Here is a 57,671-nt window from a genome sequence, read left to right as displayed (position 1 = left end):
AGCACAAAATGTTTTGCCCTCCCCACTCACTGAAGAGGTAAACATAACCGTACGCCCTCCCGCTTTGTGGTTTTTTTTATATAGAAATTGCAGGCTGGAACGAATGGCTCGAAAGGACTCGGCAACGGCCGATTTTGGTTTTTCCAATACCACCAGGTTATTTGGATACCTATATTTACCTACCAACCCGATGATGGGGATATTGGATAAACGCTCGATTTCATCAGAGCCATGAATCGTGCTATCCAAAAGGAATATAATAAATATAAAAAGTAAAGGGGCAAAAAAACCGACCATCAGGGCCATCATGTAATTCAGGTTCTTGTTAGGCCCTATAAGCCCGCCTCCAATATCTTTGGCTTCATCAATCGTGGAAATATCCGATACATTGGCAGCTTTCACAATAGCGGCCTCACTACGTTTAGACAAGTAAATATTATAAGCCTCTTGGCTCAAATCCAATTTACGTTGTATTCTTAAAAACTGTTGTTGGTCTTCTGGTAGACCACTTAATTTAGATTCTAAATTCGCTATTTGTCTATTAATGGTATTTAACTGCGTGCCTATCGTCTTTTTGGTAGCATCAATGGTTTCCAATAGTACATTTTTCTCCGCATCAATACGGCTATCCAGTTCTTTAAACAAACTGGAACCTTCGCGTGTGGTCGCCTCTAAATTTTGACGCTCGATGGCAAGACCAGTAATTTTGGCTACACTGCTTAATATGTTTCCCTCTGTAATCCCTACGGAGGATGGTGCTGCAATATGGCTGTAGTCAGTTTTGGTTCTAAGGTAGTTTTCCAGTAAATCTAAATAATTAAGTTGCCCTTGTTTACCTTCTTTTTCCAAATCATACCCTTTCAATTTTTCCGATGTTTGCTTTAATTCATCATTCAAATCAAACACCTTATTTTGTTTTCTAAAGGCGTTCATTTCCTCGTTTACATCTTTTAAATTGACATTAACGGCATTTAAACTACTATCTATAAACTTGATGGTATTGGTGGCATATAAATTTTTACGTTCCAATTCCGTTTTGCTTAAAATAGCGGAAGTCGTATTTAAATAATCGACAATTTTTGCTTTGTTGTTCCCTACCAATAACAATCTTAATACAGACGATGCTTGCGATAAAGGAGAGGCTTTTACAGCATTTTTATAATTATTAACCACACTGTCAAACCATAAAAATTGAATATAATATTCTGACCCCAGAACAAGCACGGTATCTGGTCTTTTATGAAGTGTAAAATTCAAAAAAGGGAGCACAACGGGTTGTCCTATGGTAAAGGTTTGTTTAAAGGCACCTTTAGTAACGGGACTCATTTGAGTTTTCTTATCACCATACCGTTGCGTGTTTACAAGGTCGCTCCCAAATTCAGCAAACAATTCATATTGGGTGTCATTGATAAAACGAACACCGATGGGTGTATTTAAAATTTGACCTTTTGTTTTATCTAGCTCTAAGTAAAAAGGGGCGTTTTTATAAACATCCACCATTCTATATTTACCTTGTACCAGATAATTAACGTAAAATTGCAGGGAATCTACCACCTTTTCATTATGGGTACGTGTATTTAGGGTGGTAATAACCTTTCCTACTTCTCCAGAAACACCTCCCCAGTTAAAGGAGATACTGGTGTTGGCCGTAAAAAAGGGATTTTGATCATTTTCAACAATAATTAACGAATCTAATCTATATATATTCTCCTTTCTAACGTTAATGGCATAGGCTATTAAAAGCGCAACCACAATGCTTAAAACCACCAACTTCCACAAATTCAAGACCTTAAACAAAAAACCTTTAAAATCAAAGACCATCCTACTGGATTCAATATGTTCAATATCATCAAATTCGTTGTAAGACATGGCTTAAATTCGGTTTAATAATAAAATGGAGGTTGTAACTAAAGATAATATAGTAGCAATGGCACCTATGTTTTGTATAACCGTCGTACCCGTGCCCCACGCTTTTTGCTTTAAGGGTTTTACATAAATCAAATCATTGGGCTGTATATAATAATAGGGCGAATTCATAACAGCAACATCGGTTAAATCGATATGATAAATTTTTTGCCCGTGCGGGTATTGCCGTATGATCATCACATCCTTTTTATTACCTGTATCAGGAATATCACCAGAATTTGCAATCGCCTCAAAAATATTAACCCGTTCTTTATAGATGATTCTTGTACCATTATTGCCAATCTCACCCATGGTTGTAAAATTCAGGCCTGTCAGTTTTACTGTCACAAAAATATTGGCCTGTTCCTTAAACTGCTCTTCTAAAAGTTTATCCTTAATAAGCCCTTCAATATCTTCCGTGGTAAAGCCCAGAACATTCATATACCCCAATTCTGGAATGCGTATGTTACCATGTAGGTCAACAGTAAACCCATCAAAATAAGCGCGTTCTCCGGCTGTAGCGTTTAAGTTTCCTTCACCAATAGGATTGAAAATTTGTACATTATCCTGATCTGTGACTTTAATACGAATATTTAAAATATCATTGATTTGTATCCGATAGGGTTTCGGATTTTCTACAATGGTTTGAGTAGAATCTGTAGCGTTGCTTTTATTTTGAAAATAGAGCGTATCCTTATGGGGAATACAAGACACCAATAGGGCATTTATAAGTATAATGACGACTAAAAAATGATTCTTCATATGGAGAGGCCGGTTGGGCAAAAGACAAATCTACATAAATTTTTTATTTTAATCGAAAAGAATTCCTCGACGCTCCAGGGCAAACTCACACTTTTATTTGAGAATTAATTTGACACGAATACACGAATAAAACTTAGCGTTATGTGAAAATATTATTATCACGACTAAAAAATCTATAGATTTTTTTAGAAATTAGTGATAATCCTTTTTGTTTTACCTAAAAAATAGAAAAATTTGTGTATTCGTGGCTCTCCTTTCTATTAAAGTATGGGTTTGTCCTGCTCGACGCTCAGCGTCGGGGTTTCCGTTGAAATTGTCATTGACTTCGTCGAATCTTCGATTTCCGATGAATCCCGATAGCTATCGGTACTGCCTCGATGATAGTTCATTTCAAAATTCTTTATTGGCTTAGCATATAAATTTTGGTAATTTACACGTTCTTTGCAAAAAAAATACGCCTTGAATTATTTAACTGTCGAAAACATATCAAAATCCTACGGAGAGCTAACGCTTTTCGAAAACCTCTCTTTTAGTGTCCATAAAGACCAAAAAATAGCCTTTGTTGCTAAAAACGGTACCGGTAAAACATCTATTTTAAACATTCTTTCGGGCGATGATGAAGCCGATACGGGCAACGTTATTTACAGGAAAGACATTAAAGTAGCATTCTTATCGCAAGACCCAAAACTGGATAAGGATTTAACGGTTGAAGAAACCATTTTTGCGAGCGACAATCCTATTTTAAAAGTCATTTTAGATTACGAACATGCGCTTTTAGACCCTGAAGATGCCGATGCCTACCAAAAGGCGTTCGAGCAAATGGAACAGCACCAAGCATGGGATTTTGAAACACAATACAAACAAATCTTATTCAAACTCAATCTTGAAGATTTAAACCAAAAGGTAAGCACGCTTTCTGGAGGTCAAAAAAAGCGACTGTCATTAGCCAATGCCTTAATAAACAAACCCGATTTGTTGATTTTGGACGAGCCTACCAATCATTTGGATTTAGAAATGATTGAATGGTTGGAAACTTTTTTTGCTAAAGAAAATATCACGCTTTTTATGGTGACGCACGACCGTTATTTTTTGGAACGTGTGTGCAATGAAATTATTGAATTAGATGAAGGCCAACTATACAGCTACAAAGGCAACTATTCGTATTACCTAGAAAAACGCGAGGCTCGAATTGAACAAACCGAAGTAGAAACCGGTAAAGCTAAACAATTGTTCAAAAAAGAATTGGAATGGATGCGTCGCCAGCCCAAAGCACGAACCACAAAATCAAAATCCAGAATAGACGATTTTCACGATATTAAACACCGTGCCAGCCAACGCCGAAATGATCATGAAGTGCAATTGGAACTGAACATGGAACGCTTAGGTGGAAAGGTTGTTGAATTCCACAAAGTCCATAAATCATTTGAAGATAAAGTGATTTTAGATGGTTTTGAATACCTATTTAAAAATGGCGAACGTACGGGCATCATTGGTAAAAACGGCACTGGAAAAACGACTTTTTTAAATCTTTTAACCCAAACGGAACAACCAGATTCTGGAAAAATCATTAAAGGTGATACCGTTAAATTTGGTTATTACACCCAAAATGGCATGACCATAAAGCCAGAACAAAAAGTGATCGATGTGATTAAAGAATTTGGGGACTACATTCCGTTAAAAAAAGGAAGACAAATAAGTGCCCAACAACTTTTAGAACGCTTTTTATTCGACCGAAAAAAACAATACGATTTTGTTGAAAAGTTGAGCGGTGGCGAACGCAAGCGTTTATATTTATGTACGGTGTTAATCCAAAATCCGAATTTTTTAATCCTCGATGAGCCTACCAACGATTTGGATATTGTAACCTTAAATGTGTTGGAAAACTTCTTATTGGATTTTCCAGGCTGCGTGATTGTGGTGTCGCATGACCGTTATTTTATGGATAAAGTCGTAGACCATCTTTTTGTTTTTAAAGGTGACGGAGAAATTGAAGATTTCCCAGGCAATTATACCGATTACCGTGTTTATGAAGATAGTCAATCTGTTGTTTCTAACACGTCGGAAGAAAAGAAAGACAAAAAAGCCTGGAAAAAAACCGAGGATACGAAACTGACCTACAACGAAGAAAAAGAACTTAAAAATATTGAAAGTAAGTTGAATTCACTTTCTTTCGATAAAAAAGAACTAGAAGCAAAATTTAACAACCCAGATTTATCACCTGATGAGATAAACAAACTATCCCAATCATTGCAGAAAGTTATTGATGATATGGAATCTAAAGAAGAACGCTGGTTGGAGTTGTTGTCGAAATTGGAATAAAGGGACAAAGTCGCAGAGTTACAAAGCTGCAAAGTGGCTTCGCAACAGTTGCAAAGATACAAAGTAGCAAAGTGACAAAGTAGTTAAGCTTAACCTTTGAAACTTTGAGCCTTTGAGTCTTTGAATCTCAGAAACTTTGCTACTTTGAAACTTTTAGTCTTTGAATCTCAGAAACTTTGAAGCTTTGCAACTTTGAAACTTTGCTACTTTGAAGCTCTGAAACTTTGTAACTCTCAAGATAAAGCATGTATTACCAAGCCATTCAATACATAAAATTCCTAATTAAATCCACCAACCAACATGGGGTCCACTCCCCTTTTGTATTTAATTTAATTACTAAATGTTTTTATGATGCATCTGAATATGAGTCTTATAAATTGATTTATAATTACAAAAACGCGCTACGTAAAAATAGGACTAAAATTAATGTAACCGATTTAGGTGTCGGTTCCCAAATAACAAAACAACAAGACCGCATTATTTCTGAAATGGCTAAAAATGCAGGTACTACTTATAAAAGAGCTAAACTTTTATTTAGACTTACTAGCTATTTTAAATTTAATAACATCTTGGAATTGGGCACATCACTTGGCATTGCGACGCAGGCCATGAGTTTAGCCAACCCAAAAGCCACCATCACAACTGTTGAAGGTTGTCCGAATATTTCAAAATTCACAAAATCAACTTTTAAAAAATATAATCTAGAAAATATCCAGGTAATTACTGGAAATTTTAATGATGTCATAAAAAACCTAATCCCGATAGCTATCGGGACAAAAACCTTAGACCTCATTTTCTTCGATGGCAACCACCAAAAAGAAGCGACTTTACAGTATTTCGAATCCCTTTTAGAAACCACCCATAACGATTCCGTATTTATTTTTGATGATATTTATTGGTCTAAATCCATGACCGAAGCTTGGGAAATCATCAAGCAACACCCAAAAGTGACCCTAACCATCGATACGTTTTTTTGGGGATTTGTATTTTTTAGGAAAGAACAGGTGAATAAAGAGGATTTTATTGTTCGGTGTTAGGTGTTTGTTGTTTAGGTGTTGAGTTGTTTAGGTGTTTAAGATGACATTAGTTTACCTCGTAACAATTGCAGTTACTTCCTCCGCTATCACGAGCGTTCCGCTCGTGACGACATGAGTAAAAAGGAAAAAGAAGTAAGCTATAAGAATAAATTTAAGTTTTAGAAATATGAATATAAAAAGTAAAGGTAATGTTAGCTTGTTTAACAGCACAAGCAAGATGCTTGCGCTAGCTCAATAATGTCCTGAAAAATTTTAGATTAAATTAGTTTACTGGTTACAATTGCAGTTACTTCCCTCCGCTATCGCGAGCGTTCCGCTCGTGACGGCATGAGTAAGAAAAGGAAAAAGAATAAGCTATAAGAATAAATTTAAGTTTTAGAAGTATGAATATAAAATGTAAAGGTAAAGTTAGTTTGTTTAACAGCACAAGCAAGATGCTTGCGCTAGCTCAATAATGTCCTGAAAAATTTTAGATTAAATTAGTTTACTGGTTACAATTGCAGTTACTTCCCTTATCTGTTTTCCCATGTAAAAAAGGCATTTTTAATCCCATATAAAAATTTGCGCCTTTACTTTTTTCACTTATTAAATTAGTAAACAAAGAACTTGAACCTAGATAAAGTGGCCCTAATCTTAAACCAGCACCCATCTGGAAACCGGCATATTGAACAAGGCTTAAAGGCACATAAGCACTAAACCATTTACTCTCAAAACGTGGGGTAAGGGATACGATGTTTGTAATTTTACTAGCATGTAATTTGCTTTTTGCTATAAGTGATAAATCTGTATTAAAATTTAAATAAAACTTATTCGTAAAACGCCAATCCGCATTGAGATGTAATGCTGTTGGCAATGTGGCTTTATAGCCTATTGAAGAATTTGTTAAGGTATATAGATTATTTAATACATCATATAAATTATCTTCATTTTCAATGGCTTCTTCGCTTACATTGGTATTTGTAACATCAAAAACATCTTCAATGCCATCTTTATAATTGATGTAACCAATATCGGTTATAGAAAAACCTAGTTTTAATTTGTACTTATTTTGTTCTTTATAGGTGAGGCGTTGTGGCCATTCTTTTCTAGGTTTATAAGCTCCATGATTGGGACGCCACTCGTAAATGATTCCTATATCTACACCTAAACCAACAGCATTTTTCGGGAATTCATATTCATAATCATCTCTCTCAAAATCATCATAACGTCCATAAATGACGTCGCCAGTAGACGAAACACTCCCTGTGGTTCCTCCTCCAGAATGTATAGCTCCATCTTCATCATAAACTACCGTAATATTTCTGCCCGCTACATAAGCACTACCACCTCCTTTTAGATATTTTAAGGAAATCCCACCTTTTAAAAAGGTCTCTCTTTCATTAACCAATACGCTGGCATAGGAAAGTCCGATTTCTGCCCAAGTTTGTCCAAAAGCATTAAAATCATCTTCATTAACAATAAAATCATTTGATAAGTTTTCATCAATAGCATATAAATCCCTACCATTAATTCCATTAGCATTAACAAAAGAGCGAGCTCTTGTAAAAAGAGCGATCGCATTATTGTCGTTTATATTAAACATAAATGAAGGCCCCATAACATCTATATTAACCGCACCATTATTATTTATTTTTGGGGTAAATCGAGATTCTACATCAAAATTATAATCATCATCTTTAATAGCTTTTATTATATTTAAATTATAATAATCATTGCCTCCAAAAACACTAATGCCAACAAGATTTATATCAGCTTTAAAACGAGAATCCACAATATTGGCTGGATTTACAATCACACTATTCACTCCCGCATAATTTTCACTAAGAAACCCTATAAAAGATTGGGCGTTTACATGACATAAGGCCCCAAATAATACCATTAACAAAATGATTTTTCTCATATTTTTCCAACAATACCTTTCCCAAAAACAATGAATTAGTTCCGTAATATTAAAAAGCTAATTGAAGCTAAATATATAATAAAAAATATCGTTTAGTAAAATTTATATAAGAACTCATCTTGACTTTTTTTGAATTGGGCACATATTTATTTCATAACAAACTCAACAGCAAACAACTCAACAACAAACAACTCAACGGCAAACAACTCAACAGCAAACAACTCAACAACAAACAACTCAACAACAAACATCAGAGAATTAGTGGCAAAAACTTTTAACTTTTAACTTTTAACTTTTAACTTTTAACTTTTAACTTTGTTACATGAAGATTTACACCAAAACAGGCGATACAGGAACCACCGCATTATTTGGCGGCACACGTGTACCGAAGCACCACATTCGTATTGAAAGCTACGGGACTGTTGATGAATTGAATTCGTATTTAGGATTGATTCGCGACCAAGACATCGACTCCCATTACAAAAATATACTTGTACTTATTCAAGAGAAATTGTTTACCGTGGGGGCCATTTTAGCAACCGATCCCGAAAAAGCGATGTTGAAAAATGGTAAAGAACGATTGAATATTCCAAAAATCTCAACTGAAGACATTGAGCGTTTGGAACAGGAGATAGATAACATGAATGACGTGTTACCGCCTATGACGCATTTTGTATTGCCAGGCGGGCATCAAACGGTGTCATTCTGTCATATTGCGCGTTGTGTGTGCCGTAGAGCTGAACGTTTAACCGCTGCACTTAATGAATTAGAGCCTGTAGAACCTAATACTCTGGTATACTTGAACCGCCTATCTGACTATCTGTTTGTGTTGGCACGAAAGTTGACCTACGACTTGCAAGCAGATGAAATCAAATGGATTCCTGAGAAAAAGTAGTTTTTCGAAGACATCTTTTTATGACTGAGAAATCCTAAATCAATTGCGTTAGGGATTGCAATGGAAATCCTTTTTTATGTCAGTTCGAGTATTTTGTGAAGCATGAGCAATCCCGATTGCTATCGGGAGTATCGAGAACAAATAAAAAAGATTGCAATGCAAAGCCCGACCGCCTGCCCTGAGCGGAGTCGAAGGGTGTGGTAACGCCCACACGAGCGATAGCGAACTGACGGAGTAAATTAAAGGTTAAATATCAGCTGCTTACCTAGTAAAAAAACACGTTCTTAAAAATAATAATTAAATAATTCATTTTTTTCTTGTGTGTTTGAACTAAAAAATTATTTTTGCACAAAATTAAAACGCATATAAAATGTATTGGACTTTAGAATTGGCATCGTATTTAAGTGATGCGCCTTGGCCAGCAACAAAAGACGAGTTAATAGATTACGCTATTAGAACGGGAGCCCCTTTGGAAGTTGTTGAAAATTTACAGTCTATTGAAGACGAAGGTGACGCTTACGATTCAATTGATGAGATTTGGTCTGACTATCCAACTGATGAAGATTACCTCTGGAATGAGGATGAATATTAATAAAGCATAAAGAATTTTAAAAAGTCTCGATTAGAGACTTTTTTTATGCTCTAAATTTACAAAACAACCTAACAAACTGTATCTTTGAATGCTTATTTAAGCTTCAAAATAAAAATAAGAAATAAAAACCTCTGGAACTTTCCAGATTAACAATAAATAGCACATGAGTTTTTTAAATGCCGTTCTTAAAGCATTTGTCGGAGACAAATCGAAACAAGACGTAAAAGCCATCACTCCTTTAGTCGATAAAATAAAAACATTTGAAAAGGCAATGGAAGCCTTATCTCACGACGAACTAAGGGCAAAAACCGCAGAATTTAAGGCCAAAATTGCCGACGCCAATAAAGATAATAACGAGCAAATAGCAAAATTGCTTGTTGAAGCCGAAAATACCGAGGATATTGATAAACGTGAAGATATTTATCAAGACATTGATAAACTTAAAGATGATGCTTACACCATAACCGAAGATGTTTTAAATGCCATTTTACCCGAAGCGTTTGCTGTGGTTAAAGAAACGGCTAAACGTTTTAAAAACAATACGACTCTTACAGTTACTGCCAATACCTTTGACCGTGAAATTTCAGGTGCTAAGGACTATGTGACCTTAGATAATGATAAAGCTATTTGGTCTAACTCTTGGGATGCTGCAGGAAAACCCATTACATGGGATATGGTGCATTACGATGTACAACTTATTGGTGGTATTGCACTTCACCAAGGTAAAATTGCCGAAATGCAAACTGGTGAGGGTAAAACATTGGTAGCCACATTGCCCATGTATTTAAATGCGCTTTCGGGTAAAGGGGTGCATCTGGTAACGGTAAATGATTATTTGGCAAAACGTGATAGTGCTTGGATGGCACCCATTTTTCAATTTCATGGATTAACAGTGGATTGTATTGATTACCACCAACCAAATTCTGAAGCCCGTATAAAAGCTTATAATGCCGATATTACTTATGGAACCAACAACGAATTCGGTTTTGATTACTTACGTGATAATATGGCGCATGCACCAAATGATTTGGTTCAACGCCCACACCACTATGCTATTGTAGATGAGGTGGATTCGGTTTTAGTGGATGATGCGCGTACACCTTTGATTATTTCTGGACCCATTCCACAAGGCGAACGCCATGAATTTAATGAGCTGAAACCTAAGGTAGATGATATTGTTGCCGTACAACGCAAATATTTAACAGGCGTTTTAGCTGAAGCCAAAAAATTAATTGCTGCTGGCGATACTAAAGAAGGTGGTTTTCAATTGCTACGTGTGTATCGTGGTATGCCTAAAAATAAAGCACTCATTAAGTTTTTAAGTGAAGAGGGCATTAAACAGTTACTTCAAAAAACGGAGAATTCGTATATGCAGGACAACAACCGTGAAATGCCAAAGGTTGATGCTGAACTTTACTATGTTATTGAAGAAAAAAACAATCAAATAGAATTGACAGATAAAGGAGTTGAATACATCTCTGGAGCTGACAATCCAACCTTTTTCATCATGCCTGAAATAGGTATTGAAATCGCTAAAATTGAAAACCAAAACCTTTCCAAAGAAGAAGAAGCGAAACTTAAAGAAGAATTATTTAAAGATTTTGGTATAAAATCGGAGCGTATCCATACACTTAATCAGCTTTTAAAAGCCTATGCCTTGTTTGAAAAAGACATTCAATATGTGGTGATTGACAACAAAGTCATGATTGTTGATGAGCAAACGGGACGTATTATGGATGGTCGCCGTTATAGTGATGGGTTACACCAAGCTATTGAGGCCAAGGAAAATGTAAAAATTGAAGATGCTACCCAAACCTTTGCAACCGTAACGCTTCAAAATTATTTTAGAATGTATCGCAAACTGTCTGGTATGACGGGTACTGCGGTGACGGAGGCTGGAGAGTTTTGGGAAATCTATAAATTGGATGTTGTTGAAATCCCAACGAACCGACCTGTTTCCAGAGACGATAGAGACGATTTGGTATATAAAACCAAACGCGAAAAATACAATGCGGTTATTGACGAAGTAACGCAGTTATCGCAAGCAGGCCGTCCCATATTAATTGGTACTACATCTGTAGAGATCAGTGAATTACTTGGTAAAATGCTTACCATTAGAAAAATTCCACATAATGTATTAAATGCCAAGCTCCATAAAAAAGAGGCTGATATTGTTGCCGAAGCTGGTCAATCAGGTCAGGTAACGATTGCCACCAACATGGCTGGTCGTGGTACGGATATTAAATTAAGTGACGCGGTTAAAAAAGCAGGTGGTTTAGCCATTATTGGTACCGAACGCCATGATTCCCGTCGTGTTGACAGACAGTTACGTGGTCGTGCCGGTCGTCAAGGTGACCCAGGAAGTTCACAATTTTATGTATCGTTGGAAGATAATTTGATGCGTTTATTTGGTAGCGAGCGTATCGCTAAAATGATGGATAGAATGGGCTTGAAGGAAGGTGAAGTGATTCAACATTCCATGATTTCAAAATCCATTGAGCGCGCCCAGAAAAAAGTAGAAGAAAACAACTTTGGGGTTCGTAAGCGTTTGTTAGAGTATGATGATGTTATGAATGCCCAACGTGAAGTTGTTTATAAACGTCGTCGCCATGCCTTGCACGGTGAACGCCTTCGTGTTGACTTAGCTAACATGATTTTTGATATTACCGAAAACATTTCAGAAACCAATAAAGCTGCTAACGATTTTAAGAATTTTGAGTTTGAACTGATTCGTTATTTCTCCATGGGTTCTCCCATCACAGAAGCCGAATTCGGAAAATTATCAGCACAGGAAATCACATCCAAAGTGTATAAGGACGCCTTTAACCATTACAGAGATAAAATGACCAGAAATGCAGACATGGCATTTCCTGTGATTAAAAATGTATATGAAACACAGCGCGATAAATTTAAACGCATTGTGGTTCCTTTTACCGATGGTGTTAAAAGCTTAAGCGTTGTTACCGATCTTGAAAAAGCGTATCAAACAGGTGGTAAACAATTAATCACCGATTTTGAAAAAAACATCACACTTGCCATTATTGACGATGCTTGGAAAACGCATTTACGTAAAATGGATGAGTTAAAACAATCTGTGCAATTAGCGGTCCATGAGCAAAAAGACCCTTTATTGATTTATAAATTTGAAGCGTTCGAACTGTTTAAAAGTATGATTGATGAAGTCAATAAAGACGTAATTTCATTCTTGTTTAAAGGTGAATTACCAAGTGAAACTCAAAACACCATACAAGAAGCCAAGGTACGCCGACAAGAGAAATTAAACGTTCAAAAAGACGAGATACCCAATTTAGATGAACGTTCTGTCCAAAGCAGAGCCGCTGGTAATACGCAACGTCAACCTCATGTGGTTGAGACCATTGTTCGTGAACGACCAAAAATTGGACGTAATGATCAAGTAACTATTAAGCAGGTTATTACTGGTGAAAATAAAACCCTAAAATACAAACAAGCAGAACCTTTATTGGCCAAAGGCGACTGGGTTTTGGTTGAAGATTAATACTATTTCTGCGAATCCCGTCCCGATAGCTATCGGGAGCTATCGGGAAGAAATCTCATAATTTAAAAATCCTGATAGCTTCCTATCAGGGTTTTTTTATGAACTCATCTTGACTTTGAAATAACTTAACTGGAATACGCTACCCGCGATTGTCTAATCTCCCCTATATTATCTTTAGCCCAAATAACAAGATTGTGTAAAAGTGGAATAAGGCTTTTTCCACGTTCAGTTAATTGATACTCTACTTTAGGTGGTATTTGGGGATAAATGGTGCGCTTAACCAAACCATCTGCTTCCAATCCTTTTAAAGTTACCGAAAGCATCTTTTGGGAAATCGTATCAATATATTTATCAATTTCATTAAATCGAAGCACTTCATTGTCATTCAAAATTAACAAAACAAGCATCGACCACTTATCTCCTATTCTATCCAACACATTTCTAACAGGACAATCATCTACATCTGAATATTTATTTATATTTTCTACACTCATAACTTATTGATTTTCAACATTAATAACTTGAAAGTTAGTATCCAACTTCTACAACAGTTCTTGTTTTGCCAATAATAACTTTATATCTTTGACTAACTAAAAGTAAGTAACTTTACTTTAATACGCAAATAAAATATAATAGAAACATTTATAAATTATAATACAATGAATAAAATATTAATTACAGGCGCAACAGGCAATTTAGGAAGTGAAGTTGCTAAACGGTTAAAAGATAAAATAGGCACTAATTCCATAGCTGTTTTGGTTAGAAACGGACATTCTGAAAAAGCCAAACAATACCATACCGATGGTTTTGAAGTACGTGTTGGAGATTATGATGATTTTGAAACTTTAACAAATGCCTTTGCAGGAATTGAAACGCTGTATTTTATATCCGGGAGTGACATTAACAATCGGTTTCAACAACATAAAAATGTTGTACAGGCAGCTAAACAAGCAGGCGTAAAACATATTCTTTACACCAGTACCGTTAGAAAGAATGAGTCAGAAAAAGCACCACTACATTTAGTCGTTAATGCACACAAACAAACGGAAATATGGATTCAGGAATCTGGTTTAGCCTATACTATATTAAGACATAATTTATATAGTGAAGTTGTTACTATGTTCATAGGTGATAAAACCCTACTACAGAAATCAAAAGTCGTATATCTACCTACCGGTAATGGCAAAATAGCTTTTGTGGCAAGAGAAGATTTTGCTGAAGCGGAAGCCATTATTCTGAGCGAACCTGAAAAACATAAGAACAAAATATATGAATTTAATGCTAGCGCTACAGTCTCTTTTAGTGATATTGCAACATGGTTATCTGAAACTTTAGGAGAAGACATTCAATACATTTCGCCATCAGTAACTGAATTTGAAGCAACATTAAAATCTATGGGATTGCCCGATGCTATTATTAATGTGAAAACCATGTTTAGTTTAGGCATAGCTAATGATGAATTTGATAAAATCGAAAATGATTTAGAAACAATATTAGGCAGAAAAACAAAAACCATGATAGCTTATATTAAAGATGTTTACCAATAAATACATTCTAGTTATTGGTATAAAACACCTAATTAGTAAAGCTTAAATATTAATAATAAAGTTTTTCGAAACAGAGGTTTATTAATCATATATCTTATGAATTTAAGAAACTTAAACAAAATAACCTCACCCTTAGGCAATACCAAAAAAACGCCGGTATTGTTTTTAGGTCATGGTAACCCATGAATGCTATTGATGAAAACGATTTTATTGCTTCCTTTAGACAATTGGGTAAAAAATAGCAACGTTTACATGCCCATCAACGCAACCATTTACATATTACGCATCTAATTAAAAATGGAAAGTTTATGAAAGGCATTTTGATTGTTCTCTTTTTTATTTTGGTGGTTGGTTGTGAAACAAATGAATCGAACAAACCTGACTGTTCTGCAGTTCTTTGTGCCGCACTGACAATATCAGTTAATATTATAGATGAAGAAACCAACGATAACTATATTATTGAAAATAAGATTACTAAAAATGATATAGAAGTAACCAACTCTAAAAACGAATCAAATTATTTTGAATTGGTTTCCAATCCCACATCGCCTTACAATGGAACCATACTATTATATGCCAGTCATGAAAATACTCTAGTTTTAAATATCAAAAATCTAGATGAGATGACCATTCCTTACGAGGTTTCATCACCTAAAACCAATGAATGTTGTGACCTTGGTGATATTGAAAATTTGATGGTTGATAATTATCCGTTTGAGTTCGACTCCGAATTAAAAAAATTAACAATATACTTATAGAGTTCTAAAACGCCCGCTTTAAATTATAAAATAGTTTTAAAATGACAAAAACCGACACTAGTGTCGGTTTTTCTATTTCTTAAAGTTTAAAAACTACTTAATCTTTAATAGTTATTTCAGTTTTATTATCTCCGCTTTTGTTCGAATATTCAACCCCATCTCCATCAACACTAATCGAAGTTCCATCTTTTTCTTCAGCTTTTGGTTGTTCTACTGGTTTTTCAATAATTACAGTTTCTGTTTTTGCTTTCTCTTCTCTGCAGCTGGTAAAAGCAGAAAATATTAAAGTTGCAAAAACGGCTAAACTCAAAAACTTGCTAAATATTAATGTTCCTTTTTTCATTTTTCTATGTTTTAATTTATAGATAAGCACGCAAAGTACAACAATCGATAATCAAATGAATTACAAATATTTTAAATTAATTTACAAAATTACCATATATTTCTTCCTGCTTTTTTTCTTTTTATAACCGCTTTCAAGGCCTGCTCAATTTTTGCTTCGATCCATTTCCAAGAAATCTGAGATTGAATTTCCATAAGCTCATTGGCACGCTTTTGCTTAAAGTTTTCGATGGTTTTGTTTTTTAACAAAGTTTTAACGATGCCTACTGAACATGAAGTTTATCAAGTATTTACGGCATATAAAAGACCTATTATTCTAGTTTAATCGAACTAAAAAAACACAACCATATTGACCTAAGTTTGTTGATTTGAATTTTTTACTATCTTGGTTTTTCGAGCCGAAAACACTCGTGTTTTTTCGTACAATTAAACTAAAACCAATAAGTTAAGTCTAATAAAAAATTTAAGTAATTAAAACACCAAGTTCTTTTAACAACAACAAACTAAACTAAACTAAACATTTTCACTAAAATCATTAATGATTATTTTTTATGCACACCAAAAAAAATCCAACTAAATTAACCACAACTTTTGCTGCTTTATTATGTCTTACTTTATTAGTAAGTTGCGGAAAAGATAATTCAACCATCAAACATACAACTTGGACACATTATGGCGGAAGTCCAGATCAATCCAAATATTTTGATGGCTCTGAAATCACTAAGGAAAATGTTAACCAATTAGAAGTCGCCTGGAGCTATCCTGCCGAAGGAGGTTTTAATAACTTTAGCCCTATAGTGGCAGATACTACCATGTATGTAGTAGGAAAAAACAATTCCTTGATTGCTTTAAATGTTTTAACAGGTGAGGAAATCTGGATACATGCCAATTTAAGAGGGCTAACAAGAAAAGGGATCAATTACTGGGAAAGTAACGATAAAAAAGATAAAAGATTAATATTTACGCTTAATAATTCATTACAAGCTATAGACGCTGTTTCTGGAAAATCCATTCTAACTTTTGGCGAAGGGGGCTATACCGATTTAAGAGAAGGTCTAGATCGTGAACCAAGCTCCATTAGAAGGGTACAAGCGATGATGCCCGGTGTTATTTGTGGCGATATACTTATTTTAGGTTCTGCACCTGGAGAAGGTTACTATTCAGCGCCAGGCTATGTAAGAGCTTATAGTGTTATTACAGGAAAATTGGAATGGACCTTTCATACCATACCACACCCAGGAGAGTTTGGTTACGACACGTGGCCAAAAGATGCTTATAAATATGCTGGCGGTGTAAATGTTTGGAGCGAAATGTCTGCAGATATTGAAAGAAACATTGTTTACCTATCACTAGGATCCCCAACGTATGATTATTATGGAGCCGACCGTATAGGAAGCAACCTATTTGGAAATTCATTGGTTGCACTAGATGTTACAACCGGAAAGCGTCTTTGGCATTACCAAACAGTGCATCATGACCTTTGGGATTACGACCTCTCTCCTGCTCCTCAATTATTAACCATTAACAAGGATGGTAAAAAAATTGATGCCGTTGCTTCAGCCACTAAACATGGTTATGTATTTGTTTTTGATCGTGTAACGGGTGAACCCGTATTTCCTATCGAAGAAAAACCTTTTCCTGCTAGTGACATGCCAGATGAAAAAGCCTGGCCTACCCAGCCCATACCAACAATTCCTAGTTTTATGAGGCATGAAGTGACAAAAGAGAACATTAACCCATATTTTTCGGACAGTTTAAAGCAAGTATGGCATGCTAGAATAGATGCTGCTAAAACAGGTTTGTTTGTACCGCCATCAGACAAATATGAAACCATTATATTACCTGGCCCATTAGGAGGTGCCAATTATGGCAATACAGGAAGTAACCCTGAAAAAGGATTAATGTTTGTAATGTCCCAAGAACATCCTTCAATTTATAAGTTGAGCAAAGTAGAGCCACCAAAAATAAATCTTTCTGAGGATGAGGCTAAAAAAGCTAAAACGCTATACGACAACTCTTGTAAAACTTGTCACGGACCAAATATGGAAGGTGGTGTTGGACCAACCCTTAAAAATGTAACACAACATATATTTTATGATGAATTTAAAGCCATCGTATTAAATGGTCGTGGGCAAATGCCAGGCTTTGTGCATGTAGATGAAGCATCATTAGCAAGTTTATATCGTTTTATGGGAGGAAATCCAAGAAGCATGAATTTTAGAAGAGGAGGAGATACCGATGAAGAAGTAATGCCCGAAGGCCCCGTTGTAGCATCGGGAGGCGTCAAAATGAGAGAAGATGAAAAACGTGCCGCACCAATGTTAGATTATCCAGAAGATGTTGAACATCCCGAAAGTAGATACACAACAGATTATGGTCTTGAGTGGACTAGTTTAATGTCTCCACCTTGGTCTTATATTGTGGCTTACGACTTAAATGACGGTACCATAAAATGGAAAACACCCATAGGTGAAGACTACGAATTCGTTAATGGAGATAAAACTAAAGGGGCAATTGTAGGCGTTCAACGTAAAAGTATGGTGGTAACCTCTACAGGTATTGTATTTGTTACTGCAAAAGGTGGTAAACTATATGCATTAGATCAAGACACTGGCTACGTTTTATGGGAAACCACTTTAAGTAATGAATCTGTTGCAGTACCAGCGATGTATGCTATAAATGGCAAACAATATTTAGTTATCAATGCTACTGGTACATTTTCGCGAGATAGTTTTGACCATTCAAAAGAACCTGGCGCCTTACCTAAAGGGTATGTCGTCTATGCACTTCCAGACAAAAAGTAGTTTGTTTTACTTCTTGTCATAAGATGTTATATCTATATCTGTAAATTTTATAAATTTACAGATATAGATAATTTATTTAATTTAAAAGCCAACTAAACCATAATAGATATGAAACAATTAATCACCTTATTACTAGCTTTTGTAACATTCCATGCTACGTCTCAAACTGTAAAAGAACGTATTATACATAATGATGCCTCAAAATACAGAGCGCTTTCAGCCGTACATGCTGGTGCTGGAACAATGGGATTTACACAATTAATAGGAAGAAACGATTTATCAACAAACTTTCTTTACTTACACTCTGGAGTCATTGATCCGAAATCGGGTATCGGTCACCATTTCCACCATAACATTGAGGAAATGTATGTTATCTTAAATGGCGAAGCAGAATTCACCATTAATGGACGCACTTCAAAAATACAAGCACCTGCCATTGTCCCTTGTAAAATGGGTGACGCTCATGGCATTTATAATGCGTCGAACGAATCACTTCGTTGGTTGAATTTTGCCGTTAGTTCAGTTAAAGCAAGTAGCGATAATTTTGACTTAGCAGACACGCGTGAAGGCGCGGTATTAGATCCTGTTCCCGTTTTTGTTTCAGGTCGGTTAGAAAAAGAAAAAACAAGGGCAAACAATCGTTTATACACTGGTGATGGTGTGCTTTCTCGTCGTTTATTTGATCCAAATGTTTTTAGTACGGATTGGAACCATGTTGACCATGTGATCATTCCTGCTGGTAAATCTACCGAAGAAAGACAACTTTTGGGTATTGAGGAAGTGTACTTTGTTGTTAACGGTTCTGGAACTATTTCAATTGATGGGCATTCTGGAGATATACAAGGTGATGATGCTTTCTTTGCTAAATTGGGTGAAAAAGCTACCATATCCAATACTGGCAACGAAGACCTAGAACTATTGGTTATTGGTGTTGCTGCTTCCAAATCTATTGGATTGGGCATTAAAAAGCCTTTAACCCAACCAAAAGCCATGGCTTTGCAAATGGATTTTGTGGTGGCAAAAGAAAATGCAGAAGCGTTTGAAAGTATGTATTATTCCATCTATGTACCAGCTATGACTGTTCAGCAAGGTTATATAAGTTCAAAACTATTGAGACTTTATGATGAAAATCTTTCTAAACAAATACAAGCAGAACCAACAACTTACAACTATCAAGTACAAATTAGTTTTGATACTGAAGCAAATAGAATGAAATGGGTAGGTAGCGATCAACATAAAATTGCATGGCCTGCGGCAACATCTTTAGCTAAAGAGTATAAATGGAGAGGTTATGATGTAATGGGCGATGACGATCAACGATAATACTATTTATGATGGATAATATCAAAATAAATATCAATCGGAGGTCAATGTATTCGATATTGGCTTTAGTGCTTGGTTTTACATTTAGTAATTCAGAAGCTCAAGTTCCAGCGAATGCCAGTCCTGCTCCTACCAATATAAATCAGAACGGTTGTCCATGTATTTTTCAGGACAACCGTGTTCTTTTCACGGTAAATGCACCAGAAGCTACTAAGGTTCAATTAGATTTAGGGAAGCTGTACGACATGCAAAAAAATGATACTGGGGTTTGGACAGTCACAACCGATCCACAAGTTCCTGGGTTTCATTACTATTCTTTAGTCATTGATGGTTTCAAATTTGCTGATCCCGCTAGTGAATCATTTTATGGTACTGGTAGAATGGCTAGTGCGATAGATGTTCCAGAAGAAGGTATTGATTTTTACGATATTAAAGATGTACCCCACGGCGACATGCGGTCGCGTGTTTATTTTTCAAAAACCACAGGCACCTGGCGAAACATCAATCTTTATACACCTCCGGGGTATGATGAAAATCCAAATAAAACATATCCCGTTTTGTATATTCAACATGGTGGTGGTGAGGATGAGCGCGGTTGGGCCGTTCAAGGAAAAACCAATCTCATTTTAGATAATTTGATTGCAGAAGGAAAAGCAGTCCCTATGATTGTAGCCATTCCAAACGGAAATGCCACCAAACCAGGCGTGAATGCTAGAGGCTATAATGACGAAGCAATGGCCGTTTTTAAGGAAGAGCTTTTTGAGAATATCATTCCGTTTGTGGAAAAGAATTATAGAGTGAAGCCGGATGCAGAACATAGAGCACTTTCCGGCCTATCAATGGGTGGTGGCCAATCATTTTTTACGGGTTTAAGAAACACGGACATGTTCAACTATGTGGGTGTTTTTAGTACAGGCCTTTTTGGAGGTATTAGAGAGCAGGCATCGTTTGATGCAGAATCTGTAATTCCCGGAATATTAACCAACCCACAAAAATTCAATAATAGCCTGAAGGTATTTTATATTTCGGTCGGTGAACAGGATAATAGAATTGAAGCGACGAAAAAGCTCATTGAAACTTTCAAAAACAAAGGGTTAAATGTTGAATTTGCATCATTCCCGGGTGACCACGAATGGCAGGTTTGGAGAAAATCACTTCACGATTTTGCACAAAAACTTTTCAAATAAAGCTTACTAGATTATATCTGTAAACCACTAACTAAATATATTATGAAATCGCCATTAACAATAAGTTTGTTGTAAACAAATAAGAATAAGGCGATAACATATGACCTAAAAAACAATAAATATTTACATATGAAAATTAAGATTTCTTGGATTGTTTTGTTTACATTATTTGCATGTATTTTTGCTAGTCATGCACAAGATATTCCGCCCACCACATCTAAAGTTTATCCTGGCCCAGATGGCAAACTGGTGTATGTTCCAGATAGCCTTGGCAATGTTATTCCCGACTTTTCAAATGCTGGTTACAAAGGAGGAGGCGTACCAATTCCATACGTTCAATCTAAAGCAACTGTATGGCCTGTTTTGGGAGATAATGCCGAACGCATTCAAAAAGCAATCGATAGTGTTTCTGTATTAACACCTGATGCTTTTGGTTTCAGAGGTGCTGTTTTGCTTAAGGCAGGTTTTTACGTTCTAGAAAATCCTATATATATCAAAGCGTCTGGGGTTGTTCTAAGAGGGGAAGGTCAAGGTGATACTGGCACCATCCTTTATGGTAAAATACTCACTGCGCCAGAAGGAGGTGGTCGATTTAGAAGACCTGCCTTGATCAATATTGCAGGTGAATCTGGAATTAGCATTGATGAAAATTCTACTCAGGATATTACGGACAATTATGTGCCCGTTGGAGCCAAAAGTTTCAATGTGAAATCAGGAAAAGGGTTTAAGGAAGGCGATAAAATTTCTATAAAAAGAATTGGAAATGAAGATTTTATCAAAGCTATTGGTCTTGATTCTGCTTCTGTTGGAAGAAATCGTTGGAGACCCTTCGACATTACTTATGATCGTATCATCACTGCTATAAATGGCAATAGGATTACAATAGACGCTCCAATTTATACTGCTGTTGACAGTCAATGGGGCGGTGGAAATATCAGCAAATATTCAGATGCACGGATTGAGCAGGTGGGTATTGAAAATTTACGAGGAATTTCAGAATACGACCCCTCAGTTCGGCAAACCGCCTATGGAAACATGGATAGGGATGATTTGGGTGCAGAACATAGATATGAAGGAGAAGAATATTATTCCGATGAAAACCACTATTCAAGCTTAGTAGACTTCAGTAATATTCAAAATGGATGGGTAAGAAATATCACTGCCTTACATTTTGCAAGCAGTGTGATCCAGACCAATGCCGGCACAAAATGGATTACCATTCAGGACTGTGAATCCCGTGAGCCAGTGAGCCAACGATGGGGTGGACGAAGGTTTACTTTTCAAGTTAACGGGCAATTGTCGTTGGTTCAAAGATGCATTTCGCAAAAAGGCCGTCACTCTTTTGTACTTCAGGGCTCTGAATCCAGTGGCAATGTATTCCTTGAGTGCACTGCAATTAACCCCTACTCTTCTAGTGAACCGCATAACCGTTGGGCCAATGGTGTGTTATATGATAATGTAAAAGCTCCGTTGACAGCAAGGTTCTGGGATTACATCATAGGATGGGCTGGTGCAAACATTGTTTTTTGGAATTGTGAAGGTGATTACCTAATTCAGAGTCCTCCTACTGCCAACAATTATTCTTTTGGTCACATTGGGGTCAATGCCGTGGTTTTCAATGCGGCCTTGCAGGATCTTACCAAACCAAACGGATTTGTGGAGTCTACTGATAGGCACGTAACACCAAAAAGTCTTTACCTAACACAGCTTAAAGAACGTTTAGGCATGGATGCAGTAAACAATACATTAATAGCGTTTTAGGAATGATACGAAACCCTTAATTTTTTATCTATACTACGAATACAAATAATAATATTCTATAACAAATCAACTAAACATAACTAAACATGAAAAATTTATCTTTATTCGTTTTGATATCGATCATAGGAGCATTTGCCTCATGTGTTGAAAAAAGTGATCCAAACCCTGTATTGACCATCGAAGGTGGGCAAGTTCAAGGAGTAGAAACCCCTACAGAGGGAATTATTGCCTACAAAGGTATTCCATTTGCAGCGCCTCCTGTAGGAGACCTGCGTTGGAGAGAACCACAGCCAGTAGTTCCCTGGGAAGGCATAAAAGCAGCCGATTCTTATGGCAATGCCGCCTCTCAGGTAACATGGAACCCTGAAAGTTTTTACGGCAGGGAATGGAGAGCCAGCGGATCAGTTCCATTCAGCGAGGATTGTCTCTACCTGAATATTTGGACTCCTGCAGCTGGTAAAATAGAAGAGAAACTCCCTGTGGCCTTATGGATACATGGAGGGGGTTATCGTGAAGGATTTGCTTTTGAACCGGAAATGGACGGAGGTGAAGATTGGGCCTCCCGCGGTGTAATTTTAATACAGGTAACTTACCGTCTTGGTGTAATGGGCTTCTTCTCACATCCATTGTTGTCAAGTGAAAGCCCTAATGCAGTGTCTGGCAATTATGGCCTTTTGGATCAAGTTGCAGCTTTGAAATGGATTAACAAAAATATTCAACAGTTTGGTGGTGATCCTAACAACATCACCATATTCGGTCAAAGTGCCGGAGCAGGGAGTGTAAAGTCATTAGTTGCTTCACCTTTATCAAAAAAATTGGTGAGTAAAGCAATAAGTATGAGTGGTGGTGGTTTAAACAAGTCTGAATTGGGTATAACTTTGGATACCGCTCAAGCAACCAATAAGAAAATGATGGATTATTTCGACAAAACGACATTGGATGATATGCGTGCGCTTTCGTTTGATGAATTGCTTCAAATGGCAAGAGAATACACGGATACTACAAACACAAATGTTTCATGGCGTCCCGTTGTTGATGATTATTTATTAGAAGGTACTTTTAGCGAAGTTGCGCTTGCCAATAAAATTGCAGATATTCCCTATATTTTTGGATTTACTGCAAATGATGGAAGTGATGCATCTCAGGCCATAAAAGATTTTTGTGCCTTACGAGCAGAGCAGAGTGACCAACCTACATTCGCTTATTTGTTCCAACGCCAACTGCCGGGTGACGAAAATGGGGCTTTCCATTCTTCTGATTTGTGGTATGTATTCCATGCGCTTGAGCACAGTTGGAGGCCCTTCACTGCGGGTGACGAGGCATTGAGCAATCAAATGGTGGATTATTATACCAATTTTGCCAAGTTTGGTGATCCTAATGGTAAGAACGGAGGTCTTTGGGAAGCATACAGTGCTGAAAATCCTAATTTTATATTATTTGATGTAGATGGGGAAGGTGCAGACTTATCTATGACCGACAGTCCAGAATACTTAGGACCTTCACCTAGGAAGTAAATGAAATGAACCAAATAACCATGAAAGCTATAATATTCTTAGAATTTGTCACCATAAAAAAATCAATTTGGTTTTGAAATAGTTAAATCAAAAACTTACGGTACGGGCGAAATTGACAGTCAATGAACTCACAAAATAAAAGTTGCTTTTTAGAATGATTAAAATATTTTAATATGAATACAATGAAATTATTTAGTGCTATTATTCTATTTACTCTAGGTTTTGTAAGTCAATTAGATGCTCAGACCATTGCAAAAGAAGAAATGCTATTCCTTACTTCAGAATGGCAAGGCGAACGGTTTGAAGATGGAAGGCCAAAAATTTCCGATGATTTATTGGAAAGAGCTAAAAACATTATGATTGATGATGCTTGGACCGTATTGAGAAATGAAGGTTATATAAACCAATATGCTGGTGATTGGAAAATGGTCAATAGTACGACTATGACAGGTCGTGCCGTTACTGCGATGTATATGCCTAGTCGACCTGATGTGGAAAAAAATATTAAAGAAAGAGGCGCCACACAAGGAAAAAAAGGTAATACCAACGCTTGGCCTATTGATATGCTTTCAAAAGGTGATTTATATGTTGCCGATGCTTATGGCAAGATTAATGGTGGCCCCATTATGGGCGCTACTTTAGCGAACTCCATATTCAGTAAGTCAGGAAACGGTGTGGTGTTTAATGGCGCCTCTAGGGATTTACAGGAATTACAGAATATTAAAGGCTTTAATGCTTTTGTACGTGATTTTCATCCGTCGTTTACAGAATTCATGGTCCTTATGGGACTTAATACACCTATCCGTATTGGTGATGCCATTGTACTTCCTGGTGACTTAGTAATTGCCACCATTGAAGGTGTGCTTTTTGTTCCTGCGCATATGGCTGAGCAAGTGGTGAGTACCTCAGAATTTGTAACCAGAAAAGACCAATTTGGTTTTGAAATGGTAAAAACCGGTAAATACAGCACAGGTGAAATAGATAGTCAATGGGGTGATGACATAAAAATTGCTTTTCTAGAATGGCTAAAAAAACACCCTGAATTAGGGACTATGACCCGTGCCGAACTAGATAAAGTGATGAGCAAGAGAACATGGTAGTGTTTTACTAAATATATTAAACTTTAAAACCATTTTATTATGAAAAAGCTTCTTTTAATTGGTTCCCTAATCTTTAGCCTATTTTTTACTCCAAAAGTTGTTGCTATTATTCGTTTACCTCCAATCATAAGCAGCGGAATGGTATTGCAGCAAAATTCTGAGGCCAACCTATGGGGTTGGGCTGGTGCAAGTGAGCGCTTTATCATTATCTCTTCCTGGAAAGAAGAGGCTGATACCGTACAGACCTCTAACATTGGTAAATGGAAAGCGAGCATCAAGACACCTTCAGCAGGAGGGCCATACACGATAACCTTTCAATCGAGGAGTAGATTCGGAGGAGGAGATAGTATTGTATTGGAAGACATCATGATTGGTGAGGTTTGGATACTTTCCGGGCAGTCCAATATGGAGATGAGCAATAACAGCCAGATAAAAGAAATACTCCCTAATTCTGCCAATGTCAAGATGCGCTTCTTTCGAGTTGACCAAAAAGCCTCTGAACATCCTCAGGATTATGCAGATGGGGATTGGGTATCATGCAATGAAGAAACATTAAGACGCTTCTGCGCTGCGGGCTATTTCTTTGGTAAAAAACTACAGGATGAGTTGGGCAATATCCCTATTGGTCTTATCCAATCTACTTGGTCGGGTACTCCTATAGAATTATGGGAGCCAGCATCTGTGATAGAGTCGGACCCTGTTATGAAGAAAGCAGCTAGTGAAATAGTGGTAAAAACGCACCGACCACATCAACCCGGCTATATCTACAATGCTATGATTTATCCTATTTCAAATTACAGTATCGCTGGAGCAGTCTGGTATCAGGGGGAAAGCAACACACCACGAGCTTATGCCTATGAAAAGATGCTGACAGGGATGATCGGTGCATGGCGTGAGGCTTTTCAGAAAGATTTTCCATTCTACTACGTACAGATTGCACCCTGGAAATACGAGACTTCTTTGTATGAAGGTGCTTTACTCCAAGAAGCACAGTCCAAATCCCTTTCATATCCTAAAACTGGCATGGTGGTAGTCACCGACTTAGTAGATGACGTCACCAACCTTCATCCTCAAAATAAAAAGGATGTAGGCGAACGTCTTGCTATATTGGCTCTGGCAGATACTTATGGAAAAGATATACCAGTTTATACCAACCCTATGTTGAAAAGTATGGAAGTGAACAAAGGGAAAGTTAATCTATATTTCGATAACGCATCAAACGGCTTTATCACTAAGAATGGTGAAAAACCAACTGAATTCCTGATTTCGGGAAGTGACAAAAATTTCGTTCCTGCTGATGTGAAATTGGAAAAGGACAGGATAATTGTTTCAAGTAAACATGTAAAAGAACCTATTGCTGTCAGGTTTTCTTTCAGCAATACTGGCATGTCCAACGTACTGAGCAAAGAAGGATTCCCAATCGTACCATTTAGAACAGACACTTGGGAAGTCGATCATACTCAATAAAATAAACATACGCTTGAGCTTATAGATAGTGCGTGGAATTTATCGTGACAAAGCCACGGCGTTTTCAATTTCTTAGCAATAGAGTGCTTCTCTTTTCGTTAAGAAAAACTAATATACAACCATACTAAACTAACCATAACTTATGCTACTCTCAAGAACTCTTTCAGGAAGAATATCACCATCATTTTGGATTTTATTTCCCTTCAGTCTCCTTTTAGCCAGCTGTAATGATGAAAATTCAGCACCTCTAGCAACACAACAACACATTGAATGGAAAGACTATGGCGGGGGACCTGATCATTCAAAATTTGTGGAATTCAACCAGATCACTAAGGAAAATGTCAATCAACTAGAAGTGGCATTTGTTGTTCCCACCTACGATAATTCCAACTATAATTTCAATCCCATCATCGTGGATAACGTGATGTATGTGATGGGTCGAAATAATTCGATTATTGCGGTAAATGCTAGTACCGGAGCAGAAATCTGGATTCATGAGAATCTCCGTGGGATCATTACCCGCGGAATCAATTTCTGGCAAAGTGAAAATAAGAGTATGAAGCGACTGATCATATTTCTGAACAACACCATGCAGGCAATCGATGCCATTACTGGAAAGTCCATCATGGACTTTGGCGATACCGGTCCGGGATATACCGACATGCGACTTGGAGTAGATCGGGATCCCGAAACACTTGGCCGTATGACACCAGTTATTCCTGGTCATGTATTTGAGGACCTGATTCTCGTAGGTTCAGCTCCAGGAGAAAACCCATTTGTTGGGCCTGGACACCTTCGTGCTTATAGTGTAATCACTGGAAAAATGGAATGGATTTTTCATACCATCCCCCTTCCAGGCGAATATGGTTACGAAACCTGGCCAAAGGATGCTTACAAATATGCAGGGGCTACCAATACCTGGGGGGAAATATCTGTAGATGCGGAACGTGGCATTGCTTACTTCCCAACTGGGTCACCAACCTATGATTTTGATGGTGTTGACCGTCAAGGAGCTAATCTGTTTGGAAATTGTATCATCGCACTTGATGCACGCACAGGCAAAAGACTCTGGCATTTTCAAACGGTACACCATGATTTGTGGGACTATGACCTCACGGCTGCACCTCAGTTGATTACCGTTCAGCACGATGGCAAAGAGGTTGATGCTGTAGCAGTTGCTGCTAAAACAGGGTTTTTGTACGTGTTTGATCGGGTAACTGGGAAACCGCTTTGGCCTATTGAGGAAAGGCCTGTTCCACAAAGTGACATGCCTGATGAAAAATCATGGCCAACCCAACCCTTTCCGACCGTCATACCACCATTCAATCGCCAAGTAGTGACCGTAGAGGATTTGAATCCTTATTTGAGCGACGAAAAACGTGAAGAAATGATTGAAAGAATTGGTAAAGCGAAAGTAGGTATGTTCCAGCCACTTTCCGATAAGTATGAAACCATTGCCATTCCAGGCTCCACAGGTGGTGCTAATTATGGCAATACGGCGGCAAACCCTAAGAAAGGTATTGTCTATGTGCAAACCAAAGAATCTGCATCAATTTATAGGTTAAAAATTCGGGAGCCGAGAAAGAACAACTTGGAACTGTCTGGTGATCTAATAGCAAAAGCAGAGGCTTCATATAAACAAACCTGCTTGGTATGCCATGGTGCTGATAAAAATGGTTTGGAGGGATTAGGAACCAGTTTGCTCACTATGGATCGAAGTGGAGGATTGGATGCCTTCAAATTGACAGTGACCAATGGTAAGGGTCGTATGCCTGCAATGCCGCACCTAGATGGTGAAACCTTGAGTAATCTATACACCTACCTTGCATCCTTAGCCAGAACAAGAGGTAATAACAGCCAACAAGAGCAGGCACCCCCGCCATCGGGGCCTGTAGTAGCTTCCGGGGGAGTAAAAGTTCCCGATTACCCACCACGAAAAGAAGTTGGGTATCCCAAGGATTACATGGGTCCTAAAGCAATTTATATAGAATCCAATAACTATGGTGAGGCAGCTAACGATATTTTAACACCAGCGTGGTCATGGATTGTCGCTTATGATTTAAATAAGGGAGTTATTAAATGGAAGGTGCCTTTAGGTGATGATGATGACATTGATAGCGAAGAAAATACAGGAACAGCCAACGGATCCCTACGAAAAGGAATGGTCGTTACAGCAACAGGACTGGTATTTGCTACTGCAGGCGATGGCAGGGTTTATGCCTATGATGCTGATAATGGCGATATTCTTTGGAAAAAAGAAGTAGGACGCTTAAATCCCCAGGGTATTCCTGCCATGTATCAAGCAAATGGACGACAATACCTCGTATTGTGCTCTACAGGACGCTTAATGGACGATTCGCTAAACGAAGAGGACATTCCTAAAGGATATGTGGTTTATGCGCTTCCTGAAAAGGAAGAAAAACAAATTCCTTGAAACTAAACCGCTATGGACCCAAGTGCCATAGTGATTTAGTTAAACAACAGCGCCATAGTTAAAACCATGGCGCTGTTGTTTTTTAATTTACTTACTATTATTATTTTATTTTTAATCTAAATACATTACTTGTAGCCGTAATATACATTGTTTTCTCATCTGGAGTAAAAGCAAGGTTGGCTACTGTTAGCCTATCAAACTTTATTTTTCCAATAAGTTTACCTTGTTGGGTAAATATCCATATCCCACCAGGGCCTGTTGCAAAAACATTACCAGATTTATCAATCTTCAATCCATCACAGCCTCCCATACCTCTTTCTTTGGCAACATTATAGAATACGCGTTTGTTTTTTAAAATGCCATCTTTATCAATATCGTATAAAAACCAACCCTTATCCGGCCCATCCGTACTAGCAACAATCATGGTTTTTTTATCTGGAAAAATAGCAATACCGTTTGGTTGAGGAATGGCATCATCTTGAAGGGTTACTTTTCCTTTTTTATCCATTTTATAAACACCTTGAAAAGAAATTTCTTTTTTAGGATCGTTCATGCCTTTTTCAAAACCATATCCTGGGTCGGTAAAATACAAATCTCCCTTTTTAGACATTACCAAATCATTTGGACTGTTAAGTCTCTTGCCATCGTACTCACCAACAACCGTTATATAATTTGTTTGCGGAGCATTCAGGGGCGCATCCATTTTTGCTATTCTTCTGTCGCCATGCTGACAAATTAACAATTCTCCCTTTTTAGTAAGATAAAGTCCGTTTGAGCCCATAAACCCACCTCTAGATTCAGTAGATGTATAACCGGCTGGCTTTAAATACACCTCTTTACCCTTAGCCTCAGTCCATTTATAAATAGTATTTGCAGGAACATCAGAAAACAATAACATGTTTTCTTTTTTAATCCATAATGGTCCTTCAGTAAATTGACAGCCATCAGCAATTTTTTCAACTTTGGCATTTGTGTCTATAACGCCTGATAATTCGTCTGAAATAATTTCAATGCTTCCTATATCTTGACCGGAAACGGTTAATGCAAAAGCAAATAGACCTAATGTTACAATTTTTTTCATTCAGTTTAATTTAAATTATGTTTAGTATTATTGGATGTTCATAAGTAGTTAATATACCCTTCCATATTGGTTCGGATTTTATACACTTTACTGTAACTTACAATGTATAGTGTTTTCATATCCTCGTCACCAAAACAAAGGCTTACTGGAAATGAAGGTAAATTAATCATCCCTACATATTCACCTTTATTGTTAAAGATTTGAACACCATAATACGTACCAACATAAATGTTACCCATTTTATCAATGGCCATACCATCGGCACTAGAGGATTTTCCTTTTCTATCCAAAACATTTCCTGTCAAAAACAGTTTTGCAAATTGGCGACCGTTAGTTATTGTTCCATCCTCATTCACATCATACGCCCAAATAAAATTATCTTTCTCGCTGTTTACAGGATACCATGATTCATCATCATAACAATTATTTATGTAAAGTATTTTACCATCAGGCGACAATAAAATACCGTTTGGCATGGCGAATTCATTAGGCTCAACAATTCTTGTTATTTTACCTTCTGGTGACACATAATATACTGCACGTCCAGGTTGCGATTTCTCTGCTTCCATAGTAAACTGAGGGTCAGTAAAATAGAAGCCACCTTTGGTATCTGTGATTACATCATTAGGACCGTCAATAGGCTTTCCGTCATACTTATCAACCAAAACCCTCACTACTTGTCCTGTGGTAGTCATTTCAACAACACGATGCCCTATCATATCACAAACAATTAAATTTCCATTTTTGTAAGGATATAAGCCATTTGCTTGCATCTTACCTTCTGTGATATTTTTGTAACTGCCACTAGGGTCTAGTTCTACAATAGAACTCTTTTTGGGGTCGGCATTCCAATTTTGATCAAAATACATATTCGAAAAATATACCTTACCATTCATCCATTTAGGTCCTTCGCTAAATGTTAAAGCGGGTTCTGTTTTTGTCCCATCAACCAATAATTCTGGTTTGGCATCTTCAGGAATGATCTCATGATAAGCGGATAAAACCGCCTTTTCCTTTTCAGAATAATCTGCTCGCGCAGGCCAAAAAATGTCCAACGCATCACAGCCAAGTTCACTAATGTAAGCGCCATGAACCATATTTCCAGGTAAGCGAACTACGTCATTTTCTACCATACGTGCTTTGCCATCAAGTATTATTTCATCACATTCACCACGCATTACGAACATCATTTGTTCTTCTGGATGTATATGGTGTGGAAATGTGGAACCTGGGTCCATAGAAATAAAACTTAACTGCGTATTTCTTCCAGAAATCAACCTAGAATGAGCCCCTTCAGCCAATTTAGTTAATTGAAAATCATATAAATCATATACCTTATTGAACTCAATATTAGGTTCTTGGGTGTTTTTAACATCTATTATGTCACTCGGAAGATTTTCAATACCTAATTGTTTAAGATAATCTAATCGCAGTGGGCTATACAATTCAAGTAGTCTAGCTCCAGAATCACCAGCGGTGATGCTACTTTTTGTGCCTTTTTTTAAATAAACAAATTCTGTTTTAGGTGTGCCACTGTGGCTTCCATCTGGTTCTTCTCTCTTTACTGAAGCCAATGTAACAGCCGAGTCGTTTATAAGTTGATTGATGGATCCTTCTTGTACAAAAAGAAATCTATCTTCTGATAATACCTCATCAGGAATTTTTGAATTAGGTGCCATTTGAATAACACTCACCATGGTTCCTGTGCCCCAAAAAATCTTTGCGTTTACACCTGGGTGAAGTTCAAGACTATCCACTTTATCAAGATTTATTACTTTACCGGCCTCAAGGTTAGATGCTATGCCGTTTTCTGGTAAGTCAGTCAACTCTCTTACAGAAAGACTATGCTGACTTATGAGTGCTTCATTTGTCTCTTGCCACTCTGGTGCCGTTGATTGTTTGCACTGAACCATTGCAAAAGTGACAACGACAAGAAAAACACTGTTAAATATTCTATTGGTTAATTTCAAATTCATTAGTTTAGTTTTTGTTGATTTAATTTATTTTTATAAAAATAGTTATTTTTATGATAAATGGCTCATCTTAAAAAGTTAAGATTTTAAAAAATCTATTGATGAAACAGACCTCTAATAGTATCATATTTGATTAAAAAAATCAATAAAAAATAATTAAAACAATAAATCTAATTTATTCCATTTATATAAAATTTACTTATATTAGATTACAACTAAAACCATTGTTGTTTTGTTACTTTCATAATAAAAATAACTACAAAACAGCAATAATTATAAATAAATATTAAAAAAACAACTAAAAATGAACGTTACAAATTTTATTAAAAAAGCAAGGTTACATCTATTAATTTTAGCTATTCTAGTTTTAAACAGTTCTTGTAAAAATTCGCAAACACTATTTCAAGAAAATGCTTCAAACTGGGACAAAAATGGAGATGCCACTTGGGAATTCTCTGATGGTATATTAAATGGTAGTATTATGAGAGGCAACAGCTTTGTGATGACAAACCAAAAATACGATGATTATATTTTAGAAATGGAATTTAGTCCAGATGCCGCTATAAATTCTGGTGTATACATTCATTGTAGTGAAAGGGTTATTAACACAGAGAAGTGTTACGAAGTAAATATTTCTGATACCAATCCAACTCCAGCGAATCGAACTGGATCTATTGTGCCTATAGCTCCACAATTAGTAGCTGTAGAAACCATTAATAAATGGAATACCCTTAAGATTAAAGTAGAGGGCAACCATTTTCAAGCTTGGACCAATGGTACTTTAACGGCAGATGCAACGGACGATAAACTATCGGATGGTTTTATTGCATTACAAGCATTAGGAAACAACCAAACTGATGGCAAGATTCAATTTAGAAATATAAAGATAACACCTTTAAAATAAATATCTTTTAAAGACAATTTATAAAGTAAAAAACCACTTCAAAATGAAGTGGTTTTTTGTTGAATAATACACAGTTGAACGTTAATTATTCAAAGAATGGTGCATCACCTCTTTTGTACTCTTTCATGGCTTCAATGTTAAGGTCAACACCAATACCTGGTTTGTTAGATACGGTTACAAAACTGTCTTTTACCCAGTCGCCTTCATCATATATTACAATTTTCTTGTACATTTCATTAGTATGGAAGTAAGACTGCCACTCCATCAAATGGAAGTTAGGTACAGAAGCACAAACATGTGCACAAGCCATAGCCCCTAAGAAAGATGCCACCATGTGTGGAGAGAATGGCACATAATATAAGTTTGCTAGGTTAGCAATACGTTGGCCTTCTCCTAACCCACCACATTTTTGTAAATCTGGCATAATAATATCTACACCATTATTTAGTAATTGCAAGAAACCATGGCCAAGATATACGTTTTCACCTGCCGAAATTGGCGTACTTGTTTCTTCCGTAAGTGTTTTGAACGCATCATAGTTCTCTGCTGGAATGGGCTCTTCTAACCATGTTAAGTTTAAATCTTCCACTTTCTTAGCAATGGTTTGTGCAGTTACATGGTCGTAACGTCCGTGCATATCTACACATAAATCTATTTTTGGTCCCACTGCCTCGCGTACTGCAGCTAATTGATCGTACATTCTTATTATTTCACCTGGACTCGCGGTCCAGTTATAACGATCGTATTTATCTGGATCTGAAGCATAATCTATATCGAATTTCAAGGCATTGAATCCCCAATTGTTAATAGCATCTTTTGCGGCTGTAGCAAAATCTTCTGGTGATGGGAATCGTACACGGTAAAGTGCCGTATCACAATATACGCGTACTTTATCTCTAAACTTCCCTCCTAAAAGTTGGTATATAGGAAGGCCCAGTGCTTTACCTGTTAAATCCCATAGTGCAGTTTCTATAGCAGAAAGCACGGCAACATACATACCCGATTGACCACCACCAAAATGACCTCCTCTACGGATATCCTCGAAAATTTTGTGCATGTTAAACGGACTTTGTCCTCTCAATCTACGACCAAATCCTAAAGCAAGACTTTCTGCCCCTCTTATGGCGTCTACACCTTCGCCACAACCGTATATGTCCTGATCGCTAAATATTTTCACAAACAGACTACCACCTATGATTCCGCATTGAATATCTGTAATTTTTAAATCGGACGGTGCCGAAAGTTTTTCATTTTTATCAACGGCATTTTGATACCCTTGTCCGAATGTTACTAGTGGAGCCGCTGCCGCTACCATGGTGGCTTTGGTAATGAACGATCTCCTAGAATTTGAATTTGCCATTTTAATTGTTTATTAATTAGTAATTTATATAGTTTTTGTTTAGTTTACTACCAAGTCCTTTCCTTTAACAATTCTTGAATTTGTTCTTTAGGTACAGGAAGTTCGTCTATATGATCATTTAGCCATTTAGAGAAATCCTTTTCAATATCATCGGCCCAACGTCCATCTATCTGTCCAGCAGTATAGGTTCCTTCTCTCAAACGTTCGTGACCAAACATATCTCTAAGTCTTACAACTTCTGAAGTTTTAACAATTCTCTCAGCTAAATGGGGTGGAACAAATACAACTACACCCATTCTACCTAAAACAACATCACCTGGCATTACGGTTACTTGACGAATCAAGGTAGGTTTGTTAATTCCCATAATCATGGTATTAGGATTTCTTCCAGGATTGTGATATGAAGGGTCGTAACTGGTATAGTAAGACGTAAAGCCTCCAATCTCTTCTAATCCTTCTACATCCCTAAGTGCACCATCATAAACAACACCATTGCCACTTTTCGCATAAATAGCGTTACCAACATTGTCTCCAATAGTAGGTCCATCAAGTTTAGCCCCAAATTGATTGACCACATAAACATCGCCATTAGACAACATATCTATTGGCCAAGAATTTTGTCCTCTCCAGCCTTTAGCCTTACCAACTGAATCTATGGCTTTCCATACATCAGCTCTTCCAGGCATGAAAATAGTTGTAAAAGCACGACCAACCAAAACACTGTCAGGATTTATTTGCATCCATCCTTCAGCAATTTGGTGAGCAAATCCAGCATTTTTCATGGTTGCCCAAGCTTCTTCGACACTTACATGTTTCATTCTTTTTAGAATAGCGTCTGGCACTTTAGGCCTTCCATCTGGAAAACGTTCTCCTTTCCATGAAGGTGTTAAGGAAATTAATTCTTCTTTACTCATTTGTACCTCTTGGGCATTAACTTGAATCCCAAGAGTTATTGCTGCAACCGCTAACAATACGAATTTTAATTTTGACATATTAGGTAAAATTTAGTTTAGTTTTATGAATGTTTAGTTAAGTTATTATTCTTAATCAATGCCTTTTGAATTCTACCTCTTCCTCTTGTTCTCCTTCTGGCTGACGGTTATGCCACCAACTAGCTAGTGCAGAACCGGTAATATTCATTAATGGACCAAACACTGCAGGTGCCAATCCTAATGTGGCTAATTTTCCTAATTGTGTAGCAATACCTGATGCAAGACCTGCATTTTGCATTCCTACTTCCAATGCAACAGTTCTACAATCACTTTCTGGCATTTTAAATAATCTGGCCGACCAATATCCTAAGGTATACCCACACGTGTTATGAATTAGTACAACAACTATTAATATAGGCCCTATTGTTAATAAGCTATCCCTACCTGCCGCTGTTATAATAGTAAGAATCAATGCAATACCAATCATGGAAACTATCGGCATAGCCTTATCTATCCAATGTGATTTTCCGCTCAATAGTTTATTGAATATTAAACCAGCTCCTATTGGTATAATTATCATTTTGAATATTTCCCACATCATTCCATAAACATCAATTTCTATAAGCGACCCTGCTAATAATTTCATTAAAACGGGTGTAATAAATGGTGCCAATAATGTAGTAATAGATGTTACCGTTAGTGAAAGTGCCAGATTAGCTTTTGCTAAATAGCACATGACATTAGATGCTAGCCCACTTGGCGAACATCCAATTAAAATAATACCCGCTGCAATTTCAGGTTCTAAACCAGATAAATTTGCTAATGTTAAGCCTATTATGGGCATAATCATAAACTGACTAACTACCCCAATAATAACTCCTTTAGGCGTTTTAATTACAGCAGCAAAATCTTTTACGCTCATAGATGTTCCCATACCGAACATGATTATCTGTATAAGCGGTATTATTAAGACCTTTAAATTAAAGTCACCCCATTGGGTAAAATATTCTGGATGGTACAAAGACAGTCCTACAGTACCAAAAATGACCATGGTAAAGGATAATCCGCTGAGTAATTCACTTCCTTTAAAAGCAACCGCAAGACTTGTAAAAAAAAACAGCAAAGCCCATCCAGCAGAAGGGGCATGAGAATCAACTACAATATAAATGTAGGCTATTAAAAAAACAAGGGCTGCAATGTAAAAATACTTGTAAAAATCTTTAGTAGTAGATGGCATTCTTTATAATTTGGTTTAGTTGGTTAAATAAAGTTCAGCTATCAATAACGATAACAAACATTTATAATACAAAATGACAAATTGATTAAAAATAAGAAATGATTAAAAACTATTAAATCCGTAAGTATTTAGTGTAATTTTTATGCCATTTATTTGCTAATTCTTAATTTTTTCCATTTAATTTTTCGAACATACAAATTATTTCCGTTTAAAAAAAAATTAAAGACTTATTTTAAGAAATAATTTGCATTTAAAATTTCAGTCAACGAAATCGATTGAGTTAATTTTGCTTTAAAGATTGAAATGTAAAATATGTAATGAATATTGATATCAAAAACCATTGAAATTAAGACTGATTTTATTTATATTTTGTTAATTATTATTGGGCTTTACACGCAATTCAATATATCACATAGCTGTTAAACAGCATATTATGACAAAAAAACCAATAATAATTTTAACAATTAAAACTTAAATACTTGCCGGAGTTCAATCTTAAATGCGAAAAATTTTGATATTTTAATAGTCTATGGAATTTGCTTATCGTATTGATATTGATACGGTTGACTCCTTAATCTTATCTACAAGACAATTTTGTAATTTACAGATACAAGCTGTTCGAATTTTGACAAAAATCAAACGGTATGTACATTCAATTAAAATCGACTATATATCTTAACAAAAAACAAAATTAAGACGCGTATATTTAATTGCTGGTTTGCCTACATGGAAATCCTACTGATTATCTTTTGGTTTGTTTTCTTTTACTATTTTAGTTCTTACAACCTACATACCAAACTGAAACGTGCTAGCGTAATTACATATATATGAAATTTCATAAATTAAAAAGTAATATATTCAAAATCTTGGACAAACTGCCCAACAAAATTGGGTACTATATATATCACCAATTACAAAAAAAATCCTTTCTTAAAATTGAAGATAAAATCTATGCCAATCAAAATAGTTATGAGAAAATTAAATACATTTTAAGAAAAAACGACCTAAGTTTAGAAAACAACAATATTCTTGAAATTGGTTCGGGATGGTTACCATTAATGCCATATATTTTGAAAATTAATGAAAACATTAACATTATTTACACCTATGATATAAATAAACATTATAATAACAAAAGGATTTTAATGGTACACTCATATTTTAAAACACATGATTTCGAATTAAAAAAATCCAATGGTTTATATCTTCCAGATTTTATAAAATACAACCCTAAACAGAATCTAGTAAATTCAAAACTACCTAAAAACGTCAAGCTTTATTTTTCTAGATTTGTTTTAGAGCATGTCACTCCAGAAGATCTTGATAACATGCATAGAAAACTATTCGATCACATGGAAGAAGATGCCGCCATTTTACACTTAATATCGCCAAGTGATCATCGAGCTTATTCAGACTCGTCACTATCATATTACGATTTCTTAAAATATTCCCAGAGCGAATGGGACAACATACAAACAAAATTTGATTATCATAACAGATTAAGACTTCCTCAATACATTGATATATTTGAAAAAATAGGTTTTAAAATATTATATTTAGAATATGATAAAGTTTCCAACAACTCTAAAAAATATGAAGATTATAAAAAATTAAAAATTCATTCTGATTATGTCAAATTTAACGAGGAACAACTACTAGCGGGATCGATTAATATATTATTAAGAAAACCTGCCGCCACAAAAAAATAAATTCAAAGTTGTAACATCCACACTTCTACAATCAATTATATCCTAAGATAAATTAGTTTGTTATATTTATAAATTCAACAAGCAAATTAAAGGAGCCAAATAGTATTAGATAGTATAGTAAAGTTTTCTAATATTCGGCATATAAAGTATGAACAGTAAAAAGATATTTATCTCTAAACTTTTCCCTGAGATTGGGGTCTATCTATTAAGAAATAATGGGTTTAACGTCACAACTTGGAATGAAGATAGGCCCATGACCCAAGATGAGTTAATTGAAAACGCCAAGTTGCACGATGCCTTATTTTGTGCAGGCTCTGATAATATAGACAAGCGATTTTTAAACGCGTGTTCTCACCTTGATATTATTTCCCAATTTGCAGCTGGATATGATAATATTGATATTCCTGAAGCCACCAAATTAGGAATCCCAATTGGTTACGCACCCAATGCCATGAGTGACGCAACAGCAGACATAGCTTTTGGGTTAATGATTGCTACTTCCAGAAAAATGTTTTACATGCATAAGCAGATCATTAATGGCGAGTGGAGTTATTTTAGACCTAAAGCAAATTTAGGTATGGAGCTCAAAAATAAAACATTAGGTGTTTTTGGTTTGGGTAGAATAGGTATTGAAATGGCTAAAAGATGTAAAGGTGCTTACAACATGAACATTATATACACTAACTCAAAACCCAATTTAGATGCTGAAAAGGAAATTGATGCCACCTTTGTTGATTTCAATAGGTTATTATCACAAAGTGATGTTATTTCGGTACACTGTTCATTAAACGCTAAAACCGAAGGTATTTTTAATAAAGATGCTTTTAGCAAAATGAAACCGACATCCATATTTATAAACACATCTCGCGGCATGGTTCATAATGAATTGGATTTAATTGAAGCATTAAACACTAACATGATTTGGGGAGCTGGATTGGATGTTTCAAATCCGGAACCAATGCTTCCAAACAATCCGTTGTTACACATGGAAAATGTATCCATTTTACCCCATATTGGTTCTGCTACTATTGAGGCGAGAAATGAGATGGCTCGATTGGCAGCCACAAATATCATTGAATTTTATAGAAACAATAGAATTCCACATATTGTAAATCCCACAGTCTTAATAAATCGAAAAACTAAATAATCCTCTACATTTCTAATAAATCATTTATATGAAAGGTGACTGAATGATTATTTTTTTTATTAGGTTTCAAATTAATTCTGGCTTCATATTTGTTAGGTTCACAAATAACTTAAACAAAGGGGGTATAATTTGATTATTACCCTATATTTAATCCTGTTAAGATAAACATATGAAATCGCCATTAATAACAAGTTTATTGCAAATAAACACCAATGAAAATAAAGCGATACCATATGACCTCTAAAACAATAATTATTTACATATGAAAAGAATTTGGGCGAAGTATAGAAACAGTGCCATAAATAGGTTTCTAAAAAAGCACCAAAAGTATGTTCCCCTTATTTTTTTTATTGGCGGATTTATTTTTGACACCTTAACACTTGGTAGAATTGATCAGTTATATGATTTAATTGTGTTGTGCTTGTACATGTCTCTTTTAAGTATAAGTCTTTATTTTTATAATGTAGCAGATGACGGAAAATGGAAAAACACCTGGCTTGAAAAGTATGAAGCATATTTTCCATTGGTCATACAATTTTTCTTTGGTGGTCTTTCTGGTGCCTATGTTATTTATTTTTCCAGAAGCGTCTCTCTTTCTAAAACAGTCTGTTTTTTTATAATTTTAGTGACGTTACTTGTGGCTAATGAATTTCTCAAAAAACGAATTTCAAATAAGTATTTACAGTTCAGCATCTATTTTTTTATAAGCTTCACTTTCTTTGCATTTATGATTCCTGTACTGGCCAAAGAAATGAACATGAACATATTTCTTATCTCAGGTGTGGTAAGTTTAGCTTGCACCCTTACATTAATTATTTTTATTTATTCGGTGAGCCCAAGCATGAGAGCAGAAGTACATTTGGGGAGAATTATTGGCTTAATACTTTCCATTTATTTTTCCATTAATTCTTTTTACTTTTTCAAATTAATCCCACCAGTTCCATTAGCATTAGAGGCTGGTATTGTTGCACATAATGTTACTATTGAAGACAATACATATATTGTAACATATGAAGCAGATAGCCAGGACATTTTTTGGCGTGACCATAATTTAAAATTTAATTATACGCCAACTGAAAAAGTATATATTTTTTCATCCATATTTGCTCCAACGGCTTTAGAGCAATCCATTATCCATAGATGGAAATGGTATAATAAAACACAGGAAGCTTGGGAAATTGCTGATGATATTGAATTTGAAATAACCGGAGGAAGAAACAATGGTTATCGCGGTTACACATACAAAAGCAATATTAAGGAAGGTGAATGGGAAGTTGAAGTCCTAACAAAAGAAGAATTAATTCTAGGAGTCATAGAGTTTGAAGTTGTTGTTAATCCTTCTGTAAATGCTGAAAAATTTTCGCAAAAAAAATTCTAAAACAAGTCACATTTATTAACTTTTTATTTATCCTTTATATGGTTCCATAAATAAATATTTTAAAAAAAAACAAAACTTGATAAACTACTAAATATGATTAAACAAACTAAGAGCATCATTACATTAATCCTCTTTTTAATTTCAATTTCAACTTGCTTCGCCGATGTAAAACTTCCTAAACTAATAAGTGATGGCGTTGTGCTTCAACGTGATGCTAAAATTCCCGTGTGGGGATGGGCTTCTCCCGGTGAATCAGTTGTAGTGACCTTTAAAGGAAAAAAATATAGAACAAAAGCTTCTGCTGAAGGCAATTGGACCATAACCTTACCAAAAATGAAAGCTGGCGGCCCTTTCACCATGAACATTTCTGGAAATAATACTGTTGAAGTTAAAGATATTTTAATTGGTGATGTATGGTTATGCACCGGACAATCTAACATGGTACACGAATTGGATATTCATGATGTTACCTATGCCGATGAAATTAAAAATGCCAACAACACAGAAATTCGTCATTTTAAAATACCAACAACAACTAGTATTTCGGGCCCTAAAGACGATTTAGAAGGTGGTGAATGGCTAAAAGCCGTTGGTGAAGACGTCAGACCTTTTTCGGCTGTGGCTTACTTTTTTGCAAAGAAGATTTATGAAAAATACCATATCCCCATTGGTTTAGTGAATGCGAGCGTGGGTGGCACACCCATAGAAGCCTGGACACCAAAAGAGGGCTTCAAGAATTTACCAGAAATTTTAAAAATTATTGAAGAAGATAGAGACACCGCATTTGTAAATAGCCAAATGAGAAATGGCCCCGCCATTAACCGAACGCCGTCTAAACCTACAGATAAAGGATTAATAGGTGAATTACCTTGGTATGATGTTAATTTTACTCCGAAAAATTGGCGAACCATTAATATTCCTGGTTATTGGGAAGATCAAGGTGCTAAAGATTTAAACGGCGTGGTTTGGTACCGCAGGGAGATTGAACTACCCGAGTCTATGCAAAATAAAGAAGCCAGAGTCTTTTTGGGTAGAATTATAGATGCCGACGAGCTATATATTAACGGTGTAAAAGTTGGTGAAAAAACATACCAATACCCACAAAGGCGATATAAAGTTCCTGCTAACTTATTGAAAGCTGGTAAGAACATTTTTGTAGTAAGGGTCACCAATAATAATGGAAAAGGTGGTTTTGTACCTGATAAACCGTATTATATGTTTACAGAAAAAGATACTATCGACTTAAAAGGTTATTGGCAATATAAAGTCGGCGAGGTATTCCCTCCAATGGATTTTTCAGCTTTTAGAAGAAATAATACTGATGCACCACGACCAAGAAGAATCAATCCACAAAACGAGCCCACATCTTTATATAATGCCATGATAGCACCCTACAAACAATTCCCTATGACAGGCATATTATGGTATCAAGGTGAAAGCAATACAGGTCAAGCTAAAATTTATGAAAGTTATATGCATGCCTTAATCGATGGTTTGAGAACCGTGTTTAACCGCCCAGACATGCCTGTAATTTATGCACAACTCCCTAATTTTATGGATGTGTCTTATGTGCCTTCTGAAAGTAATTGGGCAGAACTTAGACAGTCTCAATTAAAAGCACTTTCCATACCAAATACCGCCATGACCGTAAACATTGATTTGGGCGAATGGAACGATATTCATCCAGACAACAAAAAAGATGTTGGCGAGCGTATGGCCCTAGCTGGTCTAAAACTTGCTTATGGTCAAGACATTGTTTATTCTGGACCTTTATATAAGAATTATAAAATGGAAGAAAACAAAGTTATTATGTCGTTCAGTCATATAGGAAGCGGATTGACAAGTTATGATGGTGAAGCATTAAGTGAATTTGCAATAGCAGGCGAAGACAAAAAATTTGTTTGGGCACAAGCTAAAATTGAAGGAGATAATATAGTTGTTTGGAGTGATACCATTTTAGAACCTAAATATGTACGCTATGCTTGGGCAGATAATCCAGATAATCCAAATCTTTATAATAAGGAAGGATTACCGGCGTCTCCTTTTGAAATTGAAATTAAATAAAAATCAAATAGTTTTTATAAGAAAAAACCACAGTATAAAATCTGTGGTTTTTTGTTTTGTACGGAAATCTAACTATTATTCAGGAAATGTAATATCGTCAAAGGTTTTATAATTATCAATATTGGTTGCAGGAGCAAAAAAACAAATGACCTTCATTTCTGTATCTCCCGTGTTTTTCAGCATATGGATTTTTCCCTGTTCAAAAAGAATGGCCGAGCCAGATCTCACATCGCCGACTTCATTTTCGATCATTACTTTTCCTTCACCATTAATAATATATATCAATTCCTCACTATTGGGATGGGAATGTGCAGGTCTCACCGTTTCACCTGGCAACACCCTGATGACGCAAACTGATAAATTTTTAGCTTGTAAAGAATCTTCATTGGCTAACCATTTCATAAATCGCCCAGGGTGGCTTACTTCTTCTACATCACTTTCATGTATTATTGTCATTTTCTAACTTTTTAGTATGTTAAGAATTTGTTTACTGAGCCTATCGGCATTTAACCCATAATGTTCTGCCAATTCGCTATAAGTTCCGGAATGGATATAATTTATTTCACCATCAACGGTTAGATTGATAGGGTGTATGTTTTTGGTATTAATTGATTCTAAATTTGAAAAAAGTACTTTTCTGAAATTTGTCCATAAATAACCATTATTCTGTTCAGCAATAAAAATAGGTTTTCCTGTATTGTACAGTTCGATGATGGTATTAGAATCAATCGAAGGCATATCGATGATATTCACACCAAATCCGTCAGCCAATAAAATATCACTGGCATCCATGGATTCAAAAACGCTTCTGCCACTTGTTACGATATAGGCATGAACTTTATCTCTTTGAACAACGGGGTAGGATTTTCCAAATTCAAATTTAAAATCGGCATTATAAATTACTTTAGAAGGCGCTCTTAGAATTCTTAGGTAAATAATCCCTTTATTTCCTTCTACAATCCATTTCATGATGCTCAACAATTGTTGTGGACACGAAACATTTATTATGTTAACATGAGCCGCCTCATTCATTAACAAGGCGTCATCATTACCCATGTGGGTAGCTCCGTTGGATTGTGTATCTAAATCTGCCGCAGTGACCACCATGGTATAATCAATGCCATGACCTTCAGACAGCCAGCCTTTAGATTCAATAATCTCTAATCTTTCTTGATGCCCAACAGCAATTCTTCTAAGTATTTTCCAATCGAAAAACGGACAAAAAGTACTTACCCAAACATTGGAACCAAGAACACTCAACGCTTCACCAATCAACATCATGTTTGCTTCTGCAACACCTACATTCAACGCCCTTCTTTTATCAACATGCCCCACTCCAGATTGAAGTCCGCTGGTAGATGCCAAATCAGAGTCAATTGAAAAAATACGTTCATCCAAAGCAAAAATCTTCATGGCACTTTCTATCACTTTGTCTGCCGCATAAAGCTTTCCATGTTCTAGTTTAGGCAGTTTTTCAGACTTATATTCTATTTTTTTGTTCCTTACATCAGCCTTCTTTAGTTTAACTTTAGCAGGTATATTGGATACTTTTTTTAACTCTGAACCATCCAAATTGAGTGCAAAACCCATTTGCTGTGCGTGTTGCTCTAAAACATTGGTAACCTCAGATAAATTTACTTCCTTTAAAATCTTATTGAAAAAATTGCAAAATGCTTTTTCCTTTTGTGCTCTAGTATTCTTATGAAAAGCTTCTTCTTGATCAAGCAATTCAGCGCCTAAGGTTGATTTGTGATTATTCATTAGGTTTGAAAATCCACCATGTCCTTTGGTTGATTTACAAATAATAGCTGTTGGCCTTCCGTCTCTTGGTTGATATTTAAACTGATGTAATGCTTCGTAAACTGTATGGTATTGTGTAGCATCAATTTCAAGAACCCTCCAACCAAAACTTTCAAAGTTTGCTCTTAAATTATGATAAGGAAAATGTAAGCTTGAAACAATGTCCAATTGGCCACCATTGTTATCTACCATTACACATAAATTCTCCAAACGCTTGGCACCTGCAAACATAACAGCTTCCCAAATGGGGCCTTCTTGTAATTCCCCATCTCCCGTTAATGCATAAACATCGAAATTTGTAGTTTGTTGTCCGGCAATTGCAAAACCTTGTGCCACACCCATACCTTGTCCCATAGGGCCTGTAGCAACGTGAACACCAGGAAGCACAGGTCCTGGATGACCATTGAGCACACTTGAAATAGATCTGGAATTTTTTAAAATTTCTTTATCAAAATAACCTAAGTCCGCATAAATGGAAGCCAACGTGGCCACGGCATGTCCTTTACTTAATACAAATTGATCTTGATCAATAGCCGTTGGGTTTTCAATATTGACATCGATAATACCCCCATAGAAAAGACTTACCATAGGAATCGTGGCCGAAAAAGCACCACCTATGTGAATGCCATTATCGATGGCGTGTCTGCATTGGTAAAGACTTAATAATCGGATTTCGGCATCCTTTATTTCAAGCAATTGGGTTATACCCTTATTGATTAGGTTTTCTTTATTTTCTAAATAAATCACTAGCCTCTATGTTTTAATGAAATTATTAATTATTTACTGATTTTAGTCTGATAAATTTTACATTATAGACCATCCACCATCAACAAAATAAGTGGCTCCAGTAACAAACGACGCTTCATCTGATGCTAAAAAATACATCACATTAGCAACTTCCTCAGACGTTCCCATTCTATTTAACACACTCTTTGAATTTAAGAAGTTTTCTGTTTCTTCAGGGTCTGGAGAATCGTTTATGGATCCTCTTAATAAAGGTGTATCAATAGCTCCTGGTGCCACACAATTAACCCTGATATTATTTTGGGCTAAATCAAAAGCCATACTCCTAGTTAATGTATCAATCGCCCCCTTTGAAGAAGAATAAGCAGCGCGTTCACCAACCGTTCTATAACCAAGAATAGAACCTGTATTTACAATAGCTCCTTTGCCTTGTTCAATCATCATTGGCGCAAAAGCATTGGTCATATAGTAAATTCCTTTTAGGTTGATATTATATAATTTTACCCAATCTTCTTCGCTACACTGTAAGATGCTACCCCTTACTTCTAGACCAGCATTGTTGATAAGAACATCAGCCCTTCCAAAACGTTCTTTTGTCTGTTTTTCTGCCTCTTTTATTTGTTCATTATTTGAGATATCACACAGGCAAAAAATAGCGTCTTGTCCCATGCTTTTAATTTTTGCTTCTGCCTTTTCTCCTTTTTCTTTATCTATGTCTATGATTACGATATTATAACCGTTTTTTGCAAATTTTTCTGCAGCTGCAAGGCCTAAGCCAGAAGCACCGCCACTTACAATCATTACTTTGTTACTCATAATTAGTTTAGTTTAATAGTTTTTTATTCTTATTATAACCCATTTGGTTTGGTCGCCACTTTAATGGCTCCATCTTCCCGTTTCTCAAAAATGTCCAACGCTTTACCAAAATCCTTTAGGGCAAACCGATGTGTCATCAATGGTGTTAAATCGATTCTTTTATTTTGGAGCAGTTCAATGGTCGGTTGCGCCGTATTGGGATTGGCCCTGTTGCCCACAATCTCAACTTCCTCCAAAACAATTCTTTTTAATGGAAGCGAAGGGTCTGAATGCGGAATACCAATAACTGATACAACACCACCCTTAGATACAGCTAAACAGGCTTGGGTAATTGATTTGGACGTTCCCGCACATTCCAAAACAGCCGGAACACCTCTTCCATTGGTTAAATCCTTTATTTTTTCGACAACATCTTCTACCCTGTAATCAATGGGAATAGCTCCTAATTCCTCGGCTTTCTTAAGTCTTTCTCCATTGCCCGCAGCGAATATTCTTCCTGCTCCCATGGCTTTCGCACATAAAATGGCCATTAAACCTTGTGGACCTGTTCCTAAAATGAGAATATCGTCACCAGGCTGCATTCTAGATCTTTTTACAGTATATAAAGCAATGCTTAATGGATCGACGCATGCAGCATATTCAAGAGACATGTCATCAGGAACTTTAAAGATGCTTTTTACTGAAGACCTCATGTATTGCGCATAAGCACCAGGTGTATAATGACCATACTGTCTATGACCTTTGTTCTCGTTTCCATAATTTAAACAGATATTATATCGTCCTTTTAAACACATTTCACAATAGCCACAGCCACAATGGGAAATGCCGCAAACTCTATCGCCTTCATTCCAACCTAATTGTGAAGCTCTTTTTCCTGTTTGTACAATGGTACCAGACCATTCGTGCCCGGGGATAAAAGGATAACCAGTTGGCCAAAAATTAGGAAAATCGCCATTAATTATATGTGGATCTGTGCCACAAATAAACGTCGTGTCCACTTTACAAATAACCTCATCTGCATCGGGAATGGGAACGGGCACCGTTTCTATTGAAAAATCCCTGACTCCTTTTAAAACAAGAGCATCCATTTCTTTTGGTAATTGCATCATTCTTTTTTTTATTATTTAATAATTATTTCCAATGAACCATGGGTAAACCAGGCACTGGAGATTTAAAATAGGGAATATTTTTTCCTTTAAGAGAACCGATATAAACCGTTCGCAAATCAGGGCCACCAAAGGTCACACTAGCCATCCAAGGTGCAATGCCTTGACCCGTAGCGAAAAGAACGTCTTCTGTGACACTGTTGCTATAAAATGCCTTTTCAAGCGCCTCAACCTTTACTGGATCACCTTCATCCAAGAGCGTTTTCATATCGCCTTCTGGAGTTAAAACGAACAGCTTATCTGAATACACAGTGGTTCCCCATAGATTTCCATAATCATCAAAGGCAATGCCATCTGGCCAAGCACCTTTTCCTAGTTTGCTCGGTCCAAAAATTTCCCTATCAACCAAATCGCCATTTTCGGTAAGCCTCATTCTAGTAATACAACCGCCTGTTGTTTCCACAATATATAAATATTCTTCGTTTTTATCGAATCGTATTTCATTGGTAAACCCAAATCCATCGGCCATAATCCGAAAAGCACCATTTTCATATCTGGCGACATATCCATCTTTAAGGTCATGCTTTAAAGCATGCATCCAATTCTTGGTTTTGGTAGAAATAGTTATCCAAATTCTGTTTTTAGAATCCCTTAAAACAAAATTAACTTTCCCTATTTCTTCACCTTCTATTTTATCGGCCAATACTATGGTATGTCCAGTTCGTGTCATACGTTCCAAACGATCCGTGCCAAAATTCGAAATTAATATATCACCATTATCGGCGAAAGCCAAACCATTGGGCAAAGTTCCCTCTAAATATCTTGTAGCTTCACTTTTAGCTGCTCCAAAAAAATCGGAACCGGTTTGCGTTATCAATTGTTGCGAACCGTCTTTTGAGATTCTCATCACTCCGCCTCTGGCATCAGCAACCCAAAGCGAGCCATTAGGTTCTGCCAAAATACACTCGGGTCTTTGTAAGTCTTTCCCTATAGTTTTTATATCTGAATGGGACAATTCAAAATTGTCCAAGGGATTATCTTTGTAATTAGTCATAGCTTAATATTATATTCCCCATTTTAAAATTTTCTTGACCACTCTTTTGGCCATCTTTCTATAACCACTTTTGTTTGGGTAAAAAATTCTATAGCATGGCGACCTTGACCATGTAAATCTCCAAAGAAACTTTCATTCCATCCGCTAAACGGAAATTGAGCCATAGGAGCAGCGACACCAATATTAATCCCTATATTCCCAGCATTGGCTTGATTTCTAAACTTTCTGGCATTGGCTCCACTACTGGTAAATAAACAAGCCATGTTTCCATAACGGCCACTATTGATAAATTCCAGAGCATCATCAACCGATTTTAGTTCAATTAAACTCATCACCGGTCCAAAAATCTCAGTTCTTATCACCTCTCCATGTAAAGGCAGATTTTGTAATATGGTTGGCTTTAAAAAATTACCATTTTCAAACCCCGTGATTTTTGCATTCCTGCCATCCAATAATAGATTAGCGCCTTCTTTAACGCCTTTATCAATTAAATGTAAAATCCTATCCTGACTATCTTTTGTAATTACGGGACCCATTTCCACACTTTCATCCAAACCATATCCTGTTGTTCGGGCTTTAGCCATTTCATAAAGTGCCTCTTTAATTTTGCCATTATCACCAACCGTTATGATATTGGAAGCCGCAAGACATCGTTGACCGGCACAGCCATAAACACTATCGATAATGATTTTCGCAGACATTTCTAAATCGGCATCAGGCAATATAACAACAGGATTTTTTGCACCTCCCTGTGCTTGAACCCTTTTACCGTTAGCAGCTCCTTTGGAATAAACATATTTTGCAATATTTGTGGAACCCACAAAGCTTATCGCTTTTACTTCTTTATTTTCCAATAATTCATCGACTGATTCTTTACCACCGTGAACTAAGTTTACTACACCCTTGGGCAAATCAATTTGATCCAGCAGTTCAAATACCTTCATCATGGTCAATGGCACTTTTTCTGAAGGTTTAAGAATAAATGTATTACCACAGGCTATCGCATAGGGCAAAAACCAGAATGGAATCATTCCAGGAAAGTTGAAAGGTGCAATACAGGCACAGACTCCTAATGGTTGACGAATCATAAACTCATCAATACCAGAAGCTATATTCTCTGAAAATTCACTTTGCATTAAAATTGGCGTTCCACAAGCAACTTCTACATTTTCAATGGCTCGCTGGATTTCACCTCTAGATTCATTCAGTGTTTTTCCACATTCTTTCGTAATTATTCTAGCGATGTCTTCTGCATGCTCTTCTAATAAGGTCTTTAGCTTATAAAGAGGCTGAACCCTTCTCATGACAGGCACTTCCCGCCATTCCTGATATGCTTTTGAAGCTATTTTTACCGCTTCTTGAACATCTGAAATGGTATTTTCGCCATAAGGAACTTTAGCTAATACTTCTTGTGAAGCAGGATCAATGACTTCAATTGAATTTTTTTCCCTACTGCTTAACCATGATCCTCCTATATAATTTTTTAATATATCCATAAAATAATTAATTAATAAGGTTTCTAAACGTTTAATCTAGAAACCTTTAAATTTTTCTTATAAACTTGAAACTAACAACAAACTGAAATACAATAACTTATTAATTTCAACTAAATTTGTAACCTAATTTTTTCAGGTAATCTCTTGAAATTTCAGCAGCCTCAAAGGTGGTATGTATTGGTTTGACCCTTCTATCATAATCCAACTCAAACATAATGGCACCAGCCATACTTGGCCTTTCCTTTTCTAACTGTTTTAATATTTTTTTTATATTAACCTCACCCTCTCCCAACGGAGCATATCCTAAATAGCCATTATCCCCACCTTCATAATCCTTAAGATGTACATGCTCTATTAATGACATAAAATCATTACATATTTTAACGGGATCTGCACCACCTTTTTGGAGCTGACCAACATCAGGCCCAAATTTCATATATTCCGTGTTTACATTTTCCATGATAAAATACACTTCCTCTTCGGTCTCTATGGGCGTACCTGTATGCGGATGAAGTGCACATACCAAACCAAGGTCGGTCACCGCTTTCGCATAGTCGTTCATGGATTCCACCATATATTTTTTATGCTCTTTGTAATCATAGTCCTTTCTATTGATGCTAGACGGACAATATTCAACGACTTTACCCCCAGCTCTTTTAAGAAGTTTAGTCCACTTTATTAACTTCTCAAGCTCTTCCTTTTTTTTGGATGGATCTAAAACATCAGTCATACAAAAAGCGGATGTGATTGGTAAGCCCGTTTTATCAATAAGGGCTTCCAATCCCCCACGTTTTTCATCATAATCCTGAATGACATTTCCAAATGTTTCGAAAGAATGATATCCCAACTTGGATAAATCGGCTAATGCAGGCTCTAGATTGTCTGGACCATAGCCCCACAAAATAAAAGTTGCTCCAATATCAAATTTCTTTTTAAAATCTTCAGAAAGCCCCATACTGGTCAAAGTAGGTAGAGCCAATAATGACAAACCCCCTAGACTTGTTTTTTTAACAAAATCTCTTCTGGAAAATTCAAACTCTTTACTCATAATTTATATTTTTTATTTAGAAAAAGTAACCAATCCTGCACCACCTATTAGCAGTAATGCACCCAACACTTTTGTGGTTGAAATAGGTTCTACGGGTGCGCCAAGCCATCCATAATGTGACATCACCATGCCTGCTATCACTTGACCTGCTATCATTATAACAAATGCTGGTGCAGCCCCTATTTTTGGAATAATCCATGCGATTCCAAATACCAATGCAGCCCCCATGGCACCTGCTATCAATAGCCAAACAGGGACTTCTTTCAGTCTAACAAATACTTCTGGGTCCCAATTGGTAGCCCCAATGATGATTGCAGTAATTCCACCAATACACCAAAAAATGGCATTTCCCATTTGTGGGTTTTTAACAATCGCTCCTACTTGCGAATTCATTGACAAATGCACTGCCAACACGACGCCTATTAATAACATTAATACATAAAGATACATTTTTGGTTTCATTTTAAATTAATATTTAGTTTAGTATGGTTCTATAAAAACAATATTTTTAGGTCAATTCATATAAACAATGTCAGTTTTCTAAATTAATAATTATTGTCGATACATGCTAATCAGGTATTTGAAGCAACAAATAACATCAAAATCATGGTTCTATTTTTTTGTATTGTTCCAATAAATAAACGTGCCGTTGTTTGTAGATGTAATAATATCTACAGTGCCATTATTATCAAGATCTACAGCATCAACTTCTGAACCAACTCCAGAACGATTATGTATGAGTTCTGGAATAAATTCAGCGCCACCTGGAGCTTCTTTATTCCTGACAGTTTTATACCAATATAATACAGGAGGGCCATAGGTATCTGGATCCAAATAATTATCTAAATGAGTAAAATACCGTTTACCAACAATAAAATCCTCAATGCCATCACCATCAATATCAGCAAAAGTAGCTCCGTGAGCCTGTGAAAATGTGACACCATCCTTATTGTTGAATTGGTAATCATCACTTATCATGTGCCTGACAAAAGTAATTTCCCCACCAGCATTCTTTTTTTGCTCATACCATGCTAGCCCAAAACCATGAGCATTTAAATTTGTAACCACATCATTCAAACCATTGCCATTGACATCATAAACTGCCATGATGCTACCACCAATCCCACCAGACCGCTTTCCATATCTGCCAAATGCTACGGGATGGTATGTCCACGTTTTGGTACTATCCAACACAGCTGGTTGTTCCCACCATCCTACGGCATTCAATATATCAATTCTTCCGTCATTATTTATATCTCCCGTTCCGATACCATGAGCTAAATGATATCCTTGCTCTGAAACATTATATTCTTTCCATGCTTTAGTTGGATCATTTTCATTAGGCTTAGCATAACGCACATGCCCATTGGCACCATAAATCAACTCTGGTTTACCGTCGTTGTCTATGTCTTCAAATGCCGTTATTTCGCCTTGTCTGGCACCGGGAAGAATCTCATAACTTTCCCAACGTCTATGTTCTCCTTTTGGATTTATATAAAGTAATGATGAAAAAGCAGTGCTTAATACATCGGGCCAACCATCATTATTAAAATCATAGGCATCCTGAACTCGGTTATAGGCAAACTGTAAAGAAGGGCTTCCCGTAATGGCAGGGAAAATTTCAGTACGTTTAGTGAAATCGGGTCCGTAATAAATATAGGGACCAGCAACTATATCTAAATTTCCGTCTTTATTAAAGTCGGCTGCATCAGTTGCCCATGAGTAGTACATATCGCTTATTCTCTGGATTTTAAATCTTTCTGAGGTTTTTTCAATCGGGGTTTCTTTTATGGATAAATCCTTTAGCATAATATTTTTGAACTGAACCTCTCCATATCCTTTAATATATAGAGCCACAGGACCATAACCATCTTCATCTTTTTCTTCTCCCATGGTCCCTCCAACTTCTCTTCCATCGTTCATAAAAGTCCGTATGGTGTTAACATCCACATACGCTTCCAATTGATTCCATTCTCCGTTTACAAATTCTGTATTCACCTGTTTAACGGGAAGATCGCTTGGTACTTGGGGTGGCGAGTTAGATCTTCTACTTTGGTTTTGGTTAGCATCTTCTTTTACGGGAGGGGCTATTCGATAATTTATACCTCCTGCCCTCGCCAGCTTTTCCCGACCAATCTCATTACCCTGCATATCAAAATGAATGTTAAACAAGGATAAATCTCCTGTTCCATCAACAGACATCAAAACGGCATCTATAGTGTTATCGTTTTTTTCAAATCTAAAAAGCAACCCTGTTTCAATCATACTGTTTCGTTTAACAGAAACTTGGAACGCAACATCTTGATAAGACTCATTAAAAGCTAAAATCCCGGATTGACTTTCATTGTCTGTTTTTCCAATAATACTTCCATCGTTAGCACTCCACTTTGCAGAACCGAGACTATTCCACCCATCAAGAGTAGATTCTTTGAAAAGATAATCTGGAATAAAAGTCATTGCTTTTAAATCTTGTAAATCCTTAAAATCTTGAGAAAAAGCACTACATGCAATTAAGAAAGATACTATTAAGGCTACATATTTTTTAATATACATAAGATACATTTTTACTTATTATTTATAATGAGTTATACACCATAGATACAATCTCAAGCTCCTTTATAAAGTATTATTTGTTAGGCAATGCATAAACCACATACCCCCCTTGCGGTTCCTTACCGTCATTGATTTCATCTGCATTTTTACCAACCCGTACAGGTGTGGTAGCAGTTATTACTAAGTATTGTTTGTTATTCTCTTCGTACATGGCCGGAAGACCTTCAGATCCAGTTGGCAATGTTGCACTCCATAATTCTTCGCCATTATCAGCATCAAATGCATAAATCTTACCATCCTTAGATGTTGAAAAAATCAATCCGCTAGACGTTACAATCATTCCGTTCCTTTGAGCTCTCATTAAGCCCGTATTTTTAAACCCTAATTTATTGGCATCAGGATCCTCTCCCAATGCTCTTTTCCATTTAATCTCTCCTTTATTTAAATCGTATGCCATAATTTCAGACCAAGGTGGGTTAATGATATAAGGATACTCAAGACCCCATTGATACATATACAAACGTTCATGGTCTATTTTAACACCTTCAGGATAAGGAGCTCCGTAGCGCCCACCACTATTCTCTACTTTTCTTTGTTCTAATCCACCTGGAGCACCACCAACTTCTATCACAGGACCCGTTGGCACTTGGGTTTCTTCATTATTTCTGGTTGTTTGATTCTGATTTAAACCAGATAAAAAATTATAAAGATCTTCCAACTCTTCTGTTTTTAAATGGGAATAAGATGGCATGTCACCTCGACCCGAAAATAAAATTCTCTTAAAATCATTCATATTCATTCTTTGACCCAGATTTACAAGTGCAGGGCCAGCTATACCTTCCCTATTTTGTCCATGACATGTTGCACAGTTCTGTTGATAGAGTAAAGAATTCCCTCTTGCAACACGCATACTGTTGTTTTTCTCTTGTATTTCATCTAGAGTCATCAATTTTTCATAAAATGATGGGTAATTCATTGAAATCACATATACCATGCCTTTGCCTGGATTCGCGGCTGTCATTCCCCAATTAACCCCACCTACTGCACCTGGAATTGCTAATGTGCTATTTTTATTGGAAAGTGGTGTATAAAACCCTATTTCAGCACTATCTAATTTTTGCTCCCATTCTTTTCGCTCTTCAGCACTTAGAAACACTAAACTTAAATCTTCCTTTTTCATTTCTTGCTTAGATATAGGCGGCACAACCGTAGGAAATGGTTGTGTTGGCCACGCTTGTTCCCCAGCAATTTTACTTGGCAGAACTGGTCGCTCTTCAATAGGCCATAAAGGCTCACCTGTTACCCTATTAAAAACAAACATGAATCCATTCTTAGAAGCAACTGCTACCGCATCAATTTTTTTACCGTCATGTTTAACCGTAATAAGTTGGGGAGCGGCCGTTAAATCATAATCCCATATATCATGGTGAACGGTTTGAAAGTGCCATATTCTTTTGCCTGTTCTGGCATCTAGTGCCAAAATACAGTTACCAAACAAATTACTTCCAAGGCGGTCTGCCCCATAATAATCGTAGGTTGGTGAGCCTAAGGGATAATAAGCAATGCCTCTTTCTTCATCTATGGAAATCTCTCCCCATGTATTAACACCCCCAACATATTTATACGCATCCTTTGGCCAAGTATCATACCCATATTCTCCTGGTTGGGGAACGGTATGAAATGTCCATTCCAATTTACCTGTTACTACATTAAAAGCTCTCAGATACCCGGGGGGAGAGGAATATTGTTCTCCAGGAGATGATCCTAACAAAATTAAATCTTCAAAAATTTTACCAGGTGTTGCGGACTGAACCCTAGAAAAAGAATTTGGATCTCTTCCCAACCCCTGTCTTAAGTCTACCAAACCATTTTCACCAAATGAGAGAATGGATTTTCCCGTTGTAGCATCTATAGCCTGTAAATAGCTATTTATTTGGAATATTAATCTTTTATCTTTTCCATCTTTACTTTCCCAATAATTTATGCCTCTTCTGGTAATTCCAGATAAATTTGCATGAATCCAAATTTCCTCTCCAGTTGTTGCATTTAATGCTACAAGTGAATTGTTTTTTGCCAACACATACATGTGATTGTTTGCGATTATTGGATTAAATTGGTAAATCTTATTGTCTCCAGTTGGATAGAACCAAGCAACTTCCAAATCCTTTACATTGGATTTGTCTATTTGATTTAAATCGACATATTTAGATTGATCTGGGCCACCCCCATAATCCTTCCAACTTTTATGTTGGCTATCTTCGTTTTTATTACAGCCTAAAAGAGTAAAAAGTATTAAAATTAGACCTGACTTTATTATTGGATTTAAGTATAATTTCATGTTAGTAAATGAAATTACGGAGAGATCAAAGTTTTTGATTTTCATAAAAAACGATAGAGAATTATAGTTGGTTAAAATAAAATATATGGTTCTTGTTTAAATCTTCCATCATTCATTTTCATCTTCACAATAAGGTTTTTTATAACACTTAAAAAGACCTTTAAAATATATTGCCTCCATCTCGGGCCGTGTAGCCATCTTTCAAAATTGTCTCTTGATCTTTTTCAAGATTTACTCAATCCGCAAACTTTTAATCAAAAAATAAGACTTTAATTTTTTTTTAAAAGCCATGATTTATTTGATAAGGTCTATAATATTAAGAATAAAAAGTATTTAATATTACCATATGTTAAATATTTTAACAAAAAAATAAGAAAACCGAATTAAGGAAAGTCATATGCCCTAATAACATAAAATTTTGAAGAAATGTAAGAGGCTTACAAGGTTAAGTCTAATGCTAGTAAGATATTATTTATTTATTCTACTCTTTTAACTAGAAAAGTGGTAGTTTGATTATTTGACACCAATTGCTTTATTATTTCTAATTAATATAGTTCCACACATACAAATCCATGATTATTTAGAATGCTACAAATGGTATCAAAATGTTTTCTGTGAAATGATTATGAGTAATATTCGTTAATTATACTAAAGTTATCAACTTCTCCTAGTGGGGAAATAAAACAAAAATATCACTTTGAGTGATAAAAATTAACTTTATAGCTCATTTTCACTCTGCTGTGGGAAGTTAACAACTTCTCATCCTACAATTCTAAAATAATTACATTAACTCGTTGTGCATTTTAAATAATGCTAATTTTAATATTGTTGATGTTTCTATCAAAAATAAACTTATTGATATATTGAATTGTTGTAAGGGCCGCTATTTTAGATAGGATCCTAGTCTTAAATCCTCGAAAAGACTTGGCATAATTACGTCTTATCATAAATTGGTCACATAATTGTGAGAACAATGTCTCTATTCTTTTTCTCTTTTTTCTGAAAATGTAAGGTTGTTTTTTATAATCTTTTTGATTGCTTCTCATAGGTGTATTTAGCTTTATGTTACAGGTTTCAAACAAATTGAGCTGTATTTCTGCTGATAGATACCCTCTATCTCCAATTAAAGTGCAATCGCCCATTTGTGCTTTAATGTCCTTAAGGTAATTGACATCGTGTACCGATGCAGGGCTCAAATCGACACTTTGAAAAACACCTTTAATAGAACAGACGGCGTGCAGCTTATAACCATAATAATTGGAACCTTGGGAGGCACAATAGCCTTTGTCAGGAAAAGCATAGGCATCCTCTTTACAGACTCTCGAACGGGAACTTCGTGATAATTTACAAACCTCTAAAGGCATACTGTCCACTATAAAATAATCTTCAAATTCATTAAAATGAGAGGCTAATCTTAATCGGATATCATCCATGTAACCTACTAATTTCCGTCTTCTTCGATTGTAGACGCTCCTGTCTATTTTTGAGGCAATAATGACAGGGAGCTTTCTAAATAAATCATTCTCACTATCTATTCCCATAAATTCAGCTGTTAAGCTTAAACAAATCAGTTCCAAATCACTCAGCTTCGGTCGACGTCTTTGATAGTCCAAAAGTTGTTCTTTTGATATTTTTTGTAATACTTCCAATATTCTTTCGTAATTTGCATTTAAGTTGTTCATAATTAATGTTTTATCGCTAAAACAATTTACTGATTATCAGTAATATGGACAACTTTTTTCTTTTAAATCATAATGCACAACGGGT

At 36.2% G+C, this 57,671-nt stretch carries 42 protein-coding genes (1 of these 42 running past the window's edge); 20 read left to right on the top strand and 22 right to left on the bottom strand.

Translation table 11 applies throughout. The annotated features are described in order from the left end of the window. Both CSW08_RS01510 and CSW08_RS01505 read right to left on the bottom strand, forming a co-directional pair. Positions 1 to 1,869: the 5' portion of an exopolysaccharide transport family protein gene (locus CSW08_RS01510; protein WP_106658144.1), read on the bottom strand. 600 nt of this gene lie to the left of the window's left edge; the window shows 1,869 of its 2,469 coding nt (coding positions 1-1,869); the start codon lies at positions 1,867 to 1,869; the stop codon falls past the left edge of the window. A 3-nt stretch (positions 1,870 to 1,872) separates the two neighbouring features. Then, a complete protein-coding gene (locus CSW08_RS01505) occupies positions 1,873 to 2,667 on the bottom strand; it encodes a polysaccharide biosynthesis/export family protein (RefSeq protein ID WP_106658143.1) in 795 nt (264 codons plus the stop codon). A gap of 459 nt (positions 2,668 to 3,126) precedes the next feature. On the opposite strand from CSW08_RS01505, the gene CSW08_RS01500 reads away from it, so the two are divergent. Together CSW08_RS01500 and CSW08_RS01495 are read left to right on the top strand one after the other, a co-directional pair. Next, positions 3,127 to 4,986: an ABC-F family ATP-binding cassette domain-containing protein gene (locus tag CSW08_RS01500; protein WP_106658142.1), complete on the top strand. Its 1,860-nt coding sequence runs from the start codon at positions 3,127 to 3,129 to the stop codon at positions 4,984 to 4,986. Between the two features lie 245 nt (positions 4,987 to 5,231). After that, on the top strand, positions 5,232 to 6,023 hold the full coding sequence (locus CSW08_RS01495; protein WP_106658141.1) for an O-methyltransferase: 792 nt from the start codon (positions 5,232 to 5,234) through the stop codon (positions 6,021 to 6,023). A 484-nt stretch (positions 6,024 to 6,507) separates the two neighbouring features. Here CSW08_RS01495 and CSW08_RS01490 read toward each other — a convergent pair whose 3' ends face one another. Then, positions 6,508 to 7,923: a DUF5723 family protein gene (locus CSW08_RS01490; protein WP_106658140.1), complete on the bottom strand. Its 1,416-nt coding sequence runs from the start codon at positions 7,921 to 7,923 to the stop codon at positions 6,508 to 6,510. 322 nt (positions 7,924 to 8,245) lie between these two features. On the opposite strand from CSW08_RS01490, the gene CSW08_RS01485 reads away from it, so the two are divergent. The 3 genes from CSW08_RS01485 (at position 8,246) to secA (ending at position 12,927) form a co-directional block, all read left to right on the top strand. Continuing rightward, positions 8,246 to 8,818, top strand: a complete 573-nt coding sequence (locus CSW08_RS01485; RefSeq protein ID WP_106658139.1) for a cob(I)yrinic acid a,c-diamide adenosyltransferase — start codon at positions 8,246 to 8,248, stop codon at positions 8,816 to 8,818. 370 nt (positions 8,819 to 9,188) lie between these two features. Continuing rightward, entirely contained in the window at positions 9,189 to 9,410 is a 222-nt protein-coding gene (locus CSW08_RS01480) for a DUF2795 domain-containing protein (protein ID WP_044638512.1), read from the top strand. Positions 9,411 to 9,573: 163 nt separating this feature from the next. Then, complete coding sequence (secA, locus tag CSW08_RS01475) at positions 9,574 to 12,927, top strand: preprotein translocase subunit SecA (protein WP_106658138.1); 3,354 nt, start codon at positions 9,574 to 9,576, stop codon at positions 12,925 to 12,927. Between the two features lie 125 nt (positions 12,928 to 13,052). Here the strand turns inward: secA and CSW08_RS01470 are convergent, their stop codons facing one another. Continuing rightward, entirely contained in the window at positions 13,053 to 13,421 is a 369-nt protein-coding gene (locus CSW08_RS01470; protein WP_106658137.1) for a winged helix-turn-helix transcriptional regulator, read from the bottom strand. A gap of 165 nt (positions 13,422 to 13,586) precedes the next feature. Here CSW08_RS01470 and CSW08_RS01465 point away from each other — a divergent pair, with 165 nt between their 5' ends. Both CSW08_RS01465 and CSW08_RS01460 read left to right on the top strand, forming a co-directional pair. Continuing rightward, positions 13,587 to 14,474 carry an SDR family oxidoreductase gene (locus tag CSW08_RS01465; protein WP_106658136.1) on the top strand — a complete coding sequence of 296 codons (888 nt, stop codon included), beginning with the start codon at positions 13,587 to 13,589 and terminating at the stop codon, positions 14,472 to 14,474. A gap of 308 nt (positions 14,475 to 14,782) precedes the next feature. Continuing rightward, the gene (locus tag CSW08_RS01460; protein WP_106658135.1) at positions 14,783 to 15,232 is read left to right on the top strand and encodes a hypothetical protein; all 450 of its coding nucleotides are present in this window, start codon (positions 14,783 to 14,785) and stop codon (positions 15,230 to 15,232) included. A 97-nt stretch (positions 15,233 to 15,329) separates the two neighbouring features. Here the strand turns inward: CSW08_RS01460 and CSW08_RS01455 are convergent, their stop codons facing one another. Together CSW08_RS01455 and CSW08_RS18055 are read right to left on the bottom strand one after the other, a co-directional pair. Next, a complete protein-coding gene (locus CSW08_RS01455) occupies positions 15,330 to 15,575 on the bottom strand; it encodes a hypothetical protein (protein ID WP_106658134.1) in 246 nt (81 codons plus the stop codon). A gap of 89 nt (positions 15,576 to 15,664) precedes the next feature. Continuing rightward, positions 15,665 to 15,823, bottom strand: a complete 159-nt coding sequence (locus CSW08_RS18055; RefSeq protein ID WP_157831409.1) for a hypothetical protein — start codon at positions 15,821 to 15,823, stop codon at positions 15,665 to 15,667. Positions 15,824 to 16,125: 302 nt separating this feature from the next. Here CSW08_RS18055 and CSW08_RS01450 point away from each other — a divergent pair, with 302 nt between their 5' ends. The 8 genes from CSW08_RS01450 (at position 16,126) to CSW08_RS01415 (ending at position 29,164) form a co-directional block, all read left to right on the top strand. After that, on the top strand, positions 16,126 to 18,378 hold the full coding sequence (locus CSW08_RS01450; RefSeq protein WP_106658133.1) for an outer membrane protein assembly factor BamB family protein: 2,253 nt from the start codon (positions 16,126 to 16,128) through the stop codon (positions 18,376 to 18,378). A gap of 108 nt (positions 18,379 to 18,486) precedes the next feature. After that, complete coding sequence (locus CSW08_RS01445; RefSeq protein ID WP_106658132.1) at positions 18,487 to 19,701, top strand: cupin domain-containing protein; 1,215 nt, start codon at positions 18,487 to 18,489, stop codon at positions 19,699 to 19,701. A 47-nt stretch (positions 19,702 to 19,748) separates the two neighbouring features. Beyond that, a complete protein-coding gene (locus CSW08_RS01440; RefSeq protein ID WP_106658188.1) occupies positions 19,749 to 20,888 on the top strand; it encodes an alpha/beta hydrolase-fold protein in 1,140 nt (379 codons plus the stop codon). Between the two features lie 129 nt (positions 20,889 to 21,017). After that, positions 21,018 to 22,649 carry a glycoside hydrolase family protein gene (locus CSW08_RS01435; RefSeq protein WP_106658131.1) on the top strand — a complete coding sequence of 544 codons (1,632 nt, stop codon included), beginning with the start codon at positions 21,018 to 21,020 and terminating at the stop codon, positions 22,647 to 22,649. 110 nt (positions 22,650 to 22,759) lie between these two features. After that, positions 22,760 to 24,163 carry a carboxylesterase/lipase family protein gene (locus tag CSW08_RS01430; RefSeq protein ID WP_203226830.1) on the top strand — a complete coding sequence of 468 codons (1,404 nt, stop codon included), beginning with the start codon at positions 22,760 to 22,762 and terminating at the stop codon, positions 24,161 to 24,163. Positions 24,164 to 24,336: 173 nt separating this feature from the next. After that, complete coding sequence (locus tag CSW08_RS01425) at positions 24,337 to 25,263, top strand: RraA family protein (RefSeq protein ID WP_238987175.1); 927 nt, start codon at positions 24,337 to 24,339, stop codon at positions 25,261 to 25,263. Positions 25,264 to 25,302: 39 nt separating this feature from the next. Continuing rightward, positions 25,303 to 26,730: a sialate O-acetylesterase gene (locus CSW08_RS01420; RefSeq protein WP_106658128.1), complete on the top strand. Its 1,428-nt coding sequence runs from the start codon at positions 25,303 to 25,305 to the stop codon at positions 26,728 to 26,730. Positions 26,731 to 26,872: 142 nt separating this feature from the next. Beyond that, positions 26,873 to 29,164: an outer membrane protein assembly factor BamB family protein gene (locus tag CSW08_RS01415; protein ID WP_106658127.1), complete on the top strand. Its 2,292-nt coding sequence runs from the start codon at positions 26,873 to 26,875 to the stop codon at positions 29,162 to 29,164. A gap of 100 nt (positions 29,165 to 29,264) precedes the next feature. Here the strand turns inward: CSW08_RS01415 and CSW08_RS01410 are convergent, their stop codons facing one another. After that, positions 29,265 to 30,245: an SMP-30/gluconolactonase/LRE family protein gene (locus CSW08_RS01410; RefSeq protein ID WP_106658126.1), complete on the bottom strand. Its 981-nt coding sequence runs from the start codon at positions 30,243 to 30,245 to the stop codon at positions 29,265 to 29,267. 38 nt (positions 30,246 to 30,283) lie between these two features. Continuing rightward, the gene (locus CSW08_RS01405; protein WP_106658125.1) at positions 30,284 to 32,221 is read right to left on the bottom strand and encodes an SMP-30/gluconolactonase/LRE family protein; all 1,938 of its coding nucleotides are present in this window, start codon (positions 32,219 to 32,221) and stop codon (positions 30,284 to 30,286) included. A 301-nt stretch (positions 32,222 to 32,522) separates the two neighbouring features. Here CSW08_RS01405 and CSW08_RS01400 point away from each other — a divergent pair, with 301 nt between their 5' ends. Further along, the gene (locus tag CSW08_RS01400) at positions 32,523 to 33,122 is read left to right on the top strand and encodes a 3-keto-disaccharide hydrolase (RefSeq protein WP_106658124.1); all 600 of its coding nucleotides are present in this window, start codon (positions 32,523 to 32,525) and stop codon (positions 33,120 to 33,122) included. A gap of 85 nt (positions 33,123 to 33,207) precedes the next feature. Here CSW08_RS01400 and CSW08_RS01395 read toward each other — a convergent pair whose 3' ends face one another. The 3 genes from CSW08_RS01395 to CSW08_RS01385 are packed head-to-tail and all read right to left on the bottom strand — an operon-like array spanning position 33,208 to position 36,651. After that, positions 33,208 to 34,482: a mandelate racemase/muconate lactonizing enzyme family protein gene (locus CSW08_RS01395; protein WP_106658123.1), complete on the bottom strand. Its 1,275-nt coding sequence runs from the start codon at positions 34,480 to 34,482 to the stop codon at positions 33,208 to 33,210. 47 nt (positions 34,483 to 34,529) lie between these two features. Continuing rightward, a complete protein-coding gene (locus tag CSW08_RS01390; RefSeq protein WP_106658122.1) occupies positions 34,530 to 35,474 on the bottom strand; it encodes an RraA family protein in 945 nt (314 codons plus the stop codon). A 55-nt stretch (positions 35,475 to 35,529) separates the two neighbouring features. Then, entirely contained in the window at positions 35,530 to 36,651 is a 1,122-nt protein-coding gene (locus CSW08_RS01385) for a bile acid:sodium symporter family protein (protein WP_106658121.1), read from the bottom strand. A gap of 827 nt (positions 36,652 to 37,478) precedes the next feature. Between CSW08_RS01385 and CSW08_RS01380 the strand changes: the two genes are divergently transcribed. The 4 genes from CSW08_RS01380 to CSW08_RS01365 all read left to right on the top strand — a co-directional run bounded on the left by CSW08_RS01380 (position 37,479) and on the right by CSW08_RS01365 (position 42,949). After that, entirely contained in the window at positions 37,479 to 38,360 is an 882-nt protein-coding gene (locus tag CSW08_RS01380) for a hypothetical protein (protein WP_106658120.1), read from the top strand. Between the two features lie 148 nt (positions 38,361 to 38,508). Then, positions 38,509 to 39,507, top strand: coding sequence for a 2-hydroxyacid dehydrogenase (locus CSW08_RS01375; RefSeq protein ID WP_106658119.1), 999 nt, complete (start codon positions 38,509 to 38,511; stop codon positions 39,505 to 39,507). Positions 39,508 to 39,769: 262 nt separating this feature from the next. Continuing rightward, entirely contained in the window at positions 39,770 to 40,885 is a 1,116-nt protein-coding gene (locus tag CSW08_RS01370; RefSeq protein ID WP_106658118.1) for a DUF2914 domain-containing protein, read from the top strand. A 93-nt stretch (positions 40,886 to 40,978) separates the two neighbouring features. Continuing rightward, positions 40,979 to 42,949, top strand: a complete 1,971-nt coding sequence (locus CSW08_RS01365) for a sialate O-acetylesterase (protein ID WP_106658117.1) — start codon at positions 40,979 to 40,981, stop codon at positions 42,947 to 42,949. A 75-nt stretch (positions 42,950 to 43,024) separates the two neighbouring features. Here the strand turns inward: CSW08_RS01365 and CSW08_RS01360 are convergent, their stop codons facing one another. From CSW08_RS01360 to CSW08_RS01310, 11 genes are all read right to left on the bottom strand, one after another. Then, positions 43,025 to 43,405 (bottom strand): cupin domain-containing protein, encoded by a 381-nt coding sequence (locus CSW08_RS01360; protein ID WP_106658116.1) that lies wholly within the window; start codon positions 43,403 to 43,405, stop codon positions 43,025 to 43,027. A 3-nt stretch (positions 43,406 to 43,408) separates the two neighbouring features. Then, complete coding sequence (locus CSW08_RS01355) at positions 43,409 to 45,496, bottom strand: hypothetical protein (RefSeq protein WP_203226829.1); 2,088 nt, start codon at positions 45,494 to 45,496, stop codon at positions 43,409 to 43,411. A 57-nt stretch (positions 45,497 to 45,553) separates the two neighbouring features. Continuing rightward, complete coding sequence (locus tag CSW08_RS01350; protein WP_106658115.1) at positions 45,554 to 46,309, bottom strand: SDR family NAD(P)-dependent oxidoreductase; 756 nt, start codon at positions 46,307 to 46,309, stop codon at positions 45,554 to 45,556. A 32-nt stretch (positions 46,310 to 46,341) separates the two neighbouring features. Beyond that, complete coding sequence (locus CSW08_RS01345; RefSeq protein WP_106658114.1) at positions 46,342 to 47,418, bottom strand: zinc-dependent alcohol dehydrogenase; 1,077 nt, start codon at positions 47,416 to 47,418, stop codon at positions 46,342 to 46,344. 22 nt (positions 47,419 to 47,440) lie between these two features. Then, positions 47,441 to 48,469, bottom strand: a complete 1,029-nt coding sequence (locus CSW08_RS01340; protein ID WP_106658113.1) for an SMP-30/gluconolactonase/LRE family protein — start codon at positions 48,467 to 48,469, stop codon at positions 47,441 to 47,443. A gap of 23 nt (positions 48,470 to 48,492) precedes the next feature. After that, on the bottom strand, positions 48,493 to 49,965 hold the full coding sequence (locus CSW08_RS01335; protein ID WP_106658112.1) for a CoA-acylating methylmalonate-semialdehyde dehydrogenase: 1,473 nt from the start codon (positions 49,963 to 49,965) through the stop codon (positions 48,493 to 48,495). A gap of 106 nt (positions 49,966 to 50,071) precedes the next feature. Further along, the gene (locus CSW08_RS01330) at positions 50,072 to 51,013 is read right to left on the bottom strand and encodes a sugar phosphate isomerase/epimerase family protein (RefSeq protein WP_106658111.1); all 942 of its coding nucleotides are present in this window, start codon (positions 51,011 to 51,013) and stop codon (positions 50,072 to 50,074) included. A 12-nt stretch (positions 51,014 to 51,025) separates the two neighbouring features. Then, complete coding sequence (locus tag CSW08_RS01325; protein ID WP_106658110.1) at positions 51,026 to 51,475, bottom strand: DMT family transporter; 450 nt, start codon at positions 51,473 to 51,475, stop codon at positions 51,026 to 51,028. Positions 51,476 to 51,625: 150 nt separating this feature from the next. Then, a complete protein-coding gene (locus CSW08_RS01320) occupies positions 51,626 to 53,566 on the bottom strand; it encodes an FG-GAP-like repeat-containing protein (RefSeq protein WP_162495534.1) in 1,941 nt (646 codons plus the stop codon). Positions 53,567 to 53,639: 73 nt separating this feature from the next. Then, positions 53,640 to 55,904 carry an outer membrane protein assembly factor BamB family protein gene (locus tag CSW08_RS01315; RefSeq protein ID WP_162495533.1) on the bottom strand — a complete coding sequence of 755 codons (2,265 nt, stop codon included), beginning with the start codon at positions 55,902 to 55,904 and terminating at the stop codon, positions 53,640 to 53,642. An 803-nt stretch (positions 55,905 to 56,707) separates the two neighbouring features. After that, positions 56,708 to 57,586 carry an IS982 family transposase gene (locus CSW08_RS01310; RefSeq protein ID WP_106658080.1) on the bottom strand — a complete coding sequence of 293 codons (879 nt, stop codon included), beginning with the start codon at positions 57,584 to 57,586 and terminating at the stop codon, positions 56,708 to 56,710. Between the last annotated feature and the right edge of the window lie 85 nt (positions 57,587 to 57,671).

Origin of the sequence: Confluentibacter flavum (assembly GCF_002843175.1) — a bacterium.
In the GTDB taxonomy this organism is placed as follows: domain Bacteria; phylum Bacteroidota; class Bacteroidia; order Flavobacteriales; family Flavobacteriaceae; genus Confluentibacter; species Confluentibacter flavum.
Note: the sequence above shows the minus strand (reverse complement) of the source record. Positions and strands in the feature narration are given on the sequence as shown.

Bases quoted from the DNA above. Each gene is read 5' to 3' on its own strand.
- CSW08_RS01345 (WP_106658114.1), bottom strand. From the start codon at position 47,418: ATGATGCAATTACCAAAAGAAATGGATGCTCTTGTTTTAAAAGGAGTC.
- CSW08_RS01375 (WP_106658119.1), top strand. From the start codon at position 38,509: ATGAACAGTAAAAAGATATTTATCTCTAAACTTTTCCCTGAGATTGGG.
- CSW08_RS01420 (WP_106658128.1), top strand. From the start codon at position 25,303: ATGAAAAAGCTTCTTTTAATTGGTTCCCTAATCTTTAGCCTATTTTTT.
- CSW08_RS01445 (WP_106658132.1), top strand. From the start codon at position 18,487: ATGAAACAATTAATCACCTTATTACTAGCTTTTGTAACATTCCATGCT.
- CSW08_RS01350 (WP_106658115.1), bottom strand. From the start codon at position 46,309: ATGAGTAACAAAGTAATGATTGTAAGTGGCGGTGCTTCTGGCTTAGGC.
- CSW08_RS01480 (WP_044638512.1), top strand. From the start codon at position 9,189: ATGTATTGGACTTTAGAATTGGCATCGTATTTAAGTGATGCGCCTTGG.
- CSW08_RS01360 (WP_106658116.1), bottom strand. From the start codon at position 43,405: ATGACAATAATACATGAAAGTGATGTAGAAGAAGTAAGCCACCCTGGG.
- CSW08_RS01415 (WP_106658127.1), top strand. From the start codon at position 26,873: ATGCTACTCTCAAGAACTCTTTCAGGAAGAATATCACCATCATTTTGG.
- CSW08_RS01395 (WP_106658123.1), bottom strand. From the start codon at position 34,482: ATGGCAAATTCAAATTCTAGGAGATCGTTCATTACCAAAGCCACCATG.
- CSW08_RS01440 (WP_106658188.1), top strand. From the start codon at position 19,749: ATGTATTCGATATTGGCTTTAGTGCTTGGTTTTACATTTAGTAATTCA.
- CSW08_RS01365 (WP_106658117.1), top strand. From the start codon at position 40,979: ATGATTAAACAAACTAAGAGCATCATTACATTAATCCTCTTTTTAATT.
- CSW08_RS01310 (WP_106658080.1), bottom strand. From the start codon at position 57,586: ATGAACAACTTAAATGCAAATTACGAAAGAATATTGGAAGTATTACAA.
- CSW08_RS01435 (WP_106658131.1), top strand. From the start codon at position 21,018: ATGAAAATTAAGATTTCTTGGATTGTTTTGTTTACATTATTTGCATGT.
- CSW08_RS01370 (WP_106658118.1), top strand. From the start codon at position 39,770: ATGAAAAGAATTTGGGCGAAGTATAGAAACAGTGCCATAAATAGGTTT.
- CSW08_RS01450 (WP_106658133.1), top strand. From the start codon at position 16,126: ATGCACACCAAAAAAAATCCAACTAAATTAACCACAACTTTTGCTGCT.
- CSW08_RS01330 (WP_106658111.1), bottom strand. From the start codon at position 51,013: ATGAGTAAAGAGTTTGAATTTTCCAGAAGAGATTTTGTTAAAAAAACA.
- CSW08_RS01485 (WP_106658139.1), top strand. From the start codon at position 8,246: ATGAAGATTTACACCAAAACAGGCGATACAGGAACCACCGCATTATTT.
- CSW08_RS01465 (WP_106658136.1), top strand. From the start codon at position 13,587: ATGAATAAAATATTAATTACAGGCGCAACAGGCAATTTAGGAAGTGAA.
- CSW08_RS01425 (WP_238987175.1), top strand. From the start codon at position 24,337: ATGAATACAATGAAATTATTTAGTGCTATTATTCTATTTACTCTAGGT.
- CSW08_RS01495 (WP_106658141.1), top strand. From the start codon at position 5,232: ATGTATTACCAAGCCATTCAATACATAAAATTCCTAATTAAATCCACC.
- CSW08_RS01320 (WP_162495534.1), bottom strand. From the start codon at position 53,566: ATGTATATTAAAAAATATGTAGCCTTAATAGTATCTTTCTTAATTGCA.
- secA (WP_106658138.1), top strand. From the start codon at position 9,574: ATGAGTTTTTTAAATGCCGTTCTTAAAGCATTTGTCGGAGACAAATCG.
- CSW08_RS01325 (WP_106658110.1), bottom strand. From the start codon at position 51,475: ATGAAACCAAAAATGTATCTTTATGTATTAATGTTATTAATAGGCGTC.
- CSW08_RS01400 (WP_106658124.1), top strand. From the start codon at position 32,523: ATGAACGTTACAAATTTTATTAAAAAAGCAAGGTTACATCTATTAATT.
- CSW08_RS01455 (WP_106658134.1), bottom strand. From the start codon at position 15,575: ATGAAAAAAGGAACATTAATATTTAGCAAGTTTTTGAGTTTAGCCGTT.
- CSW08_RS01490 (WP_106658140.1), bottom strand. From the start codon at position 7,923: ATGAGAAAAATCATTTTGTTAATGGTATTATTTGGGGCCTTATGTCAT.
- CSW08_RS01505 (WP_106658143.1), bottom strand. From the start codon at position 2,667: ATGAAGAATCATTTTTTAGTCGTCATTATACTTATAAATGCCCTATTG.
- CSW08_RS01385 (WP_106658121.1), bottom strand. From the start codon at position 36,651: ATGCCATCTACTACTAAAGATTTTTACAAGTATTTTTACATTGCAGCC.
- CSW08_RS01390 (WP_106658122.1), bottom strand. From the start codon at position 35,474: ATGTCAAAATTAAAATTCGTATTGTTAGCGGTTGCAGCAATAACTCTT.
- CSW08_RS01340 (WP_106658113.1), bottom strand. From the start codon at position 48,469: ATGACTAATTACAAAGATAATCCCTTGGACAATTTTGAATTGTCCCAT.
- CSW08_RS01315 (WP_162495533.1), bottom strand. From the start codon at position 55,904: ATGAAATTATACTTAAATCCAATAATAAAGTCAGGTCTAATTTTAATA.
- CSW08_RS01470 (WP_106658137.1), bottom strand. From the start codon at position 13,421: ATGAGTGTAGAAAATATAAATAAATATTCAGATGTAGATGATTGTCCT.
- CSW08_RS01380 (WP_106658120.1), top strand. From the start codon at position 37,479: ATGAAATTTCATAAATTAAAAAGTAATATATTCAAAATCTTGGACAAA.
- CSW08_RS01335 (WP_106658112.1), bottom strand. From the start codon at position 49,965: ATGGATATATTAAAAAATTATATAGGAGGATCATGGTTAAGCAGTAGG.
- CSW08_RS01460 (WP_106658135.1), top strand. From the start codon at position 14,783: ATGAAAGGCATTTTGATTGTTCTCTTTTTTATTTTGGTGGTTGGTTGT.
- CSW08_RS01410 (WP_106658126.1), bottom strand. From the start codon at position 30,245: ATGAAAAAAATTGTAACATTAGGTCTATTTGCTTTTGCATTAACCGTT.
- CSW08_RS01405 (WP_106658125.1), bottom strand. From the start codon at position 32,221: ATGAATTTGAAATTAACCAATAGAATATTTAACAGTGTTTTTCTTGTC.